The sequence below is a fragment of the Ruminococcus sp. Marseille-P328 genome, from assembly GCF_964249465.1.
Classification (GTDB): domain Bacteria; phylum Bacillota; class Clostridia; order Lachnospirales; family Lachnospiraceae; genus Blautia_A; species Blautia_A faecis.
In genome coordinates, this window is sequence record NZ_CAXUBQ010000009.1 from 57,672 (window position 1) to 115,342 (window position 57,671).

Genomic DNA, 57,671 nt, shown 5'->3' on the forward strand with positions numbered 1-57,671 from the left:
GTCCAAGATCAGAAGCAGTAAGACCTGCATCAGAAAGTGCACGGCGAACCGGCTCTGCTGTTTTCTCAACAAGATCGTGTGTAAGTTCGTCAAATTTAGCTCTTGTAAGGTTCATATCAAAATGCTTCGGTCCTTCAGCTGTTGCTGTGATGAATGGCAGGTTGATATTGGTTGTTGTTGCGGAAGAAAGCTCTTTCTTAGCTTTCTCAGCAGCTTCTTTCAGTCTCTGAAGAGCCATCTTATCGTTGCTTAAGTCAACGCCCTCTGTTCTCTTGAACTCAGAAAGCATATAGTCTGTAATTCTCTGGTCAAAGTCATCACCACCAAGACGGTTGTTACCAGCTGTTGCCAGAACTTCGATAACTCCATCACCAATCTCAATAATGGAAACATCGAATGTACCACCACCAAGATCATAAACCATGATCTTCTGCTCTTTCTCATTGTCAAGACCATATGCAAGAGCTGCTGCTGTAGGCTCGTTGATAATACGTTTTACATCAAGGCCTGCAATCTTACCAGCATCCTTGGTTGCCTGACGCTGAGCATCATTGAAATATGCCGGAACAGTGATAACTGCTTCTGTAACAGACTCTCCAAGGTATCCTTCAGCGTCTTTTTTCAGTTTCTGAAGAATCATAGCGGAAATTTCCTGTGGGGAATATTTCTTATCATCAATTGTTACACGGTAATCTGTACCCATCTCTCTCTTGATGGAAGAGATTGTTTTCTCTGCGTTTGTTACTGCCTGGCGTTTTGCAGGCTCACCTACCAGACGCTCACCTGTCTTTGTGAATGCTACAACAGATGGTGTTGTTCTGGATCCTTCTGTATTTGCGATAACGGTTGGCTGTCCACCTTCCATAACAGCTACACAGCTGTTTGTTGTACCTAAATCAATACCAATGATTTTTCCCATGATAATTTTCCTCCTGTTTAAAAATTCATGGTTGCTGTCCATTACACGAACAGTAACATTTATACTTTGTTTTTAGAAAATGTCGATGAAGTTTAATTCTCCAAGCTGCTTTCTGTTAATTAGCAACTTTTACCATACTGTGTCTTACAACGAAATCCTTGTAAGTATATCCCTTCTGGAATTCCTCTACGACGATGTTCTCGCCAACGGATTCGTCCTCCACATGCATCACTGCATTATGCAGATTCGGATCAAATTCCTTACCTACAGCCTCGATTGGCTTCACACCCATCTCATCAAAAGCTGTCATCATCTGCCTGTAGATCATCTTCATGCCTTCTGCAAATGAATCATCCTCCGGTGCCTGTGCAAGACCTCTTTCGAAGTTATCCACGATCGGAAGCATTTTTTCAACGATGTCCCTGGCGCCGATGATGTACATGCTGGATTTCTCCTTCTCCGTTCTTTTACGGTAGTTATCGAATTCAGCCATGCTGCGCTTCAGTCTGTCTGTAAGCTCCTCGACCTGCTGTTCAAATTTATCTTTCTCTTTTTTCTTCTTACCGAAGAAAGAAGTTTTTGTCTTGGTTTCCGGTTCCTTCTGAGATTCGGTTCCCTGATCTGACTGCTCAGTTTCTTCTGTCTGTGCAGGTTCCTCGGAAGTCTCCTCTTCTGCTGTCTGGGCTGTATCTGCTGCCTCTTCTTCGCTTCCGTCTGTTACCGGAATGTCAACTGCTTCTTCCTGTACTTCGGCTTCTTTATTCATTTCTTCTGACACGCTTTCAACCGCCTTTCTAGGTTTTCTTATTTACCATTTCGTCAAGCTGGACTTTTAATTTCTTTAAGCTGTCCACTACATTCTCGTAATCCATTCGCTTGGGACCGATGATTCCAATAGTTCCACGCATTCCATCTCCCAGCTCATAAGTAGCTGTGACCACACTGCAGTCTTTCATGGTACGTACCGGAACTTCATCCCCGATGTATATCTGAACTCCTGTGTTCTCCGAGTCTCCCATTTCCTCACGGACCATATCCGCAAGTTCCTGCTTATCCTCGAAAGTAGAAATCAGCTCACTGGCTCTGGATGTATCTGCAAGCTCTGGATACTTAAATATGTTGGTCGCTCCCGACGTATATACTTTCATATCTTCTTCGTCCACGTGAATTGTAGCTGCAACTGCGTCCAGCACATCTGCAACCACACCACTGTGGCTACCCGCCTGTTCTTTTAATCTGGCAATCATGCCCAGATTAATATCCTGGATGGGTACGCCGTTCAGGTTCGTGTTAAGAAGAAGATTCAACTTCAGGATCGTCTGATCATCCATCTCCTCATCAATATTAATGATCTGGTTCCGAATGACATTACCCTCACATACAACTACGGCAATCAGCTGCCGCTCATTGACTCGTGAAAGCTGAATGAACTTCAGGGTGCTTCCCTTATACTGGGGAACCGCAACCATAGCCGCATAATTGGTATCCGTGGCAAGAACCTTCGCCACCTGCCTGAGCACCTTATCCATCTTATCTGATTTCTCAATCATCAGATCACGGATTTCTGCGATCTCGGCTTCCTTCTCCCTGGTAAGCTCATCTACATAAAGGCGATAGCCTTTATCTGATGGAATTCTTCCGGCTGAGGTGTGGGGCTGTACGATGTAGCCCATATCCGTCAGGTCGGACATCTCATTTCGGATAGTAGCAGAGCTGACATTCAGATCCGGATACTTGGAAATAGTTCTGGAGCCTACAGGCTCGCCTGTTTCCATATAAGTTTTGATGATTGCTTTCAGTATTTTCCGTTTGCGCTCATCTAATACTTCATCCATGAAATATCTGCTCCTTCCTGAAAAGCAGACGGTCAAACCTGATTCTGATTTCCGTCTGGCTTCTTCGAATTCCTTTTGTTAGCACTCATTATTTAGGAGTGCTAACATCTATGTTCTTAAGATACACCTCAGTATTCCTTTTGTCAATATTTTTTACAAATTTTTTTCATCTTTTTTGATAGTTTTTACCCTATACTTTACCATTCTGGCTAAATTCTCCTTACTGCAATACTTTTTTTGGACAGCAAGGATACTATCAGGTATCTGCCAACGCAGTCTTATGTTTGCTGCCGCATAAATGAAAAAGATGCCTTGAGAAAATTTTCCCTGGCATCTTCTTTCCTATATAGGAATACCGCCCATAGGCGACATGTCCGTTTTGTAACTGTTCAGCACCTTCACAGTTATATGTTTCGCAAAACAGCCCCTGCTGAATAGCAGCCTCTATTTTTTATAATTTTCCAGATAGTCAAGAACTGCTGTCGGCTCATCCAGAAAGACTACCAGATCCAGCACGGAAAAATCCATGAATTTCTCTTCTGCTGTGTACTCCAGCAATGCTTTCATCTTGTCATAATATCCGTCAATGTTATACAGCACAATTGGGCGGTCAATACGTTTCAGGCTTTTCAAGGTAAAAATCTCAAAAAATTCCTCGTAGGTACCAATTCCGCCAGGTGCTACGATCGTAGCATCTGATTTTTCTTCCAGAAGTTTTTTGCGCTCTCTCATATTCTCTGTGAAAATAAATTCCGTGCATTTCTCATACAGAACTCCAGGCTGGTCAAAAAATCGGGGAGCAATTCCAAGTATGTAACCATTTTCTGCTGCCACGCCTCTGGCTGCTGCTCCCATCATTCCGGTAGCCCCGCCGCCAAACACCAGACCGTGACCTCTTTTTCCCATTGCTCTTCCAAGCTCTTCTGTTTTTTCATAATAAATGTTTTTAAGCAGTGCACTTGAAGCGCCATATACACATATGTTCAATCTGTTATCCCCCTTATTTTTTCTTCTAAACACAGGTGCAGCCTACCTGCGGCAGCACCATATACGAAAGTCAGCTGGCATATCTTTTCCAGTCAGCTTCCGGCAGCCGCGCAAAACACCATATTTGCCACACCGCACAAAACCATCACCAGAATAGGATTCATTTTAAATTTTCTTAAAAGCACCAGTGCGGCAGTAAAGAACACCACCATTCGAATGCATATGTTTTCCCGAAACAGTTCCACTGCACCATTTATAAAAAAAGATGATACTAAAATGGTAACTCCTGCCTTGGCGATCATGGCCACAACCGCCGGGCGAAGGGATGTAAGAGTTCCCTGGAGAAGGGACATTTTCCGGTATTTCGTGTAAATATATGCCAGCAGGGTTACAATTATACAGGAGGGTAAAATACAGCCAAGAGTAGCCACCACTGCGCCGCCAGGACCCGCAATCCTGGTTCCTACAAAGGTTGCAGAATTTACTGCAATAGGGCCAGGAGTCATCTCTGCAATGGTCACAAGATTCGAAAAAGTTTCCATGGAAAGCCAGCCATGCATAGTCACTACCTGTTCCTGTATAAGAGGCATTGCTGCATATCCGCCCCCAAAGCTTAATGCACCGATCTGAAGGAAGCTGAAAAAGAGCTGAAGATAAATCATTTTTTGCTGCCCTCCTTCACAAGTGTACGCGCAAATCCAAATACAGCCACAATAAGTATTATATAAATAATGTTTACCTTCAGAAAATAGCTTACACAAAAACTGATGACCATAATAACCACATTTACCCAGTCTTTTGACTTCGCCACGTTTTTTCCCATGTCGTATACCACGGAAATGATCACAGCACCTACGCCGGCAGTCATACCTTTCAAAAGAGCTGCTATGTAATAATTAGAGCAGAATGCATCATAAAACAAGGAAATCAGAGACAGGATCACCATTGGCGGAATAATAGCCCCCAGAACCGACAGCAGCATTCCCGGTATTCCCCCAAGCTTGTATCCCACCACAATTGCTCCGTTTACTGCAATTGCTCCTGGAGATGACTGTGCGATTGCCACCAGATCCAGCATTTCTTCCTCATCGATCCAGTGATATTGATCCACAAATTTCTCTTTCAATAAAGTAACGATCACATATCCGCCGCCAAAAGTAAACGTACTAAGATATAACGAGGCAAAAAAAAGCTTCCTCAGCACATATCTTTTATTCTTTTGTTTTTCTTCCATTTCCGGCACTCCTAATAATTCTGCATGATTTCTGCGCATCGCGAAGCGTGTTACTGGTCAGGTCGTGAACAATCACGCTTTTCTTTTTTAAGATAACGCACTATAGGTATGTCTGTCAATTAAAGTTTTGGAATGCTTCTGCATTTCAGAGGGCAGAACAAATATTCGATTCTGCTGTACTTTTATAAAAAAGGATGCTATACTGAAAACAGTTAAAGCGTGTTTGATTTTATAAAAGAAAGGACTCATATGGATCATTTTGAATTACATTCCGAGTATAAACCAACCGGCGACCAGCCACAGGCTATTGAGAAACTGGTAAAGGGATTTAAAGAGGGAAATCAGTTTGAGACGCTGCTTGGTGTCACCGGCTCTGGTAAAACTTTTACTATGGCAAACGTTATTCAGGCGCTGAATAAGCCTACTCTGATCCTGGCCCATAATAAAACTCTGGCAGCACAGTTATACGGTGAGTTTAAGGAATTCTTCCCGGAGAATGCGGTGGAGTATTTTGTCTCCTATTACGATTATTACCAGCCAGAAGCATATGTGCCTTCTTCTGACACTTATATTGCCAAGGACTCTGCGATCAATGATGAAATTGACAAGCTCCGTCTTTCTGCCACTGCCGCCATGTCAGAGCGAAAAGATGTTATTATCATCTCTTCTGTGTCCTGTATCTATGGATTGGGTTCTCCTCAGGAATTTCAGGACATGATGATTTCCCTGCGTCCTGGCATGACTAAGGATCGTGATGAGGTTATCCGGGAGCTGATCGACATTCAGTACACCCGAAATGAAATGGACTTCCACCGAAGTACCTTCCGCGTTCGTGGCGACACTCTGGAGATTTTTCCGGCTAACAGCTCAGATACCGCTGTCAGAGTGGAGTTTTTCGGAGATGAGATTGACCGTATCTCTGAGATTGATGTGCTCACCGGAGAAATCAAATGCCAGCTTGCGCACATCGGTATTTTCCCTGCTTCCCATTATGTAGTACCAGCGGAGCAGATTCAGAAAGCAGCCATTGCCATTGAAGAGGAATTAAAAGAACGGGTAGACTACTTTAAAAGCGAAGACAAGCTTCTGGAAGCCCAGCGTATCTCCGAGCGTACCAACTTTGATATTGAAATGATGAAAGAAACCGGCTTCTGCTCCGGTATTGAGAACTATTCCCGTCATCTTTCCGGACTGGAGCCAGGGCAGCCACCTTATACTCTGCTGGATTATTTCGGGGATGATTTTCTTCTTATTATTGATGAGTCGCACAAGACAGTCCCACAGGTTGGCGCTATGTATGCTGGCGACCAGAACCGTAAACAGACATTGGTAGACTATGGTTTCCGTCTGCCCTCTGCCAAGGATAACCGCCCTCTGAGTTTTGAAGAATTTGAGAATAAACTTGACCAGGTTTTGTTTGTATCTGCTACCCCGGGAGATTATGAATACGACCATGAGCTTCTCCGCGCCGAGCAGATCATCCGTCCTACCGGTCTTCTGGATCCGAAAGTGGAGGTGCGCCCTGTAGAGGGACAGATAGACGACCTGATTTCTGAAATAACGAAAGAAACCTCCAGAAAAAACAAAGTGCTGATCACAACTCTCACCAAACGAATGGCCGAGGATCTTACCCAGTATATGAAAGATGTGGGAATCCGTGTCCGTTATCTTCATTCGGATATTGATACCCTGGAGCGTGCAGAAATCATCCGCGACATGCGTCTGGATGTATTTGATGTGCTTGTAGGCATTAACCTTCTGCGAGAAGGACTTGATATTCCTGAGATCACTCTGGTTGCTATTCTGGATGCAGACAAGGAGGGCTTCCTTCGTTCTGAGACTTCCCTGATCCAGACCATTGGCCGTGCTGCCCGAAACAGCGAAGGACACGTTATCATGTATGCAGACGTGATGACGGATTCCATGAGAAATGCCATTGAGGAAACCAACCGTCGCAGGGAACTCCAGGAAGCCTATAATAAGGAACATGGAATTACTCCTACTACTATTAAGAAGGCAGTCCGTGATCTGATTGCAGTTTCCAAGGCAGTTGCTGAAACTGAAGTGAAGCTGAAGAAGGATCCGGAATCCATGAGCAAAAAAGAGCTGAAGAACCTAATCTCCCAGTTGGAAAAACAGATGCGCCAGGCTGCTGCAGACTTGAACTTCGAGCAGGCAGCAGAGCTGCGTGACAAAATGATCGAATTGAAGAAAAATCTTGCAGATGCGGAAAAGTAATCCTTCGATTTCCCCATGCATTTTGCCAGTCAGATTTGGCACTATTTATCAGCTTCAAGAGAGCGCTTCACGATCTGATTAAAGCGTGTTTGAAGAGTGAAAAGCCTAATTTTCAGGCTCATCACCCTTGCATATCATAGAAGAATCTTATTTACAGACTTTTTCCCACAGTCTTTGTTTGAAAAGGATTTCTGTAAGATGTACGTCACAATTTACAGGATTCTCTGCCTGCAGCGGATCGCCTCCGGCCACATTTATATTTGCGCCGCAGTGCGATCCCGCCCGGCAGGGGGTTCCGTTAACCTTGATTATTCAGCAATTAATTTTTATTTATCTTCACTGAAAAATTTCTAAAATGCCCTTCCGCATTTTCTGAGAACATTCCGATATAAGTTCCGGTAAAACTCATGTACATAGTTCCTTCTGTAGCCAGCCCTGCAGTAGAACCGCTGCCCAGCTTCTCATAGTATTTTCCATCTTCGCTGTACCAGAAATCATATTCCAGAGGATTACCGATAATACGAAAATGAATATTTTCCCCAGAGGATACTACCTTCTCAGCTGTTCTTGCAAACATATCATGAATATGCCTGGAAAAACAAACCTTGTACTGTCCGCCCTCTCTGGTTAAGTAAATTTCATAATGATAAAATTGATTGTAGAATGTACCCAGTCCCACTCTTTTATTTAGACCTTTGACGTTGCTGTCTTGGGAAAACGGACAGGCATCTGAAAAATTTCCTTTCAAACTCACCACAACATCTGCCTCAACATCAAATTCCTTCTGCCTGATTCCGACCCATGTCGGAGTATCCGTGTCATTTAAAGTTACGCTTGTTCCTTTCAAAATAAGCCGTCTGGCAGCGGTATCACGCACATAATTTTCCATATGCGGAGTTCGAACCCAGTTATAATGCAGGCTGAATTTCTCTTCCGAAAAATCATCTGTAAAATCCCGGCATATCGGCTGCACCTGGTCGCCTGGAAGTGGTCCCTTCATTTCCAAAGCGATTCTGCCATCGTTTCCAACAACCGGCCAACCCTCTTTATCCCAGATTACAGGGCTTAAAAAGGTCTCTCTTCCAAGATGATGAAGTTTCAGACCTCGCTGCGGAGTGCAAGAAGGCCGGATTCCCAGACAAACCAGCCACCAGTTTCCATTCTGATCTACTTCCAGATCAGCATGTCCAGTGCAGGAAATAGAGCCATCCGGATTATCCCGGTGACTGAGAATCGGATTATGGGGACACGCCTCATACGGTCCAAATGGAGAATCTGCTCTTTGCATGGTAACCATATGTCCATATTCTGTGCCACCCTCTGCAAGAAGCAAATAATATTTTCCATTCAGCTTGTAAATATGAGGTCCCTCCGGACAGATTCCGCCGCATCCATGACTGATACATACACTTTCGGACAGCTTTTCTCCTGTGTATGGATTGATTTTACACATAAAAATTCCATCCCTGTCATCTTTATCTCTGGAAGTAGAGGCGAAGTAAACATCTTCACCATCAAACAGCAAAGTAGGATCAATCCCTCCCTGATCAATCCATACCGGCTTTGACCATTTCCCATAAATATCGCTGGTATGTACGATCAAATGCCCCTTATGTGACACATTGGTAGTGGTCATAAAAAACTCACCGTTATGGTAACAGAGCATCGGCGCATAAATTCCGCCTGACGGCCGAACACCGTCCAGATAAAGCTGCTCTTTATCTCTCAGACAGTAATTGATCAATTCCCAGTTCACAAGATTCTTACTGTGGTAAACCGGCACTCCGGGATAGAATTCAAAAGTTGAATTTACAAGATAAAAATCATCCCCGACTCTGCAAATCGACGGATCTGGATTGTAACCAGAAATAATGGGATTTTTGTATTTTTGTATTCTGATATCTGGCATATTTTTCCTCCTGACCTGCAAACCGACAAATGCGGTTCTCTTCATAAGATATCTATAGATTACTATGATTCAGAAAGAATAACAACCCTAAAAACTTTTGCTGTATTACAGGAAAAGTTGTATAAACGGCACTGCAAATATGGGAAAATGTGGGTATGCTCCGAACATTTTGGGGATAACCTCTTGAAAACCGGAATTCTATATGTTATACTGATGCCCGTTGAAAAGCCCAGAAAAATAAGGTCTTAAGCGGCTTTTCCGCCGATTCCCGGCGTAGGCCATATACCTTCCGGTATATGCCTCCGCGGCATTCGTCAAATGTCCATGCAAGCATGGCCGCTTGACTCATTGCAGCGCGAAAATGAATCGAGTGTTCGTGACCTTCCACTCGTAAAACAAAACTAAAGGAGACAAATGAATATGAAAAACAAGAGTACCCTGTTTCTGGTGCAGGCAGCGCTAATTGCGGCTGTCTATGTTGTACTGACACTGGTGTTTGCACCGTTTAGTTATGGAGAGATTCAGGTTCGAATTTCCGAAGCCCTGACCATTCTTCCATTCTTCACACCAGCTGCCATTCCTGGTCTTTTTGTAGGCTGTATCCTTGCCAACCTGCTTGGCGGTGCAATTCCTCTGGATATTGCATTCGGAAGCATCGCAACCCTCATCGGAGCTGTATTTACTTACAAACTTCGTAACAGCAACAAATGGCTGGCACCAGTTCCACCAATCGTAGCCAATGCAGTTCTGGTTCCATTCGTACTTCGTTACGGCTATTCCGTCAATCTTCCGATTCCACTTATGATGCTTACGGTAGGTGCCGGAGAGATCATTTCCTGCGGAATCTTTGGAATGGTACTTCTCACTGCACTTTCCAAGTACAAGAATACACTGTTTGGCAAACAGGCTGCTGCTAAATAATTTTTTTAATTTGCAAACCCGGGTAAGAGGTTTTTATGCTCCTCCTTACCCGGATTTTTTTCTCTATTTTTTCTTTTTTTCAAAAAAGTCTCTCATTTTCATTAATTTCATCATATATTTTATTGCGAATCCTCCCTGCATACTATATAATTAATTAATCTTTTATCAAATTAAAGAGGGAAAGAGGTAAAGAAACAAATGAAAAATTTATGGAACAAATGGACCGGGATTGCACTGGTGAAACGAATCGTCGTTGGTCTGATTCTTGGTGCCATCCTTGGAGTTGCAGCCCCCGGTGCAACCAGCATTGCCATCCTTGGCGATGTATTTGTAGGTGCTCTGAAAGCCATCGCACCCCTTCTGGTATTCTTTCTGGTTCTCAGTTCACTGTGCAACGCAGGAAAATCCCATGGCGGCGTTATCAAAACAGTAGTTGCCCTTTACATGTTCAGCACTGTACTGGCAGCTGTGATTGCCGTTTTCGCCAGCATGATTTTCCCTGTACACCTGACACTTACCAATGCAGCCGCAGACGCCAGTGCCCCACAGGGTATTGTGGAAGTCCTCAGCAACCTTCTTCTGAATATTGTTGCCAACCCGGTATCTTCCCTGGTGAATGCAAACTATGTAGGTATCCTTACCTGGGCCATCCTTCTTGGTCTTGCCCTTCGTACAGCAAATAACACCACAAAAAAAGTCCTTGCTGACATTGCAGACGGAATATCCCTGGTGGTCAGCTGGATCATCAACCTGGCACCCTTCGGAATCTTCGGTCTGGTATTTAACACCGTATCCACCAATGGATTAGACATTTTCACTACCTATGGAAGACTACTGTTGCTGTTGGTAGGCAGCATGCTTTTCATCTACTTTGTAACAAACCCGCTTCTGGTTTACTGGTGTATCCGAAAGAATCCATATCCGCTGATTCTGCACTGCCTAAAAAAAAGTGCCATCACCGCATTCTTCACCAGAAGTTCTGCTGCCAATATTCCAGTAAATATGAAAGCCTGTGAGGAGATGGGGCTCGACCGTGACACCTATTCCGTAACCATTCCTCTTGGTGCAACCATCAACATGGACGGAGCTGCTATCACCATCACCGTTATGACAATGGCAACTGCTTTTACCCTTGGAATCCACGTTGATATCCCAACAGCTATCATCCTCAGCCTTCTTGCAGCCCTTTCTGCATGTGGTGCTTCTGGTGTTGCCGGCGGATCCCTCCTTCTGATTCCTATGGCCTGCTCCCTTTTCGGAATTTCTGACGACATTTCCATGCAGGTTGTAGCCGTAGGCTTTATTATCGGAGTTATCCAGGACTCAGTTGAGACAGCCCTTAACTCATCTTCTGACCTGCTTCTCTCTGCTTCTGCAGAGTTCAGACAGTGGCGTCTGGAAGGAAAAGAGATTAAATTCTAACACCCAATAATGCTCTGGAAAATATGAGAAAATACTTTGCTTTTTTCTCCTTTTCCAGAGCGTGTTTGAAAAAGGCTCTCTGCAAAATGTGCATCACAATTTGTGGGAGATTTCTCTCAGCTTCTTCAATATCCTTTTCTCCATCCTGGAAATCTGAACCTGGGACATTCCCATTTTTTTTGCAACCTCTGTCTGTGTCATATCCTGAAAATACCGAAATACAATCAGTCTTTTCTCCTCTCCTTCCAATTTTTCCAGAATTTCCTCCAGAAAAATCCGGTTCAAAAGCTTTTCATGGCGATCCTCTTTTTCCGGAAGCCTGTCCACAAGCTGCAAATCCGTTCCATCTCCCTGATACACAATCTTGTAAATAGAATCCACCTCTGCAGCCGATTCCAGCGTCATCGCCAATTCTTCCATCGGCATATCCATAGCATCTGAAAGTTCTCTTAGATCCGGCTCACGGCCTAATTTTTTCTCCAGTTCCTCCCTCATTTTACAGATCTTATATTGATTCTCTTTTATGGAGCGGCTCACCTTCAGAATTCCATCATCCCTAAGAAACCGCTTAATCTCTCCAATGATCATTGGTACTGCATAAGTAGAAAACTTCACATCAAATTCAGGATTGAAATGATCTACAGCCTTCAAAAGCCCGATGCTTCCAATTTGAAAAAGGTCCTCCATTTCCACCCCTCTCCCCAGAAAACGCCTGGCAACACTATACACCAGTCCCATATTTTCCGAAAACAAAGTATCTCTTGCCTCTTTATCTCCCTGGTGAATGCGCCCAATGAGAGCAAGAGTGTGATCCATGCTTCCTCCTGATCAATTACCGATTTTTTTGCTCATATGCACACAGGTTCCTTTTCCAACCTGTGAGGTGACTTTAACCTCATCCATAAATGCTTCCATAAAAGTAAACCCCATTCCTGACCTGTCCTGATCAGCGCGGGTCGTATATAAGGGCTCCATTGCTTTTTCCACATCTGCAATCCCTATGCCATCATCCTCAATATCCAGATAAATTGTTCTCTCTTTTCTGACACACTTCATCCGTATCTTATGTACCTCGCCTTGATAGCCATGAATGATACAGTTGGTTACAGCCTCTGACACAGCCGTTTTCAAATCTGCTACTTCCTCCAGTGTGGGGTTCAGCTGGGTGCAAAATGCCGCAGCAGCTACCCTTGCCAACCCTTCATTCTCCGAACGGCTGTCAAAAATAATGGTCATTTCGTTGGAATTTCCCATCAGACTCCCCTCCCTTCCAGCTGCATCTCATTTTCTGTTCTTTCCAGTTCCAGAAATTTACTCACACCTGAAAGCCGCAGCAATTTTTCAATATATCCGCTTACATGGCAGGCCTTCATGCAGCCAGAACGCATCCCCAGAGCCCGGTATCTCCCCATGATCAAACCTACGCCCGAACTGTCCATAAAAACAGTATTTCCAAAGTCAAAACAAATGGTTCTGATATATATTTTTCCCATAATCCTGTCTGATTCTCTCCGGATCAGCTCAGAAGCCGGATGATCCAGTTCCTCAGGCAGTTTAATATTCAGACAGGTTCCCGTAGTTTCAAAAACAGGTTTCATAAATAAAATCCCCCTTTTTTACTCTATTTTGACCCTCTGCACAGGAAAAAGAAAAAGAGATGTGCAGGTCTATCCCGCACATCCCCGGTTCAGAGGTTTCTCATTATTGTAATTCAGAAATTTTTATTCATAATACTGAAAATCACCATTTTCATCATAATATCCGTTTTCGTCGCTGTAATCAGAATATCCGGATTCATCATACCCACTGTCACCAGATGCATTATTGTAAGAACTGTCATAACCAGAGGAATCCGTTTCAGAGCCTTCTGTTGTATTGTCAGTTCCATCATTGCTTTCGGAATCAGAGGAATCTTCGCTGCCCTCAGACTTACTGTCTTCCGTGATTCCAGACACACCAGTAGCTGAACAGATAGTATTATAAATTCCCATTACATCATCTCCCAGCTGATCTTCATAAACCTTCTGGATTTCCAACGCAGCTGCATCATACTCATTCTGTGTATAAGCTGCATACGCATTCAGAAGTGCCTGATAACTGGTGCTCTTCTTCTGCTCGGCATCAAGCTGCTGGGTGATTTCCTCTGCCACATCTCCGGATTCCTTCGCCTCACCCTGGGCTTTGGAAAGCTCCGCACCCTGGCTGACCAGAGACTCGCTGTACTTTACAATCTGTTGATTGGCTTCTCTGTAAATCCCCTGCTTGATAGCCGGAACTGCCAGAAACCAAAATGCAGCCGCACCTGCTGCCACACCCGCCATAAGTGTCACAAACAGTGAAATTCTGGAATTTTCCCTGTAAACTGCCGGCTGTACCACAGTACTTCTGGAAATCTCATCCGAACCTTCTGTCTTGCCCTTGGCACCAAAAAGTCCTTTTTTCTGTTTCTCAAGTCTGGTCGTTACACCGGTTCTCTCATCTACTTCACGAAGAAAACGTAATGTAGTTGTATTGGTCTTGTCAATACGAGCCGCCTTTTTTAAGGTTCTTCTTGCCTTGCCCCAGTCATGATTCTTCATATAGATCAGCGCCAGCAGATGATAACCTTTGATCAGCTTGGTATTCTGGTTCAGAATTTTGCGAAGCTGAATGGCAGCCATATCCTCATGGCCTTCCCTGCAAAGAGCCAGGGCATTATTATATTTTCTTATTGTCTCATTAATAGCATCCAGTTTATTCGAATTCGCCTGAAGACGATTAATATATTCATTCGCAATATTCCGGGTAGGCTGCAGATTCTTACTGATCACCCACTCGCTAAGAGCAGCAACCACCTCTCCCATTTCAAAATACACAAGACCCAGAAGATTTCTCGCCTGGATATTTCTCTTGTTAAAGGTAAGGCTCTGCTTCAGACAGTTAACGGCTCCTGAAAGGTCCCGGATACTGGCCTTCTCCAAGCCCTGATTGTAATAAAGTTTGGATAGATACTCCACCTTTTTCTGGATCAGGACGTTGCACCCGCAATGAGGACAGTAATCCAGATCCTTATCAGCCAGGAACGCGCCGCAATTCATACAGTTCATTAAGTATCTCCTATTCTATTTCATCCTGCGTCCGCTTTTGGACTCCCTGAGCATTTCCTGAAGAATGTCCAGAATATCCGTCAGCTCTCTATCGTAAATAGCCTCTTCCGCGTCTGTCACATCCAGACAGGGCTCAAATTTCTTCAGTTCCTCTTCGTAATCGATCATAAAATTCCTCCACAGACTTCTGAAAAATCAACCAGAAATCCCATGTTTTCTTTTTTCTGCAGACAATTTACTTTTTCAACAAGAGTGTCTTAATCTCTCCCACCAGGTAAAGAGAACCCACGCAGAACAGCATTCCGGCCTCTCCTTTGGCCTCGTGCGCCATATGAAAAGCTTCTTCAATATTATCAGAGTTTCCAACATCCTTACAGCCTTCTTTGCAAAAGATCTCTGCCAGCTCCGCAGACGGCACCTCACGGTATCCCCCAACCTCTGTGGTCACAACTTTACGGAATTTTATCCTGCTGCAAATTGTATGGATCATATCCTGGTAATCCTTATCATTCACAGCAGAAAATAAAAGTGTCAGCGGATACTCCTTCTGAAACCGCTCTGCAGTCTCCACAAACCTACGCACGCCATCCTCATTATGTGCACCATCCACGATCACGCCCGGCAAAATGGTCTCCATTCTGCCCTGCCATCTGGTATTTGCAATTCCTGCCTGCAGCTGTTCCATGGTCACCGGAATCCTGTCTTTCAGCACTTCCATAGTTGTAAGCGCCAGAGATGCGTTCATCACCTGATACCATGCAATAAAAGGAATATGGAACCTGGTATCCCCATAATAATCGTCCTCCAGGGAAAAATCAATGCCGTCTTTATTATTTCCCAGTACCTTTGCTCCAGCCTGAATTACTTTATAAGCCGGACTTCCAAGCTCCTTTGCCTTCGCAGCGATCACTTCTGCCGCATCCTTGTCATTTCCATCATAGATTACAGGAACTCCCGGAACAATGATTCCAGCCTTCTCCCCTGCAATCTCTCTTACCGTATTTCCCAAAAACTGCATATGATCCAGACTGATAGATGTGATCACGCAAGCCACAGGATTCTCTACCGCTGTAGTCGCATCCAGCCTTCCGCCAAGCCCGGTTTCCAAAGTCACATAGTCCACCCCTGCCTCTGCAAAGATCACCATTCCCATAAGAAACAGCATCTCAAAATAAGTAGGATGGTAACTACCTTCAGCCACAAGCTCGTCCGCCAGCACTTTCACTCTCTCAAAAGCTTTCAAAAAGGTGTCATCATCAATATTCACCTCATTGATCTGAAACCGCTCGTTGATCTTCACCAGATGGGGAGACGTAAACAGACCGCAGGAATACCCTGCCTCCCTGAGAATAGATGTGAGAAACGCACAGGTACTCCCCTTTCCATTCGTTCCCGCAACATGTATCACCTTAAACTTCTCCTGTGGATTCCCCAGTCTCCTCAAACATTCCTTCGTATGCTCCAGACTGTTCTTTTTGGTAAACTTCGGAGTCTCCTCAATATAAGCAACCGCTTCCTCGTAATTCATAATCTAAACCACCATTTATCTATCGTATTTCGTCCGTAACTTCTCATGCTCATAGTAAGCCTGGCAGAATACTGCCTTCTGAATCGTTACATTACTCTACCATTATATAATAGTCACACCAGAAGTCCACCCCTAATCGTAACTTTTTATCCGACAAACCTCGCACAGAAGAAATCAGAGAGGTTCCGAAAAAATCTCATACGGCAGAATTTGGGGTTAAAAAAGGAGAGGACACAGTCTGAGCTCCAGCGGAGCAAATTTGTCCTCTCCTTTCTTCGGTTTCAGCAAAATTCTGATGTTTTTAATTTTTTTTGGCCGCACACCGCGCTCAGAGCAGACCTGATGAGACCAGGTGCCCAGCCGGGAAACGTTCCTATCGGGAATTCACCTTCCACTGACTATCATACAATGCATAAACCGCTCTGTCAAAGCTCTTACTAAGAGCCTTCCTCGTCGAACTGTTACTTCTCTGTACAACTGCCAGTCTGTCAAAATCCGACAGCTCCGTACCCGAGATCACCAGCATGTTCGGACTTACATATGCCGTATCATACCACTCTCCATTCAGCTTCACCTGACTGGACGGGGTGAAATTCGTGCCTTGGATATAATAAGTCCAATCCGTATCCGACACTAACCGAATGGAATCTAAGGTCACATCATAAAGTCCCATCCGCATCTTCGTTCTCTCAAAAGGATTTTCTCCTCCATAAGCATATCGCTGACCGTACAGCACATCATACTGAAGAGTTTCCAGATCAACCTGATAATTCTTGGTATTTCTTCTTGCCTGATGATATTTCATGATCGTACCCTCATGAATACCAACTCTATCCAGAACCTCTGCTGCGATCTGATAAGAAGCCAAATTCTCATCCTTCTTGGTAAGTCCCATATTATCCCAGATTACATACTCCGTCTGGAAAAGATACTTATTTTTCAGATCCTCCACAGTCAGTCCCATAGTCGGCAGATGATCCCCATACATAACCAGGATCACATCCTCCGGATAGTCTGCCAGAGCATCTGTTAACTCTTTCACAAACTGATCCATCTCATGAATCTGATTCACATAGTACTCCCATTTACAATTCAGCTCATCCGTAGGAGAACCGGAAACTGTAATAGAAGGATTGTCCAGAATGGGCTCGCTTGGATAATCACCATGTCCCTGCACGGAAATGGTATACACATAATCCGGACTGTCAGTAGAATCCAGACACTTAATGATCTCATCCGTCAACACACTGTCTTTTACCCATCCAAGAGGATTCTGCAGGTTCTCATCTGCCATATACTCTTCAGAAGTAAAGGTGTCAAATCCCAGATTGGGGAAAACAGACCTTCTTCCATAGAAGTTGGCTTCATTATTATGTACCGCATGTGTAGAATACCCCAGATTTTTCAGAACATAGGGCACACTTTCGCAGGTAGTCTCCTTAAGAATACTCTTATAAGGATATTCACCTGGTCCAAAATAGTGAAGACTCATACCTGTAATGGTCTCAAATTCCGTATTTGCCGTACCAGCTCCAACAGAAGGAACCTTGTAATATCCGGAAGAATACTCTTTCATCAGCTTCCTGAAGTTCGGGATTGGATCTTCAGAAATATCCAGGTAATTTACCAGTGTCGGGTCAAAGAAAGACTCTAGCTGAAGGAACAGAATATTCGGTCTCTTTCCATCATCCTTGGTCTTTGGAAGATTGGACTCTGTCTTCTCGATCCGGTTAATCTCATCCTCAGAATAATCCCTCGGCTCACTGATGCCTGTATTAAAAATAGTAGTCGCCAGACAATAAGGATAACCATAATCCTCATAAGCAAACGCAATATTGCCAAAATAATTAGACAAAACCCTTTTTTCAAGAGCCAGCTGTGTCACGCCTCCAAAAGCCACAAAACCAGCAATTACCAGCGGAATCACATACCGGTACTTAATCTTCTGCTCATACTTCGGTCCCTTGACCAGTAGGATCAAAAGCCCCAGCACCACAATTCCGATCAAAATACATCCGATCACCACACCATAAAACGGCAGATATTTCTGCATGATTGCAATACCATCCGTCAGCATATGCAGATCCGGTCCGGTAAATGGTGTAACACGGTTCATCAGAAGAATACAGTTTACGATTCCCAGAAACAGCCAAAAAACGGAAACCACAACTCTCCAAAAGCACCGCCTGTGAAACAGATAAACGATCAGCATTGTAGTAAAAATAAACATCGTATTATAAGCAAATACCAACGGTTTTCCCGTCATATAATCCCAGGCCTCCACTACAGAATGGCGGCACAGTGCCTCTATAAGGAAATAGAGCACTGCGCACCAGAGTGCCTGGAGAATCAGGGAAATTTTATTGCAAAATTTGCTCAGCTTCATGCAAAATCTCCTTTTTATCTCTTAAGCTGCTCAAGCTGTGTTTCAACCTTATCTTTCATCTCTTTGTACTTCGCAAGCTTCTCCTTCTCTGCATCAACCTTGGCAGCAGGAGCCTTATTTACGAAATTTGGATTATTCAGCATTCCCTCACAGCGGGCGATTTCCTTAGTCAGTCTCTCCTGCTCCTTTGTCAGTCTCTCAAGTTCTTTTTCCTTGTCAACAAGGTCTTCCAGAGGCATATAAACAACTGCATTGGAAACAACAACAGAAACTGCATCCTCACCGATACCAGTCTTATCCTGCTGAACATGGATTTCTTTTGCAAAAGCAAGATTTGCAAAGGATTTCTTGCTGTTCTCATACATCTGACAGATAGCAGCATCTTTTCCAACAATGATCAGATGTGTTTTTCTGTTCTGCGGAACATTCATGCTGGTTCTTGTGTTACGGATGCCACGGACAACTTCCTGGAAACTTCCGATTGCAAGCTCAGCCTCAGGAGAATTCCACTCGTCCTTATATACCGGCCAGTCAGAGATCATTATGGACTCTTCCTCCGGAAGCAGTGTGCAATAAATTTCCTCTGTGATAAATGGCATAAACGGATGAAGCAGCTTCAGTCCCTGGGTCAGCGCTGTGCGAAGTGTCCAGAGAGCCTCGTTTGCCGCCTTTGGATCCTCTTCTGCCTTCCACAGACGAACCTTGGCGATCTCAATGTACCAGTCGCAAAGCTCATCCCACAGGAAATCATAGATCTTCTGAACCGCAATACCCAGCTCATATTTTTCCATATTGTCGGTTACTTCTTTGATCACATTGTTCAGTCTGGAAAGGATCCATTTGTCCTCAGCGCAAAGAGAACCAATCTCCGGCTCCGTTACATCCTTTCCTTCCAGATTCATAAGAACGAAACGAGAAGCATTCCAGATCTTATTTGCAAAGTTACGGCTGGATTCTACACGCTCCCAGTAGAAACGCATATCGTTTCCAGGTGCATTACCAGTCATCAGAGTAAGACGAAGAGCATCTGCGCCGTACTTGTCGATTACTTCCAGCGGGTCAATACCATTTCCAAGGGATTTACTCATCTTGCGGCCCTGGGAATCTCTTACCAGACCATGGATCAGTACATGATGGAACGGTGTCTTGCCAGTCTGCTCAAGAGCAGAGAATACCATACGGATAACCCAGAAGAAAATAATGTCATATCCGGTTACCAGCACGTCTGTTGGATAGAAGTACTCCAGTTCCGGTGTCTTGTCCGGCCAGCCAAGTGTGGAGAATGGCCACAGAGCAGAGCTGAACCAGGTATCCAGAGTATCCTCGTCCTGATGAAGATGTGTGCATCCGCATTTCGGACATTTTTCCGGCATTTCTCTTGCAACTACAGTCTCACCGCACTCATCGCAGTAGTAAGCCGGGATTCTGTGTCCCCACCACAGCTGACGGGAAATACACCAGTCACGGATGTTCTCCAGCCAGTGAAGGTAAGTCTTGTCAAAACGCTCCGGGACGAATTTCAGATTTCCATCCTCAAGAGTCTTGATAGCAGCTTTTGCCATTTCATCCATCTTTACAAACCACTGAGGCTTGATCATCGGCTCTACAGTTGCATGGCAGCGGTCATGAGTTCCAACGCTGTGATTGTGCGGAACAACCTTTACCAGAAGACCAAGCTTGTCCAGATCCTCTACCATGGCTTTTCTTGCTTCGTAACGATCCATGCTGGCGTATTTACCACCCAGCTCATTGATGGTAGCATCATCATTCATGATGTTAATTTCCGGAAGGTTGTGTCTCTTTCCAACCTCGAAATCGTTAGGGTCATGTGCCGGTGTGATCTTTACGCATCCGGTACCAAATTCTTTATCAACATACTCATCGGCAATAACCGGGATCTCTCTGTCTGTGAGAGGAAGCTTCAGCATTTTGCCAACAATGTCTTTGTAACGGTCATCATCCGGGTTTACTGCAACTGCAGTATCTCCAAGAAGTGTTTCCGGACGTGTTGTTGCAATTTCCACGAATTTTCCTTCTTCTCCAACAACCGGGTAATTGATGTGCCAGAAAAATCCGTCCTGATCCTCATGCTCAACCTCTGCATCGGAAATGGAAGTCTGGCATACCGGACACCAGTTGATGATACGGGAACCTTTGTAGATGTAGCCTTTTTCATATAACTTGATGAAGACTTCCTGTACAGCCTTGGAGCATCCCTCATCCATGGTGAAGCGTTCTCGCTCCCAGTCTGCAGAAGCACCAAGCTTCTTCAGCTGGTTGATAATTTTTCCGCCGTACTCTTCTTTCCACTCCCAGGCATATTCCAGGAATTTCTCACGACCGATTTCTGCCTTGTCGATGCCTTCTTTTTTCAGTTTCTCAGTAACCTTAACCTCTGTAGCAATAGCTGCATGGTCAGTTCCCGGCTGCCACAGTGCTTCGTAGCCCTGCATTCTCTTGAAACGGATGAGAATGTCCTGCATAGTTTCATCAAGTGCATGTCCCATATGCAGCTGTCCGGTTACGTTTGGCGGCGGCATAACAATGGTAAATGGTTTCTTATCCGGGTTTACTTTTGCATGAAAATATCCGTTGTCCATCCATTTCTGGTAAAGACGTTCCTCGATTCCTTTTGGATCGTAGGTCTTTGCAAGTTCTTTGCTCATAATTTTCCTCCTAAAAAAAGAGCCCCTCACACAATTGTGTGAAGGGCGAAATTAACGCGGTACCACCTTCATTATGTGCAAAATGCAAAGTACTGTTTCCCTGAATTCATTTACAGTCTTCGCTCTGTTGTACACATATCTCTTTCCTGTAACGCTGGAATTGCGTGAAAACTTACTGCAGATATCACTGCCTGTTCAGTTTCCCGGCTCAGAAGCTACCTTCAGTGAATGCGGATCTCGAAATGTCTTCCACCACAGTTATCCCTGGACATTTCTCTCTGGGAGGGCATTTACTTACTCCTCTTCTTCAACGCTTTTCGCTGCAGCGGTCTGATCTCCTTGTAAATAGCCGGAAAAAGCCGCCACTTTTATGGATATAACTATAATTGCATTCTTCCGGCTTGTCAAGCTAATTTAAAAATTTCACAATTACAATAATTTTTATTCCACACTCTTTAAGGATTCCACCATATCAATGGTTTTCAGCTTAAAATGCATCACCCCATTCACCACAATGGAAAATATGCTTGTCAGAATTCCACTGTATAAAAAGCTCAGCGGCTTAATATTTCGTCCAAACATAACTGCATCTACCTCAACCGTAGTAATCACATACCTGTGAATGAGAATTCCAAACACTGCTCCAAACATAATTCCAAGCACTGTCAGGATCACGTTTTCCCGAAGCACATACTGGGAGACCTCTCCGTCATAGAAGCCAAGCACCTTCAAAGTTGCCAGTTCCCTCTGTCTTTCTGTAATATTGATATTATTCAGATTATACAATACCACAAAAGCCAGCATTCCTGCGGAAACGATCAGCACCAGGATCACCGCATCCAGAGTGCTCAGCATACGGTCAACCTGTGATGCCAGACTACTGGTATAACTGATGCTGAGAGCACCAGGATTAGCAAGGATCCGGGTTCCTGCCATTTCCAGATCATCCTTGCAGTCTTCCTGCATAGTAAACACAATGTTCTCATACTCCGGCATTTCCCCGAACGTCTGCTCATAAACCCTGGGCGTCATATAAAGGTAATGGCTCATATAATTCTCTGTGATCACAGCCACCCTCACCTTATATTCCTTATCTCCCTTTTTCAGGGGAATCATATCCCCCACCTTTAATCCCAGCAGGGATGCTGTTTTCTCGGAAATAGCAGCACCTTCGTCGGTAAGCTCATATGTTTCCCCGGTAATACGGTTCTTTAAGGTTACATCCCTTGCAAACTCACTCAGGCTCTCTGGCACAAACAGATAAATACTGATGTTGGAGCTGCCTTTCGGAGCACTGATCTTCGTCATCTGTACCCGATTGCAATGGGCGATTTGCTCATTTTCCTTCATGTATTCAAACAGCTCTGCATGTTCTTCCTCTGTAGCATCGCTGTCCTCAATCACCATTCCGTCATAATGCTGAAGCTCCCGGTACTGAATAGCGGCAATATCACTGATGGAATCCTGAATCCCAAAGCCAACCAGCATCAGTCCCATGCTTCCTGCAATTCCAAAGACCGTCATGATCAGGCGCTTCTTGTAACGGAAAAGATTTCGAATTGTGGACTTCCAGGAAAAGCTTAAATGCTTCCATATAAATGTGAGCCGCTCCAGCAATACCCGCTTGCCCTCTTTCGGAGCCGGTGGGCGCATAAGAGAGGCCGGTGTCTCCTGCAGCTCCTTTCCACTTGCAAAAAGAGTCGCTCCAACTGTACATACAACAGAGGCTGTGGAAGCGATCAATGCGAAGCCAGGCTGATAATCAATGGAAATGGTATTTGCCACATTGTGATACATAATCCCATAAGCAGTTATAATAATGTATGGAATGATTTTCTCTCCGATCAGCATTCCCAGCACACTGCCAAGAAGAGTTGCAAAAAATGCATAACAGATATATTTTGCTGCAATAGCAGACTTCTTATATCCCAATGCCTTCAAGGTACCGATCTGGGTTCGCTGCTCCTCCACCATACGAGTCATAGTGGTAAGACTGATCAATGCCGCTACCAGGAAAAAGATGACCGGGAAAACCTGACCGATGTTTCGAAGACGGTCTGCATTATCACCGTAATCCGTATATTCCGGAAGCTCCTCCCTATCTGTGACCATCCACTCCGGCATTTCCAGATCTTCCAGTTCCTTTTTCGCATCATCCAGCTTCTGCTGATTCTCGGCAATCTCATCCTCCGCATCTTTTTTGGCGTCTTCGTACTCTTTCTTTCCGTCTGCAAGGTCTTTCTCACCTTTTTTCAAGTCTTTAACCGCATCCTGAAGCTTTTTCTCATTGTCTGTAATCTCTTTTTCACCGTCTGCAAGCTTCTTCTCATTGTCTGCGATTTCTTTCTCACCATCGGCAAGCTTCGCCTCATTTTCTGCAATTTCTTGCTCTCCGGAAGTAAGCTTTGCCTCATTTTCCGCGATTTGCCGGGCACCGGAATTATACTGTTCCAGACCGGAAGCATACTGCGCTTCACTGTCATTCAGCTTTGCCACATTGGCATCCAATTCCGCCTGTCCGGCAGCCAGGGTCTCTGCATTGGAATCAATTTCTTTCTGGGCTTTATTCAGTTTTTTCTTTGCTGCCTTTAACTGCTTCTGACCTTTTTCCAGTTCCTGTTCCCCTGCCTCTATCTCAGCTTTCGAAGCAGCAAGAGTATTCTCCTGTTCCTGAATCTGAATCCATCCGGCGTCAATCTCTGCCTGACCTGCTGTTATCTGTTCCCGTCCAGCATTCAGCTCGCTTTCTTTCTGAGAAAGCTGGGAAAGTCCATCCTCGACTGCTGCAAGCCCGCTTTCCAACTCACTTCTGGTCGCTGCAAGCTGCTGCCGCTGACTCTCAATCTGCGCTTCACTTGCCTGAATCTGCTGGCTTACCGCCGCCTCCTGTTCTTCCAGTGCAGACACCTGAGCTGCCAGAATATCTATTTCCTCCTGGGAAGCATCCGGATTTTCCAGTGCTGCGTTGTAACTTGCGCGTACTATCTCAAGCTGACTCTGCAGCTCCGTCAGCTGAGCTTTTGCACTTTCCAAAGCACTTATTCCATCCTGAAGCTGTGCTTCTCCTGCTGATACCTGGGAAAGTCCATCTGTAATCTGCTGCTTCTGGGCATTTAACTGGGTTCTGGTACTTTCGATCTGCTGCTGTCCGGCAGTGATCTCCGCTTTTGACTGATCCAGTTCACTTTGCTTTGTTGTCAAAGTCTGCTTTGCGGCTTCTAACTGCTGCTCGCCTGCCTCAATCTGGGCTTTTCCATCTGCAAGTTTCGCTTTATTTTCATCTAAAGTCTTCTGATTTTCCTCTAATTCTGCCAGACCACTGGTTACCTGCTTCTGCGCGGAATCAAGCTGAGCCTGTCCGTCAGCAAGCTGGGCTTTTGCTGCATTTACCTGACTCCATCCATCATCCAGCTGGCTTCTGGCAGTGTCAAGCTGGCTTTTGCTGGAGGAAAGCTGACTCCTGGCAGATTCCAGCTGACTTTTTCCATCAGCAAGCTGCGCTTTTGCATCTTCTAACTGGTTTTTCCCATCAGTAAGCTCTGTCTTCGCATCTTCCAGCTGTTTTTTTCCATCGGCAAGCTCTGTTTTTGCGTCTTCTAACTGGGATTTTCCATCTTCATACTCTTTCCTGCCGTCTTCTAAATCCTTTTCACCTTTATCCAGCTCTTCTTTTGCGTCAGCAAGCTTTTCATCTGCCTCTTTTTTCCCATCGTCCAGCTTCTTCTGGGCATCATTGATTTTCTCCTGTGCATCCGCCTTCACAGCTGCAAGGCGGATCTGACAGCGATCATCTGCTATGTTTTCAACACGGTCTTTGATCTTGGCGATCAGATTCTCATAACCGTCTGTATAACTTGTAAGGCCCTTTGCACCATGAACGGTCACATAAATCTGCGTATAAATTTCCTGGTCAAAATCTTCTGGGAGCACATATCCAAATCCATTGACTTCACCAGTTCCAAGGGTGGTATTTCCTCTATTAAAGGAAATATAAAGAGGACTTCTTCCAGTTCCCACTACCGTATATTCTGTGGTCACAAGAACGGGGGAATCTCCTTCTTCACGCAAAGCCACCTTATCTCCTACCTTATATTCATTGGAAGAAGCAAATGTGCTATCCAGAAAAATCTCTCCACTTTTTTCCGGAAGGCGTCCCTCCTGCACATCCAGTTTATTCACTGTGTCATTTATGGATTCAATGTGAAGAACCTTCTGCTTCTGGCCTTCCCCGCACATCACATCGGTAGACCAGGCACCTTCTGCGGACTCGATGCCATCTATACTTTCTATGGAAGAAACATCATCAGATGTCAGGCCCATTGTGCCCACAACCTTGATATCCATCAGGCTGCTTTCGTCATAATAGGCATCTCCGGAATAGCGCATATCCGGCGAGGAAGCCTGAATACCGGAAAAGAAGGCCACTCCAAGAGCCACGATCAGAAGAATGGAGATAAACCTGGATTTGCTTTTTCGGATCTCCATCCAGAATTCTTTTCTTAATGCTTTCATCTCTCACCTACCACTCAATTTCTTCTACCGGGGTTGGGTGGGCATTCAAAGTCATCTGTGCCACCTTGCCGTTTTTTATTTTAATCACGCGATCTGCCATAGGCGTCAATGCAGAGTTATGAGTGATAACCACTACTGTCATCCCCTTCTGGCGGCACATATCCTGTAAAAGCTTGAGAATCGCCTTACCAGTCTGGTAATCCAGAGCGCCTGTTGGCTCATCGCAAAGGAGCATCTTCGGATTCTTGGCAAGAGCTCTTGCAATGGAAACTCTCTGCTGTTCACCGCCTGATAACTGGGCAGGAAAATTTCCAAGTCTGTCTTTCAGCCCCACCTCTTCCAAAACAGTTTTCGGATCCATGGGGTTCTTACAGATCTGTCCTGCCAGTTCTACGTTTTCCAAGGCTGTCAGATTGGGAACCAGATTATAAAACTGAAAAACAAATCCAATATCGTCCCTGCGGTAGCTGGTGAGCTGGCGGTTATTGTATTTCGCTATATTCCTTCCATCTACCCAGATCTGACCGCTGGTGGCAGTATCCATTCCGCCCAGAATATTCAGAACCGTAGTCTTGCCAGCACCACTGGGCCCTACGATCACGGCAAACTCGCCTTTAGCTATGTTAAAGCAGATCTCATCTACTGCGATTATTTTTACTTCTTTCGTTCCATAAATCTTAGAAACCTTTTCAAGGTGAATATAGTTTTCTGTGGTACCCTGCAATTTATCACACTCCTGTTTTTCAAATATATTTTAATTTTAGTATAGCATTGCAGGTTTTTTTGTTCAATCAGAGAAAGTATGAAATTTCTATAAAGATAACTATACGTTACTGGTCACGGAGTAAACAGTAACAACTATACCAATCGCGTAGGATATGAATTCAAGTGTGCAGTTATAAAAATTATAGTTATTTCAAAAACAGCCTCTGACTTTCCCAGTAAAAAAGTCAGAGGCTGTTTTTCTTTCCTGCTCATCAATTGCAGAATATATAATTACAATCTGCATATCCGTATTTCATAAGGCGTGGAGAATATACATACCAGTATTTATCTGAACTGGAATCAATTACTACCACAGTATCACCGGTATTCAGTTCACCAATCTCATTTGCCGCATCATATCCCATAGCGGATCGAAGAGCCAGATATCCGGTAGGCACTTTTACATACAAGGTAGCATATGCATTTCCACCCACCAGATAATCTTTGTTTACAAATCCATTGGTATCATATTTCGGGGAATACACATACCAGTACTGGGAATCACTTGTGTCCAGAAGCTGTACGGTATCGCCGGAATATAATTCCCCGATTTCATTGGAAGCATCATATGCCTTCATATTGCGAAGTGCCAGATAGCCCTTGGCTACACTGACCGTTCTTACTTCGCCAAAATAGCTGGAATCTGTATCCAGTCCCTCTTCTCTGTACAGGTACTCCTGGTTCACATATCCATAGCCGTCCAGTTTCGGGGAATACACATACCAGTACTGAGAATTGCTACTGTCGGAAACCCAGACGGTATCTCCCGAATAGAGCTCACCGATTTCATTAGATGCATCATATTCCGGTGCATTGCGAAGAGCCAGATATCCGGTGGAAACGCTTACGGTCCACATTGTATCATAGGAAGATACGGAAGATGTCACAGAATCCAGATAATCATTATTCACATATCCGAAATCGTCATACTTAGGAGAGTATACATACCAGTAACCAGTGGCGCCAGTGTAATCCATTACCTCCACCAGATCACCACTGTAAAGTTCTCCGATCTCATTACCGCTATTATAGGATGTATCTGTCCGAAGAGCCAGATATCCAGTAACAACATTCACACGGTAAGTATTACAGGAAGCCTCTGCCTCCTGCGTAGTTCCGGGAACTGAAAATGCAAGGGCTGCAGCTGCAAGAACAGGTATGCAAATCTTCTTCATTTTCGTCATAGAAAAATCCCCCTTCATATAGTCGTTGCTGTCCACCCCATGACCAGCAACATACAATTTTCTGAAAAAACACTTTTTTCATGTATTTATATATGAAAATTATAACGGATTAACCATGGCTTTTCAACTCCGTTTTTCTTATTATACACCACCTGACTCTGTTTTTTGTAATGCTTCATTTCCATCTTCTGTGCCATAATTGCGCAGCATAAAACTGTCCTCTACAGCTTCTTTCATATTGGTAGCGTCTGCATAATTATTATTCAGGATTAGCTTATCTAAACCATAGCAGGTCTGCCCTTTAATGTAATGATCAAATTCCAGTTTAAAGCTATACCGATCTGTATCGGGGTCACTTGCAATAGACGAAAGACTAGTACATCGCTTCGTAAATAACTATACCAATCACGTAGGATGTGGATTCGAGTGTGCAGGTATAAAAACGTAGGCGTAGCGGGCTACGCCGAGGCTTTTATACCTGTGCAATCGGATTCACAGACAAGTGAGTGGTATAGTTATTTCGAAAACGATGTACTAGTATTTCCCTTAGAGCGTATAAAAAAGCACTTATCAGAATTATTTTTTCAGACAACCGTAGCTGCCTGTCTTATCTTTCCCATTGAAATATTTCTTTGAAAATTCCTCCGCCGGACAGGGTTTGGAATAATAGTATCCCTGAAGCAATTCCGGCTTATAAGACTGGACAACGGAAAGGATTTCCTCATTCTCCACACCTTCCACACAAACCTTTATTCTGGTCTGCTTACTCAGATTCATAATATATTCCAGAATCGCCTGATCCATCTCATCATCCTGAATGGAACGGACAAAAGTATGATCGATCTTGATCCACTGTGGTTTCAGCTTGCGAAGCAATGCAATGGAAGAATACTCCGTGCCGAAATCATCCAGTGCCATATTGATCCCCATATTTTTAAAATATTCAAAATCATCCCGAAGGCCGTTGGGATCCGATACCTTACAGCTCTCTGTAAGCTCCAGGATCAGTTGCTTCTCCGGTGTGCCGGATTTTTCCACGATCCGTGTCACCATTTCTCTGAAGCCTTCCTGAAGTATCTGGATATAAGAAACATTCACGGAAATTACAAAATCAGGATTCTCCATGCGCCACAGTGCCGCCTGGGCAAGTGCCTTATTCAAAAGCCACTCTCCCACCTGTCGGATGGTTCCGTCTTCCTCCAGGATCGGAATAAATTCCATTGGGGAAACCAGGGTTCCATCTGGCAGATAAAAACGCATCAGAGTCTCAGCACCATAAACATCCTGAGTCTCTCCGTTCACCAGAGGCTGATATACCAGTGCAAACCCTCTGCAATTATTGGCAACAGACTCACGGAGCACTTCCTGCAGTCGGAATTTCTCCACCGTTTTTCTGTGCATTTGTCCGGAAAACTGCGCAATGCTGCCACGTCCCACTTTCTTTGCCTGCTCAAGGGCGTATTCCACATTTGCATGCAAAGTCTCGAAATCCTCTGCATCCTGCGGAAAAAAGGCCACTCCGCAAGAAATTGTCAACTGGATCTCCAGATTCATCTCCCTGGGGACTTCCACTGAAAATTTCTGCATTTCCTGGTAGATCCGTTCAAGTGCATTCTCGGATTTCTCAGTGGTAATACAATAGAATTTACCTCCTGGTCCTCGATAGAAAATAACGCCCTCCAGACTCTGACATTTCTGTCCCAAACGCTGCAGCACCTCATCTCCTACCAGATACCCAAGAATATCATTGATTCTCTGAAGTCTGTCCACATCAAAAAGAAGAACAGCACCTTCCATTCCATGACTGATAAATGCCGGAAGCTGCTTCTTCAGCTCATGAAACGTATATAAACCAGTGGGCTGGTCAAACTTGGCATTCACACCAAGATTCATCATCGTGCCAACAAAAAGGCCAAGGCTTCCATCCGCATTCCGCTCCACAATTCCCTGGCACCTTACCCATACATATTTCCCATATTTATTTAAAGCCCGGTATTCACAATTATGCCGGTTGCTTTTCCCCTCAAAAATGCGACCGATATCCTCCAGAAAAATATGCTGATCCGCAGGATGGATATGCTGTACCCATTCCTTCGCCGTATTCTCTATAAATTCTCCCGGCAGATTGAAGTAATCCACACTTGGCTTAGACCATCTGGAAAAATCGCGTTCCAGGTCGGCTATATAAATGTACATATTATCTGAAGTCTGAGACAGAGCATCAAATATATGGCTGTCAAAATTAGAGATATCTATCACACAAAACCACTACCTTCCCTTTTCCCCTAATACATCAATATTTTACCATACTTTGCACAATTCTGTCTACAAATTTTGACAATTCTGCACATAAAATGTTAATAAAGTATAAAAAGAAGAATAAATAATACAAACATTTTTATGATAATCTGTAACCATTACGCGGATGCCAGAGCCTGTCTGAAAAATCATTCCCCCAATCTGCACGCCCCGCTTTGCGGTATATTTTGCCCGAATTCGACTGTTACAGCCCCCAAAAAAGGTACCATATCTCCCATTTCAGGAGATATGGTACCTTTTACATAAATGAAGCTCTTTTTTAATCATTTTACTGCTTCAAATGCTGCATCCAGAGCTGCGATCAGGTCTTCCACTTTCTCAATACCGATGGAAAGACGGATTGTGTTTGGTTTGATGCCCTGGTCAAGAAGCTCTTCCTCTGTGCACTGGCTGTGTGTGGTTGTTGCAGGATGGATCACAAGGGATTTTACATCTGCAACATTTGCAAGCAATGAGAAGATTGCAAGGTTATCAATAAACTTCTGAGCGGTCTGTGCATCACCCTTGATCTCAAATGTAAAGATGGAACCGCCGCCGTTTGGAAGGTATTTCTTATAAAGATAATGACTTGGCTCACTCTCCAGTGATGGATGATGAACAGCTTCTACCTGTGGATGTTTAGACAGGTAATCTACGATTTTCAGGGCGTTGCTTACGTGACGCTCCACTCTTAAGGAAAGAGTTTCCAGTCCCTGTAAGAACAAAAATGCATGGAATGGAGAAAGGGTAGCTCCTGTATCACGAAGGATGATTGCACGAATATAAGTTACAAATGCTGCCGGAGCGGTTGCCTCTGCAAAGGAAATTCCATGATAGCTTGGGTTCGGCTCAGAAATCCACGGGAATTTGCCGGATGCTTTCCAGTCGAAGTTGCCGCTGTCTACGATCACGCCACCGATTGCAGTTCCATGGCCTCCGATGAATTTGGTTGCGGAATGAACGACGATATCTGCACCATACTCAATCGGGCGAACCAGGTAAGGAGTTGCAAATGTAGAATCAACTACAAGAGGAATGTTATGTTTGTGCGCAATTTTTGCAACTTCTTCAATATCAATCAGGTTGGAGTTCGGATTTCCAAGGGTCTCAATAAAGATTGCTTTTGTGTTTTCCTGGATTGCAGCTTCGAAAGAGCCTTCTGCATCCGGATCTACAAATGTTGCGGTGATGCCGCTGGTCTGCGGAAGAGTATGTGCCAGAAGGTTGTATGTTCCGCCGTAGATGGTCTTGGAAGCTACAATGTGCTCACCTGTTTTTGCAAGTGCCTGGAATGTATAATTGATAGCTGCTGCACCGGAAGCAACTGCAAGCGCTGCAACTCCGCCTTCAAGAGCAGCAATTCTCTGCTCGAAAACATCCTCTGTAGGGTTGGTAAGTCTTCCATAAATATTTCCGGCATCGCGAAGTCCGAAACGGTCAGCTGCATGCTGTGAGTTATGGAATACATAAGATGTAGAAGCGTAGATTGGAACAGCTCTTGCATCTGTTACTGGATCTGCTTTCTCCTGTCCAATGTGTAACTGTTTTGTTTCAAATCCCCAGTTTTTAGAATCTCTGATATCTGCCATTTTTCTTTCCTCCGTATGTTTACTATTTTTCATCATTTTTTGTTAATGTTAGTTTTGTTATTGTTTTTGATGTTTTTCTTTGCTGTTGCTTTGTTTTTGTTGATGAATGCATAGTAACATACTGGGGATTATCTGTCTAATATGTAAAAATAATATCTGGTTATAGGTTCATTCTATAACCAGGTATTTGGGGAATTTTTCTTTGCATATTTCTTTACACTATTCAGAAACGCCTCATGTATCCTGTCATCCTCATCCAGTTCCGGATGAAATGCCAGTCCATACTGCTCTTTATACTTTACAGCTACAATATTTCCATCCACCTCAGCCAGTACTTCTGCGCCTTCTCCGCATTTCTCAATATAAGGGGCACGAATGAATGTCATGGGAACCTGACCGATTCCTTTCATTTCCCTAATGGTGTGAAAACTGCCAAGCTGTCTGCCGTAGGCATTTCTTTTTACTGTCACAGGCATGGTTCCGAAATACACATGCCCGTCATTAGAGAGGTGGTCAGCCAGAAGGATCACCCCCGCACAAGTGGCAAGCACCGGCATTCCAGCCTGGATTTTCTCTTTCAAAGGCTCAAACATTTCCAGCTCCCGAAGGAGTTTTCCCTGTACCGTACTCTCACCGCCTGGCAAAACCAGTCCGTCAAAGTCTCCATCCAGGTCTTCTTTTTTCCGCAGCTCCACGCACCGGGCACCCAGTTTTTCCAGTTTGCTCTTATGTTCTGCAAAAGCTCCCTGCACAGCAAGGATTCCGATTTTCATCTTATTTGCCCCTCTCTGCCATCAGAAGCTGGATTTCCTGCTCATTGATTCCGACCATAGCTTCACCAAGGTCTTCGGAAAGCTCTGCAAGCATTTTGGAATCCTGATAGTTGGTGACCGCTTTTACAATCGCTGCGGCACGCTTCTTTGGATCACCGGATTTGAAAATACCAGAGCCCACAAACACACCTTCTGCGCCAAGCTGCATCATAAGGGCCGCATCTGCAGGAGTCGCAACGCCGCCTGCTGCAAAGTTTACCACCGGAAGTCTTCCGTTTTTGTGTACATACTCAACCAGCTCATATGGCACACGCAGGTTCTTTGCTTCTTCAAAAAGCTCATCCTCACGCATAGAAACCACTTTCCCGATTTCGCTGTTCATCATGCGCATGTGGCGCACCGCCTGTACCACATCGCCGGTTCCCGGTTCGCCTTTTGTACGGATCATGGAAGCACCTTCTGCGATTCGCCTTAAAGCTTCCCCTAAATCTTTGGCTCCGCATACAAATGGCACTTTAAACTGACGCTTGTCAATATGGTAAACATCATCTGCCGGGGAAAGCACCTCGCTCTCATCAATATAATCAATCTCAATTGCTTCCAGGATCTGCGCTTCTACAAAATGTCCGATACGACATTTCGCCATAACCGGAATGGAGACTGCCTCCTGGATTCCTTTGATCATTTTGGGGTCGCTCATCCTGGAAACACCGCCTGCTGCACGAATATCTGCCGGAATCCTCTCCAGCGCCATAACCGCACAGGCACCTGCCTCCTCTGCGATTTTTGCCTGTTCCGGAGTGGTAACGTCCATGATCACTCCACCTTTTAACATCTGTGCAAGCTGTTTATTTAATGCATATCTTTCCTGGCTCATTTTGATTTCCTCCTGTATGTATTGTGCAGAAAAATTGTGGGGCACTGTTTTAACAGATCTCCATTTCTTCAACTGCCTTTTATTTGTCTGAAAGCATACAGGAATACTGTACCGTTATAAATATCCAATTTTTATATATTTCAAAATGACAGTTTGAATATTTTCTCTCAAACTGTCCTGCAGGACTTGTTTTTTTCCAGCAAAACCTTCAGTGCCCGGGCAATTTCTACCTCGTCTTCTGCTATCAGGATACGCATAATTTTCCTCCATTTTTTCTGAAAAGGAGACGCTTACGCGTCCCCCATTTTCCCGCCCCTCCTAGAGCCTTTTTCAAACACGCTCTAGCCTGATGGCAAGTTGCAGGGGCAAATAATATACTATTATTTTTTCGGTTTCTTTCGCGCCATTATGCCACCGATCCGGCCCGTTTCTTTGGCGGAGAGGCTTTTCCAGCCCCCTTCTAAGACTTTATCCAGAATGCCAAGTTCCTGAGCAATTTCATATTTTGTCTGTTCTTCAGGGGTAAGATTTCCGGATTTGTAAGCTTCTACTTCTTTGTCTTTGTTCATATGTCTATGCTCCTTTTTACAGTGTTTGGATGTATATAGGGAGTATGGACAAAATATAATACATTTATTCAAAGTGGATGCAATTTGACATGGCATATTCCACGCGAACCGTCGCAATATTCTGCCAAGCTGACTGTCAACTACAACTAAGCAGCTCGGCCCCCCCCGCAGCTAAGTTTTCGCAGGCAGTGGATCTTGTGCAATTCTTCTTATGCTTTCGGAATAATAATCGCTGCAATAATATATGCCCAGATTCCTGCGCCGCCGAAGCAGGTCAGGATTACCCAGGCCAGGCGGACCAGGGTTGGGTCAATATCGAAATACTCGGCAATTCCGCCGCACACACCACACAGCATACAGTTTACGGTTGATTTGTATAAACGCTTATTACTCATAATTGATTCCTCCGATCTGACATTTCTGTCTTATTTTTTTATCCATTACATAACTTTACACCAGAGCGTGTCTGAAAAGAGCTTTCTGCAAGATTTAGCTTTCTCCAGTAAACTCCACATCAATCTCGCCCATTCCGCATTCCAGCACCATATCTTTTCTGGCACCTTCATTGGAAATATTTTTCTCAATGCCAAGTCCACTGTACTCAGAATCCTCCAAATTAATCTCACCCATACCACAGGAAAGATCGTAATTATAGTCCTTCTCTTTTCCAGTTACTACCATGTCAATTTCACCAGCACCGCAGTCCGCATTCAGTTTCTGAATATCAAGCTGATCAATGTCGATGGTTCCGGCGCCAACCTGAAGATCACAATACGCTGCTGTGATATTTCCATAACCGCTAAATTCTCCAGCGCCAACTTCCATCGAAAGCTCCTGTACCTTTAAATCGCACTCCAGATCAATAGTACCCATGTCAACACCCAGGCTTACCGTATCAAAGTCTTTCCCGGAAGGAACAATGACTTTTATCTGTTTCTTCTTTTTTACATTGCCACTGCGGGTATCTGTAATCGTGATTTTCCCGGAAGTTTCCTTAACCACTACATCGTTCTTCGCATCATTTGCCACATTTACCCGAATCTTGTCACCATCGTATTCCTGGATAAGGAGCTCATCATACTTCAAACTGATTTCCAGATCACTGGCAAAATCCATATCCACAGTATTTCCATCTAAAGCATCCCAATCTATGTCAGAAGAATGATATTGGGCGTTTCCCAAATGGATCAGACCAGCCAGCGGATAATCATTATCCTGAAGCAGCTGTCCAGCCTGATCAAACACATTTCCGCCTGTTTCCACTGCTGCTACAGAAATTCCACCGATACAGAAACCAATTCCTGCCACTGCGAAAGCACCTGCTGCAATCAGCATTCCCTTTGTTCCTTTTTTCATGCCTGCTCCTCCTTCTTATTCCGATACACGATTTTCTGGAAAAAGTCTGTTACCTTACGAAGAATCCATGGGAAAATCGTGGAGCCCAGCCATCCTGTTAAAATGCAGAACAGAATTCCTGATGCAAACAAAAGACAGCCGATTCCCATTACCAGAAGTCCCACAGCAGTATTGGTAATCAAAGTTCCAATACCCACACTAATGCAGGCGCAAGCTGCTACGATAAATGCGAACGCCACAACTCCGGATACAAAAATCGCCAAAAACGGAAACAAGATCACCACCAGTAAAATACAGAACACGCCACTGGCTGCTGTAATGATAAATGGGGAAAGAAATACCAGGGCAATTAGGAGCAGGATAAATCTGCTGTTGCTTCCCTTCTCTTTCGGGCGATATCCCCTGTGGGTACGATCTGTTTTTCCTGCATGTTCCCCATCTCTTTGGTGAATCTCCGGCATATAAGAAGCCTTGTTTTCCCGCAAGTCCTCATATCCATTCTCTGTATACTGTGCATATTCCTCATTGCTTTCGTCAAGGTCTGCCTTTATTATGGCAGCCACTTTTCCGGGGCTTCCAAGCTCTCTGATCACGGAAGCCTCATTCTCAGGACCGGCTTCGTCAAAATAACTGTTGTAGTAAGCCAGCGCCTCCTGCTTTTCTGCTTCCGAAATATCAGACAGCAGCCTCTCTAGCTGTTTCATAAACTGCGCTCTGTCCATACCTGTTAATTCTCCTCCCTCATGTGGCCGCTGTCCGCATTTCTGCCAACGTCCTCAAACATACTGCCTATCTTGGTGGAATAATTCTTCCACTCGATCTTGTACAAATTCAGCTGTGCCTGCCCTTTCTCCGTCAGTTTATAATATCTGCGATTTCGTCCGGCATATGCCTGATCGTAGACTTCCAGGCAGTCATCCTTCTGCAGGCGGCGCAGCACTGGATAAAGTGTGGATTCTGAAATATCCAGAACTCCGCGTACATCCTGGGTGATCTTGTATCCGTAAGTACCTTCCGGCTCCTTGGACACAACCGCCAGGACAATAGCGTCCAGAAGTGCAGCTCCTGTGTTAAATACCATCTGATCACTCCAATCATATTATATAGTTCATCAATATTGTTTAATTAACAATACTATATGATATATAATATAGTTTTGTCAATACTATTTTTGAAAACAAATTTATATATTTCTATCATTTACACAAAAAAGGCGCAGCCAATGCCACGCCAATATTTCAACATATTTTCTTTCACTTCAAATAACTGATAAATTTCTCCGTCACAGGTGAAAGCCTTTTTTATCCTTCACTACAAGCCCAATTTTTTTCTTTTTCAACGCCTTCTATTGCTTTACCTGGCAGGCAATTTATAGATACTTGTGAGTAATTTTTTGCCTGTATTGGTCTCAAATACGCGCTCTCTGGCTGTTTCAACAGCATTCTCAGACATTTCACTTTCATCTGCATTTACAAGAAAATCAGCTTCCAGAAGAATGCGGTAATCCAGTCCGTCTACGTTTGTATAGGTGTGGTGATGGCTAACCAGATAGTTGATTCTCTCTTTCATTTCATCATCAATTTCCACATCCTTGAGGAAATTTTCTACCAGCTCAGGACTTTCTTTTTCCTGGTTGGAGCCGTTTGTATTACCATATTTTACGCGGCATACAGGGCAGGCAATGTCGTGGATCACGGCTGCGATTTCCAGAATTTCCTGCTTTCTTTCGGTTAAATTTTCCATCTCGCCAATCATTCTGGCATATGTATATACCTTCAGGAAATGGGCAATATCATGCTTGTTTCCATCGGAATATGCGATCATTTTTGCGATAACATTATTTATGGTTTGCTGTGTTTCTGTCATGTTTTTTCCTCCTCGTTTGCATTCAAAAAGCGGCAGAAATCATCTGGAAGGGGAGCTTCCAGAGTGATTATTTCATCTGTAAATGGGTGACAAAAAGTCAGCTTCCAGGCATGGAGCGCAGCTCTTTTGAAGCAGTCATTCCTATTATTAATTCTGCCTTCCATATTCTTTTTTTCTTTGCTGTTACTCATTTTCAAACACGCTCTAGGATTATACATCGTATCTCCCAGAAGAGGGTGACCTATCCCTGACATGTGAACCCGGATCTGATGGGTTCGTCCGGTTTCCAGCTGAAGCTCAACAAGAGTCACATTGCCGAAACTTTTTATGTTCTTATAATACGTAACTGCATTCCTGCTTCCTGGCAACAGTCCATCTGGAGAAATTGTCATTTTCATGGGATTTTCCGGATCCGGGGCAAGTGGTATAGCAATTTCTTTCCAGAATACAGAATCATTTGCTTCTGATAAATCTCCTTCTGCAAGCGCCAGATATTTCTTCTGCAGCTTTCCTTCTTCCCTCTGCTTCTGCAATCTGGCTGCCGCCACCTGGTTTCTGGCAAAAAGTAAAATCCCGGAGGTCTCTTTATCCAGACGTCCAATGGACCGAATGCGTGTTGTCTCATTTTTTTCACGAAAATAGGCTGCAAGCAGGTTAGAAATGCTGTCCTGATAATGGCTTCCGGATGGGTGCGTCACCATACCAGCCGGCTTGTTTACTACAAGTAAATCCTGGTCTTCATAAAGGATCTGAAGTTTCTGGGGTTTTAATCCGTCTTCCAGCTCTTGTCTTTCGAAATCCAATAATTGTTTTTTTCCTCGTTCTATGAAACTACTTGTATCTGGACACACCAGTTGCTTTGAATCAATCCCTTTCGCTTCCAGACATACCTGAAGCCGATCACCAGGCACTGCTATTTCCGTTACACGGCACTGTTTTCCATTTTTAAGGATACCTCCCGGCCTGAACTTTGCCTGACTGATCTGCCTCTTTGTAAGCCCTGCCTCAGCCCGCAAAACCTCTCCTACTTTTCCAGACTCTGTGATCCTTATCTCAAGATATCTTTCCATATCTGCATCCTTGATAGCTCCTGCCCATATCTTTGTCAAAATGAAATCTCCGCTGCTCAAAACACGAAGCTTGTTTAGCTTTATCACATAGTTTATCACAAAATGAAAGCTTATGAAATCCCCTATGATCTTAAAACAGTAAATAATAAACAAGCCGAAATACACATAGGTATTCGGCTTGCAAAATTTGTCATATATTTTTCAGGAAATTCTTTTTGTCCACGTCCCAGAGCGTGTTTGAAAAAGGCTTTCTGCAATCTGCACACTCGAATCCCCATCCTACGCGATTGGTATAGTTATTTACGAAACGATGTACTAGTTTTACCTGCTTATCAGTATTCCATCAGCCTTCCTGCCTCATCAATATAGAACACGTCATCCGGTCCTATATAATAGCTGTCGGAACCATCAAAGTACATTACATTTCCTTCCCCATCATACCAGTAATAAGTATCTCCCGGATCACTTTCCTCTACATAATCTTCATCAGGAATGTAGTCTCCGTATCCTTCACCATCGTCAGCTGTCTGGGCTTCGTAGGCGATAGAATCGGACTCTCGTAAAAAAGCTGCACCTGCATAAATATTTCCATATCCGGAAATCACAGGACTGAGCATCAGATCGCCATCTCCATCCAAAGTAACATCTGCCACATAGATTCCGCTGTCATTGACCAATTTCAGGGCAGTTGTGCCAAGTGTGGTAAAAGTACCGCTGTCAAAAAAATATCCCCCTGTTTTATCACTATTCAGGCTGTTGTAGATTTCCCAGGTTCCTTCTCCATAAAGCCGGATATTCATGGCATTTAAATCTCCATACTGGTACCAGCTGTCAAAATAAGAGATAAACATTTCCAGGCTCTCTCCTTCGGCACTTGGATCATAATCTTCCCCTTGAGTGAAAGTGGTTTCTGTATTTTCAACGCCCTCAATCTCCGTCAGCTCCAGAGAAGAAATGGCATCCCGGTATTCCTCCTCCATCTCCTCAGCAAAATCCGCTGAAACTCTGTAAGCATAAGCAAAGGTATTGGTATCCGTCTGGAAATACAGCATTTTCCATTTGCAGGTATCTTCATTTGCTCCGGTGGTAAATTCCAGTTCATATGCCGGATAAGTGAATTTCTCTGTATATTCCTGGTTCTGTACTGCTGTGAAATCCTTTATTTCCGATTCACTTACAAAGCCTGCAAACTGTTCCATATATTCCTCCGGGGTACCGATGAATTCATTGTCATTTAAAGCACTGCAGTTGACGATCACCGTCATACAGTCCTCTGTCATATCGGAATAGAAATACCCTCCTTCCCAACTGGAATTGTTATAAAGAGGGCGCAGTCCTGTATAGCGTTTATTTGACATGAGGACATAGCTTTTCTTTTCCGCGCTGTCTTCGTTTTCAGTCTGACCTTCCGAATTCTCTTCTGCCTGATCTTCCTCTGCTCTGGTAAAAACCGCAGCCCCGTCATTTCCCATATGAAGAGTATCCGCGGAGTCCAGATAAAATCCCTCCAGCCACATGCCCATGCGATTGTACATGTCATATCTGCCATTTCCGTCGTTGTATTCATCCACATATTCCAGATATCCCTGAACATCATCGCCTTCTCCGGTGTGATATACAAACAATCCGTCTGCACTTAAGGTAAGAGTTTCATCAGCCTGTGCATCTTCATTTTTCCATACACCGGAAAGTGCTGCATAGTCAGCTCCGTCCTCTACCTGAATCGTATCCTCGTTTTCTGCCATTACGCTGTAAATACCAGCTGAGGGAACAACTGCTGCACATAAAATAAACGCGATGACCGCTGTAACTATTTTTCTCTTCATACCATTTTCCTCCTGTCGAAATATGTTGTACCTTTACTATACGTTTTCTCTGACAAAAATAGTATTAACTTCCAGTTAGCTTTTCCCTTCCATCATCTCCAAAAGATACTTGCGCTTCACCCGGACATCCCCGGGAATCTGTAATTTGGAATAAATCTGATTGATGTACTGCTTCACAGTTCCCTCGGATAAAAACAGACTCTGGGCGATTTCTTTGTTGCTCATATGCTTCGCCATAAGCTCCGTAATCTCCAGCTCACGATCTGACAGTACTTTAAAGACCGGCGGATACGCCTCCTCTTTTTTTAACTGATCGCACCGCATTTCCCATTCTTTCCCCATTCTGGTGATCCTGAAAAGAAAATTTTCATTGATTCCGAAAAAGCTTCCCTTCAAAAGCTCCTCTATGTATGGATAATTCTCCACAAATGGCATAAGGATTCCATCTGGAAAAGCCTGGGAAAGTGATCTTCTCAAAAGTTCAAGCGCCTGTTCTGTTTTTCCCAGCTTCCAGTTGGCCGCAAGAAGCTGGATCTGCACATGAAGAGCCACCAGATCGTAGTGAAGAGCCTGACACATGGCAAGAATGGATTCGCTTCTTCCGATCACCTTCGAATATTCTCCCTGGGCAAGATAAACCTGATTCTCGATCATTTCCATCATCGGTCTCCCAGGTGCCAGAAAATTCACCGTAGAAAGCATATGCGCTCCAAAGAGAGCCGGAATCCGCTCCGTTTGTCCGGTAACTGTATAGTAATAGGCACAGGTGCTGTCAAAAATATTGACCCAGGTGGTATTATGCCCCTGCAGCAGTTCTTTTCGACGTTCTTCAAATGTATTTCTCATTTTTATGTCCATACAGATAGACAGCCTTTGTGCCAGAAAATCGCAGCAAAGTGCAATGCTCTCCTGCCCGTTTCCCTGAATCTGGGTATAAGCCTTTTCCAATGCTATATGGGCATCAACAAAATTTCCACGCATAAAGTGAGCCTCTGCGTTCATAATCGTTTCTGCACCCTGTCCGTGTCCGTTTGTGATCTTGTAATAATGAGGCATACACTGGTTCATCTCTTCCAGCTCTTTGTCAAGATCTCCGCTTTTCCTGTGAAACATCATAAGTACAGATGGGGAGCCAAACGTCCAGCCTCCGTCACTTCGGATACTGATGGCAGGTCTTGTCATCTTCTCGCTGGCACTGCGGTGAAACTGACTCATTCTCGAAATATCATTGTACATAAGAAAGCTCTGGATCAGGTCGCATTCACCCAGAAGATTTCCTCTCTCTTCCTCAGACAGCTTTGGATGTTCTCTGATGGATGCCAGAAGAAGTTCTTTCAGTTCCAGCATTTTGGGAATATTTTTCCAGTTAAACATGCATCTCATAAGAACCAGAATTGCAAGCGGATATTCTTTTAAAACGGAAACCGGACATCTGTTCAAAACTTCCAGAACCTCTTCCGGTTTTAGAGAAGCAAGTAAGATTCCGGCATCTTTTTGCACCACCCGGAGAATAGCTGCAAAATTCTGATTTCGCCGGTATGCTGACAGGGCATGGATATAGGCACCATGTTTTTCATACCATGCACCATATCTTTCATAGTAAAAAGCCTGTCTGGAATCATCCAGTGTTCTGAACGCACGAAACGCGCACTCTTTCATCATATGGTGAAAGCGGTAAGTCTGCCCGTCATTTAGGCAGGTGACAAAAGCATTCTGCCTGGTGAGCGTTTTCAGGATCTGGTGTACGTCTTCTCTTTTTGTAATAAATTCTGCCATCTCTTCCGTGAATTCATCTGCAAGCCCCATGGCACTTAAAAATTCTTTTCTGTCTTCTGGCAAAGGATTCAGCATGGAAGCGGAAAACATCTGGTAAATATCAGATGTTTTTCCTGGCAATTCTCTTGATTTTGAAAAAGAACACAAATTCAGGTAAACAGCTGCGAACCATCCTTCGCTGGATTTCAGAAGCTGCTCAAGCTGGCTGTCTGTCAGGCTGGTTCCGCAGCGGCGGATATAGGCTGACAGCTCCCCAGCGTTCAGACGCAGATCGTCTATTTCTATTCTGTGAAGTCTTCCTCCAAGTCTTACAATCCAGTCATCACTGATAAAATGATTTCGGCTTGCTACGATCAGATGCACATTTTCCGGAATCCTCCCTGCCATTCTGCACAGGAAAGTGGCCGCCCGGTCATCTTTTAACAGATGAAAGTCATCTATAAAAATATAACAATTTTCACATTTTTCCAGTTGATAGCATAGAATTTCCGTCAAGAATCCAGCGGAAGCTTCATCTTCCGGGCAATCGTAGTTTTCCAGAAAGTTAAGACCTGCGAAGGAAAATGCATTTTGCACACTTTTCCAGAAGATGGAAAGGTTTTGGGAGTAAATACTGATCCGGATCAGCAAAGCCTGACTGTCTTTCGCCAGTCTGGACAGATACCAGTTTACGGCGGTTGTCTTCCCATATCCCATAGGGGCTGTTATGGCAGTCAGTGCGCTGTTGGAAACAGGCTGCAGGGATTTTTGTAAACGTTCTGATATGTAAATGGAATTCAGGCTGATTTTTTCTTTAGGCATTTCATACCCTCACTCTCTTGTTTTATAAGTATATTGCTGTTTACACCGTTTCCGGAGTATGATTTGTAGGAATAATTTTTCAAACACGCTCTAATGATCATTCTATTTTTAATTATAGTGGAAAAGACAGGAAATTCCAATGGATTCTTTTGCTTATGTTTGACTTGTTCTTTTTCTTCCGCTATACTAAAATGTGTTTAAAAAATGCTTTCTGCAAGATGTGTTTCACTGTTTTCGTGAAATTTACGCAGTAAATCTGACACTCATATCATTCTATTTCAGTACTAAGGAGATTTTTCTATGGATTCAGATAAATTATCAGCTCTGCCTCAGGCTTTTCTTCATCGGATGGAGGATATGCTTGGGGATGATTTTGAACCTTTTCTGGCAGCTTATGAACAGCCGCGTACTTATGGGCTCCGGGTAAACACGGCAAAGATTTCCTGTGAGGAGTTTGAACAGATTGTGCCCTTTGAAGTGAAAAAAATCCCATGGGTTTCGAATGGTTATTTTTACAATGAGGATGTAAGGCCATCCCGGTGTGCTCTTTATCAGGCTGGACTTTATTATCTTCAGGAACCAAGTGCCATGACCCCCGCTTCCCGTATTCCGGTGGAGCCAGGAGAATATGTGCTGGATATGTGTGCAGCTCCTGGAGGAAAAGCAACTGCAGTTGGTTCCGCCCTAAAGGGTGAAGGACTTCTGGTTGCAAATGATATCAGCACTACCAGGGCAAGAGCACTGCTTCGAAACCTGGAACTGTTTGGGATTCCCAATCTTTTTGTTGCCAATGAAAAACCTGAAAAAATGGTAAAAAATTTTCCAGAATTTTTCCATAAGATCATTCTGGATGCACCTTGTTCCGGGGAGGGGATGTTCCGTAAGGAGGAAGCTCTTGCCAGGGACTGGACTCCTGAGAAGTCTGAGGAGCTTTCCAGAATTCAGAAACAGCTTTGTCTGAATGCGGCAGATATGCTGCAGCCGGGAGGACAGATGCTTTATTCTACTTGTACCTTTGCACCTTGTGAGGATGAGCAGATCATTTCCTGGCTTCTCAGGGAAAGGCCGGAGCTGTCTCTGATTTCTATGGAGGGTTATGAGGGCTTTTCCACCGGAAATCCTGAATGGGGAGATGGGAATCCACAACTGAAAAAATGTGTGCGCATTTTTCCCCATAAGATGCAGGGGGAGGGGCATTTTCTAGCCCTCTTGCAAAAGGAGGGAACGGCTGGACCTTCCGCTGGTACTTCTAAGACCAGTCGTCTGGCTGCAGATGTCCGGAAGTATATGGAAGAAATTTTCAGAGAAATCGGGTTGAAAACTTTAGATGGCCAGGAGTTTGACTGGAACCGGGTGGAGGTCCGGGCAGATAAAGTTTATTATCTGCCGTCTGTTTCCTATAATTTCAGAGGACTTACGTTTATTCGGAACGGACTTTATCTGGGAGATCTGAAGAAAAACCGGTTTGAACCGGCTCAGCCGCTTGCACTGGCTTTCCGGAAAAATGAAGCTGAAGCTGTGATTTCCCTTTCTGTGGATGATCCAAGACTGGAGCGGTATCTGAAAGGGGAAACTCTTACAATTGAGCCTGAGGAGGCTGCTCATTCTAAAGGATGGCATTTGCTTTGTGTGGAAGGGTATCCCCTTGGGTTTGGAAAACTTGTGAATGGGACATTGAAAAATAAGTATCCAGCGGGGTGGAGAGTGTAAGTTTGTCAAATTTTCGCTTTCCCTTCCGCCTGCGACGTGCGTGGATGTGGCGTGCCTGGTCTGAGGGCTTTGCGGAGGTTCCGAGAAAATCTTAGAGGACAGGATTTTGCGTTGAAGACATGAGAGGACACTGTCTGAGCTCCGAAGGAGCGAGTTTGGCCTCTCATGTCTTCGCTTTTAGCAAAATCCTGTTCTCTTAGATTTTCCGGGTTCTTCGCACAGTTCTCAGATCAGGCACGCCACATCCACGCACCTTCTGCGAACACAAGCAATCATCCTAACAATATCTCTTTTTTCAACGTAAAGGAATAAATATACTTCTCTTTCACCCTGCGCCCAGTCATTCTATGAAGTGCCTGAGCATAATCCTCCAGCTGAGTGTGATACAGATCAACCAGCTTCTGCTCTTCCCCCCTGCGCACACGATCCGTCTTGTAATCAACCAGCACAATCTCATTCCCTTCCAGAAAATAAGCGTCTATGATTCCCTGCACAAGCACACGTTCCTTGGGATCCCATGCCTCATCTATTTCAGCAGCACTTCTGGAAATGACAAAAGGCTGTTCCCTGAAAAGAAGCCCCGATAATGCAGCGACTTTCATTCTCTGCCCCAGTGCCCCATTCACAAAAGACTGAATATCTGAAATTCTGATACATTCTGCTTCTGCCTCAGACATTTTTTTGCTCTGAACCAATGCGTTGATCTGCTCTTTCAGCTGCTGTGCACTATCCGTTTTATTGTACTCAAGACATTCCATCACACGATGGTAAGCAGTACCTCTTGCCGAACCTGTGAACGCCTCTTCCGTTTCCTTCTTTTCCTCAATAAATCTTGGAACCAGCGGAACAATGTCCGGTTCGAAATATACAGCTTCTTCAATATCCGTATCTTCATGGTAACTCTTCTTTTTTAGATCCGATACGCTGACCTTCACCGGAATATCTTTACGATATTCATAAGGATATACAAATCCAAAACGCTTTTCCAGTTCCGCTTTGATTTCAGGATCCACGATTTTCTCACAATCCCAGTTATCCAGAATATCGTCTTCCATCTGCCCGACAGCCTGTTCCACCACTTCAGCCTCCGTTAAAGTCCGCGCTGTGATTCTTTTCACCTGAAACTCTGCCGGATCATCATAAAGCAGATTATCATGGGATGGCAGCAATCCAAACTCCTCAAAAAGTTCATCCATGCAGCGGTGCCTTGCAAGCGCAGGAAGCACATAATCCCAGTAAGTTTTTCCATTCAGTCTCGTTTCTGCCGGAAGAAGTTCCTGTTCATTTTCGCGGAATCTGTATAAAGAAAGCAGCCTTTTTTCCAGATTTCCTATTGTTCCAGTCATGATCAGTTTCTCCTTGGCACGCGTCAGGGCAACGTAAAGTACTCGGATTTCCTCCCCCAGAGTCTCTTCCAGAAGCTTACGGCGGATCACCTGCTTATACAGTGTTGACACAATCATCCGCCGGTCTGGCAAAATGGCGTCAGCGCCAAGACCGTAATCCGGATGAATCAGAAGTCTGGCGTTCAGATCCTGCATATTGAACTGTTTTCCCATACCGGCAAGGATTACAATCGGAAACTCGAGTCCCTTGCTCTTGTGGATCGTCATGATTTCCACGGAACCTTCTCCTGCGCCAGAAAGATTTACTTCGCCATAATCAACTTCATATTTTTGCAAATGTTCAATATATCGGACAAAATTAAATAAGCCTCTGTAACTGGTCTTCTCATAATCCATTGCCTTTTCCACCAGCATAGCGAGGTTGGCGCTCCGCTGTGCACCATTTGGCAGAGCTTTCGCATAATTACCATAGCCGGTTCTGCGGAGAATCTCAAGAATCAGCTCATGCACAGGAGTATACACCGCAAGATCACGCATTTCATTCAGCAGGACTATAAAACCATGTAATTTGTGGTAAAGAGTTCTTTCCTGCCCCTCATATTCTTCCAGGAAATTCAACACGCTGTCATACAGCATCCCCTTCGGATGTTCTTCCCGCAAAACGGCAAGCTCCTGGGTAGTACATCCCACCAGCGGCGACCTCAGCACACCCGTCAAAGGAATATCCTGAAGAGGATTATCGCAGACCTGCAGATAATTCAGAATCGTAACCACCTCAAGTGCTGAAAAATATCCCGTCTTTGAAGCGGCATACACAGGAATTCCGTGAGCAGAAAGTACCTCTGTAAAGGTTTCTGACCAGCCGGAAGCGGTGCGGAGAAGGATTACAATATCTCCGTATTTCGCAGGACGATATTCTTTGGTTTCTTTATCAAGTACCAGCTCTTTTCCCACAATTTCCTTAATTCTGTGGGAAATAGCAAGAGCCTCCAGTTCCCGGGCATCCTTTCCTTCCATCAGATCCTCCAGTTCTTCAGAATCCTTTTCTACCAGAAGAACTTCTGCAGGAAGAAAGCTTTCCTTGTTTCCTTCCGGAAACACAGCTCCAGGATAAAGAGCTGCGGCTTTATCGTAGGCAATTCCACCAAGATCTGTTCCCATAATCTGACGGAAAATAAAGTTTGCACTATCCAATACCTGAGACCGGCTGCGGAAATTTTTATGAAGATCGATTCGCTGTTCCGTACTGTCCGTTAAACTGTACTGTTCATACTTTTCCATAAAAAGCTCTGGTCTGGCAAGGCGGAACCGGTAAATGCTCTGCTTCACATCACCTACCATGAATATATTTTTTCTTCCATCTGCCCAGCCGGAAACACAGTTAGTGATCATTTCCTGTACCAGGTTACTGTCCTGGTACTCATCCACCATGACCTCGTCATATTTCAGGGAAAGTTCACGTGCTGCCGGACTCATGTGATAAATATACTTGCTCTCTCCAGTCCAATTACCGTCGTTTTCGCCATTTTCTTCCGCTGCATGAACCCTTTGAATCAGGATTTCCAGCGCAAAATGCTCCATGTCCGTAAAGTCCAGAATATTTTTTTCCCGCTTCTTCTCTCCATACATACGGATAAATTCCCTGGTAAGCTCCACCAGCATTTCTACAGGCTCCCGGCAGGTTTCCAGAAGCACTGGAAGTTCCTCCTCCTTTACGGAAAAATACCGTGTTCCAATATCCTTTAAAATATCCTTTGCATTTTCCCGAAGAGATTTTACCTGCTCTTTCAGCGTATCATCTACAGGATCTTTTGGTTTCTTTCTGGAAAGAGCGGCAAAAGCCGGTTTGCCAAGAAGCTCTCCTGCTCCGTCAAAATCACCGGCGGCGGCTTTCTCTTCTGCTTCACGAATGAGGATGAGATCACTTTGCAGTGCTTCATCATACAGGTATGGTCCTCCTGGCGCATTGCAAAAGCTTCTTGCCTGGGTAATCAGTTCCTTTGCCTGGCAAAGATCCTCCGTAATGTTTTTCCATAACAAATTCATCCATTCTGATGATTTTACAGAATCTAAATCCGTATTTCTATAACTATCTATGCATTCTTCCAGCCAGGTATCCGGATATGGATTGCTCATGGCAGCATTATACAGAGAATAAATCAGTTCTTTGATTCCATCATCTGTTTTGCCTGATGCGTAGCATTCGATAAAATACTTAAACTTTTTGTCATCTTTTATGTAATAGTTCTCCAGAAGCTCCTTCATCACGTCCTCTTTCAGAAGCTTCAATTCTCCCTCTTCTCCTGTCCGATAACCAGGATCCAGACCAATAAGATGGAAATAATTGCGGATCACATAAGCACAGAAGCCATCTATCGTGGTGATCTGCGCCGTATGGATCAAGGTAGTCTGGCGCTGCAGATGCTCATTATCCGGATTCTCACAGAGAGCATCCTCCAGGGCATTTGCAATTCGTTCCCGCATTTCCCCTGCTGCTGCTCTTGTGAATGTCATGATCAGCAGCCTGTCAATGTCAACGGGATGCTCCGGATCCATCACCTTTTTTAGAATTCGCTGCACAAGCACCGCAGTCTTTCCGGAACCAGCTGCTGCACTTACCAGAATATTCCGGTTTCTTAAATTAATAACCTGCTCCTGCTCTTTCGTCCAGTTCACTGCCATTATTCATCCACCTCCTTCACAAAAGCATCCCACAGCTCTTCATCTGTAAAGTTTTTCAGCCTGCGGAATTCATAGCCTGGAATGTCCATATCAAAACCGCATACGCCGCTGTAAGGACAGTAGGTACAGGCATTTTTCTTTCCCATCATATAAGGGGAAACCTGGGCATCTCCGGTCATAATGGACTGTCTGATATGAGAAATCTTTGTTTTTACATAACGGTTTAAAATATCAAACTGCTCTTTTGAGGCTACAGAAGAATTTTTCCGGAAGCTTCCGTCTTTGTTAAAGGATACGGGAATTGACACAAGGGAACTGTCCATTTTTTGTACCAGTTCTTTATCTTTCAGAACCAGTCCGTTCATCTTTAGTTCCTTCAGCACTTTTTCCTGGACAGTCTCTATATCTGCATCTATTTTTTCCTGAATCATAGGATCCTTGATATTGTAATAAAATACCCCTGCAGGAATCACATCTTTATCCTTATGCTTGTTTTGCTCTACGGTAAGGGCACCGTCCATGTAGATCATCAGCTGCAGCTGCAGACCATGATACAAAGAAACCAGATCAAAAGAAGTATTCCCGGTCTTATAATCAATGACCCGGACATACAGCTTCCCATCATCTGTCTCCATAGTATCCACGCGATCGATCCGACCGCCCTGAAAAACAACTTCCACACCTTCCGGCTCAAATTCCCCGGATTTCAGCTGTTTCTGAATTGCCCACACAGTTCTTCGTACCATTCGCTTGGTGCGCTGAATCATATATTCATTGCGTGCACTGCTTTTTAGAATGGTATTGCCATAATCTGCACTTATTTCATCTACCAGGCGGTCTGCCAGCGCATCCCGCTCTTCCTCAGAAAGCTCTGCCAGAGAAAGCTTTTCTTTGTTCACTTCCTTTATCAGAGACTCCAGCACCTTGTGCATAATATTTCCCATATCCATGGCGCGGAATTCATACTCTGCACGCTCCGTAAGTTTGAGACCATACTGGAGGAAATGGGCAAAAGCACAGGCAGAATAACGCTCCAGCCTGGTGGCACTGTAGGGCGACACCTCTCCATAGAGAACCTTTGCCACACTTTCGCTGATAATATCAGCAGGCTTTCTGGTTCTGGAAGCCTCCACCAGCTTCCTGGCCAAAGTCCTATATTTAGGACTTCTAAGATACCAGCTGTAAAGCTCGCTGTACAAAGGACTTCCCTGTCCCACAGCGCCCTCTCCAAGACCTTTCAGGAAGCATTCCAGACTGGTTCCCGGAAGCTCCATGGCGTTCAGGCTGAATTCCTCATCACCTGCATTTTTCACCTCCAGTCCGGGATATAGAGCCTGTATACTGTGGATCAGATATGCAGGACTTATAGGTTCTCCTTTTCCATTTGATAAACTGTAGGAAAGGCACAAATGCTCACTTGGCTTTGTCAGATTCAGATACAGATAAAAGCGCTGGGTGTTCATCAGCTCTTTCGGACCTGGTGCAAGCTCCATTCCCTCATCTGCAAAGAATTCTCTGTCCATCTGGGTCAAAATTCCGCCAGAGTCTGTATTTTTCGGAATATTCCCCTCGTTTACACCTACAAAAAACAATGCCTTTATTTCTTTCAGACGGGTTCTTTCCATATCTCCAACAAGGACCTGATCCATACTGGGCGGGATCAGCGCAACCTTTGACTTGGCAAAACCAGTTTCCAGAAGCTGGACAAATTCCGTTCTTGTAATTTCTTCCTCTCCAAGGATCTCTACCATGCGGTCAAGAAGTTCCATAACAATTCCGTATATCTGGGCGTATTCTTTTTCCAGAGCTTTTTCTCCTTTTTCTTTAAAGAAAAGCTCCTGTTTCTTTAGTTTTTTCTGTATTTCACAGCTTTCGATAAACTGATATAAACTATAACAATATTCACATACTTTTCTCTTTCCACTGGAAAATCCCTGAGCCAGGATCTCAGCCTCCCTCACAAATATTTCCCGGTATTCGTTCAGAACCTGAATATCCTCCGGATCCATGGTCCGGTAAACTCTCACCCACTTCTCGGACCACTTTTTGTAACCGTGGATTCCAAGGGCAAGCACATAATTCTCCAGCATATCCACCTGGTCCCTTCCAAGGCCGGACATATCACAGCGCAGATACCGGAAAACACTTTCGTAGGAAAAACCCTTTGTAACCATTTCAAGAGCAGCACGAATATATTCTATAAATGGGTTCATCAGAATGGTGTGCTTCTCATCCAGGAAATAAGGGATCCGGGATTCCTCGAATACCTGAGATGCAATACTTTTGTACGCCTCCAGATTTCCGGTAATCACAGCGATTTCTCCGTATTTCAGATTTTTTTCACGGACCAGACGGCGTATTCTCCTGGCTGTCTCTTCCAGTTCTTTTACAGGGGATTCTGCTGCAAATATGCAGATTTCTTCCTGTTTCTTCTCATAGACAGATCTTCTGTAGCGGAAAAGATGCTTCTCCAGAAAGTCAAGGGAGGTGAAATTTCCAAAGCGGCCCTTTCTCTCATCTTTCAGAAGAATGGGATCATCCAGATTGCTAGTCAGACCGGACAATGTGTGGATCATTTTCCTGCTCATATAGAATAACTGATGTGGTTTTCCCATCTGTAAAGGATTTTCTCCGGCATCCATGGTGACAGTTACCAGAACCTTATCGCAGACATTTAAAAGTTCCCGGATCACGTTCATCTGCACCGGAGTAAAACCGGTGAAGCCATCCAGAAGGAGTACGGATTTTTTCAGTTTATCAGAAAAAGGAATGGCTTTTTTCAAAGCGTCCATCACGCCTTCGCCGGTCATATAATGACCTTCCAGATACTGAAGAAAGGCCTGATAAAGGACACCCACATCCTGCATTTTCATATGAAGAAGAGAGTCTTCCCCTGTTTTTCCCAGCATGTCCTGCAGTTCTTCTTCCCGGATATCATACTGCATAAATTCTGAAATCAGAGATTTCACTTCGTCCAGATAGCCCGGTTTGTTCATCTGGTTGCCAAGGTAGGGCAGATTTTTGCGATGCTGCTGCACCAGCTTCTGAAGAACCATACTTTTTCCAGTGTCATCCAGAAGCACTTCCATGGCACCGCCTGTCTCCTCGAAAATACGATAGGCAAGGCGCTGAAAGCTGAGCACATCGATATTCAGGATTCCCTTTCCGGGGTGCATTTCGACTACGTTTTTCTGTGTCTGCATGGTAAACTGTTCCGGGACGATAATATAGTACAGGTGCTGTGGATTTTCCATAGATTCCCGGATGATCTGTTCACATGCATAATGCGTCTTGCCAATACCGGAGCTGCCGATGATGAATTGTAGGGACACGTTTTTTCCTCCTTCTGCCAATTGTATGGAATAAAAAAGCCTATATCTGATAAAAAATCATTCTGTTTTATATTCTATCATATTTTCCATGCTTTGATAATAGGATAGAATAAGAAGATTAGAGCCTGGTTTTGCGGCCAGGATTATTTTTTTCATTATCAGTGCGATACAGGAGGCGCAGTCCATGAGTTCGAAAACCAGGATCATCGTGTTACATATGAAGGAAGTGGTATATACCATCGCCTTTCTGATTCTTGCTGTTCTTCTGGGAATCCTGATCTACTTTATGTTCGGGCCTGGAAAAAGCCAGACCACTTCTGCTGCTGGAGAGGGGCTTTATACGCCTGGCGTTTACCGCAGTTCCCTTACTTTGAATAAAAATACTTTTGACGTGGAAGTTACAGTAGATCAAAACAATATCCAGTCTATTGAGCTGGTAAATTTAAGTGAAAGCACCACTGCCATGTTTCCGCTGGTAAAGCCTTCTCTGGAGTCACTGGCCAGCCAGATTGTTGACAGCCAGTCCCTGGACGACTTGAAATATTCCACAGACAGGAAATATACGTCACAGCTGCTTATTTCTGCCATTGAAGATGCATTAAAAAAGGCGGAGAACCATGTAAGTTCTCCGCCGGCAGAGCAATAAACAAACCTAATTATTTCCCACCTTTACAGCTGCATGCTCCGCGAAATACAGCTGTAAAATACATGGAAAGCATACCGCACAATCGTTTTATACTTCAAGCTTCTCCAGAGCTTCCATCCATACCGCTGCGCTTGCATCACTTGGCATACGCAGGTCACCTCTTGGAGACAGCGCCACACTACCTACCTTCGGGCCGTCAGGAAGACAGGAGCGTTTGAACTGCTGGGCAAAAAATCTGCGGTAGAAGATTTTCAGCCATTTCAGAATCGTAGCCTTGTCATAAGTACCCTCAAAGGTACGGCAGGCAATGCGATAGATCTTATCCGGTTCAAAGCCTGCACGAAGCATATAATACAGATAAAAATCATGAAGTTCATAAGGACCAACCAAATCTTCTGTTTTCTGCGCGATCTTGCCGTCCTTAGGCGGCAGAAGCTCCGGACTTACCGGAGTATCCAGAATATCCAGAAGAACTTCTTCCAGCTCTTTCTCTCCGCAGGTATCTGCATAATAGCGGACAAGATGTCTTACAAGCGTTTTGGGAACAGAGGCATTTACACCATACATGGACATATGGTCTCCATTATAGGTTGCCCATCCAAGAGCAAGCTCGGAAAGGTCACCGGTTCCCACAAGAAGTGCTCCCTCCTGGTTTGCCATATCCATAAGAATCTGCGTACGCTCTCTGGCCTGACAGTTCTCATAGGTTACATCATGAACAGAATCGTCGTGACCGATATCACGGAAATGGATATTTACCGCCTCTTTAATATTTACCTCCGTCAGAGCAGCACCAAGGCACTGGCTTAATTTGCAGGCATTCTGGTAAGTTCTGTCTGTGGTGCCAAAGCATGGCATGGTAATGCAGCGGATATTCTCAGATGGCAGTCCCATCAGCTGGAAAGTACGTGCAATTACAAGCAATGCCAGTGTGGAATCAAGTCCCCCGGAAAGACCAACCATTGCCTTTTGGCAGTGGATGTGGCTCATTCGCTTCTTAAGTCCCATAGCCTGGATGTTCAGAATCTCCTCACAGCGCATATCACGCTCTTCTTTTACAGAAGGTACGAAAGGATAGGGGGCAAACTTCCTGGTAAGAGAGGTCTCTTCCACTTCCACATCAAAAGGTACGATCTGGCAGTCAGCATCATCAGATGCCGGATAGGTGGAAAGTCTTCTTCTTTCATCTGCCAGTCTCTGCACATCAATTTCTCCGTAGATCACAGTGTTCTGGAAGCGCTTCGCCTCTGCCAGCATGGTGCCATTCTCTGCGATCAGGTTCTGTCCGCCAAATACCAGATCCTGGGAGGATTCACCCTCTCCTGCTGTGGCGTAAATATAGCCGCACACCAGTCTGGCAGACTGACCCTTCACCAGATCACGGCGGTAGGAATCCTTACCAACCATCTCATCACTGGCTGAAAGATTGACGATAATATGGGCACCGCCCTGTGCCAGATTTACACTAGGCGGAAGTGGAACCCACAGATCCTCGCAGATTTCTGCGCCAACTGTCAGCTCCGGCAATCCTTCACATGAGAAAATCAGATTGCTGGCAAAAGGTACGCTTTCCTCCCCAACTGTCACATCTGTCCACACATCCGCCCCAGAAGCAAAGTGTCTCTGCTCATAGAATTCATTATAGTTGGGAATATGAGTCTTAGGTACAAATCCAAGAATATTTCCGTGGTTCAATGCTGCTGCCACATTGTAGAGCTTGCCGTTCATCCGCATAGGAAGTCCCACAAAGATCAGCGCATCCACATCCGCAGTCTCCTCTGCAATAGTCAGAAGGCTCTCCCATGCACTGTCCAGCAGCCTTCTCTGAAGGAAAAGATCCTGGCAGGTATAGCCTGTGATGCAAAGCTCCGGCAACACCATCAGCTTGGCATGCTGTGTCTCCATTTCACGGATTACTTCCAGAATTGCCCTGGTATTGGCCTTACAATCAGCAACTGTAACCTGCGGCGTTCCTGCCGCTACTTTAATAAATCCCTGATTCATATCCTAATCCTCTCTTATCCTACCATTTCCACGCCTTAGAGTGTGTTTGAAAAAGGCTTTCTGCAAGATGTGCGTCTATGACGGAAAATAGTGATTCTTTCTTAATTCAGCTTATTTGCATCTTCTTAGAATTTCTTTCAACTCTTCTACTGTGAAATTGTAGTTGGTATTACAGAAATGGCAGTTCATCTCGATTGGCTTGCCTTCCTGGATCATTTCGTTTAATTCTTTTCTGCCGATGCTGATCAACGCTTTCGCTACTCGTTCTTTGGAGCAGTTGCAGCAGAAACGGGTGTCCATTTTCTCATTGATCTGCACGTCAAAGCCTTCCAGCACTTTCTCCAGCAGACTCTCCGGGGTATGTCCCTCCTCTAACAGGTTGGTGACAGAATTGATCTTCTGTACGTTCTGCTCTAACCTGGAAATCACTTCTTCCTCTGCAAATGGCATCAGCTGTACAATAAATCCACCAGCCTGACGTACTGTATTATTCTTATTCATCAGGACTCCAAGTCCAACTGCGGACGGTACCTGCTCACTTGTTGCAAAATAATAGGTTAGGTCTTCTGCAATCTCACAGGTCTGAAGCATAACCTGTCCGCTGTAAGGCTCTTTTAGCCCCATATCTTTAATCACAGTTAGGAATCCAGGACCAACTGCTCCTGCAACGTCCAGCTTCCCTTTGGAATTTGCCGGAATGCAGACATCTGGATTTCCTACATACCCCTTTACATTTCCCTGGGAATCGGCAGTTACCGTAATTCCCTGAAGGGGACCGCCGGCCTTGATCTGAAGGGTCAGAACATCTTTTTCCCCCTTCATCATGGAGCCCATCATGGCTCCTGCAGTCAGAAGTCTTCCAAGCGCTGCCGTAGCCACCGGACTTGTATTATGGTGCTCTCTTGCAGTCTCCACCATCTCAGTGGTCACTGCCGCAAATGCACGAATCTGGTCGTTAGCTGCAGTCGCGCGGATGATATAATCATTCATGTGTATTCTCCAATCTATACTGTTATAATGTTAATCGTAATCCTATAGCTATTTATCTTATTATTATATTATCATTTACCATGTTCCCTTACTACAAAGGTAAGCCTTCCGCTATCTTCCTTCGGTGGCTCCAGTGTATAAGCATCATACACTGCCAGAAGCTCCATTCCCGCTTTTCCAATAAGTTCCTTGATTTTCTCCAAAGAATAGGCTCTCTGATAGTGAACCTCCTCATCCTTCTCATAAAGTCCGTCCTCTCTTGGAATAAACAGAGCCAGCTCATACGTATTAATCCCGGTCTCCTCATCATAACTGTTCTCCCAGATAAAGCTTCCCTCATCCCGGTTCTCAGCAATCGTAGTATTCCCGATCATAGTCTGATACTTATAAACCGTATTCATATCAAACAGAAAAATCCCCTGAGGATCCAGATAATTATTTACCAGGGCAAACACATGCTCCAGTTCCTCTTCCTCTGTTATGTAATTCAGACTGTCACACACGCTTACCACAGCCCGTACGGTTCCATAAAGTTCAAACTCCTGCATATCCTGAAGAAGATACAGGATGTCATGCCCGGACTCTACCCGTTTCTCCATGGCCTCTGCCAGCATTTCCCCGGAATTATCCACTCCGATCATGTCATAGCCAGCCTCTGCCAGTATCTCAGTCATGGTTCCCGTGCCGCAGCCAAGATCCAGCACAAGTCCGTCTGTGATTCCCTGCGCTGCAAGCTGCTGCTTCAGCCATTTGCCCCAGGTCTGGTAGTCCACATTGTCCTGGAACATATCATATACTCTGGCAAATTCGCCATAAGCCTGAAAATTATCCATATTCCCTCCAACTGTCACGGACACAGCCATCCATCCCGGGTAGCTGTGTCCGTGTAAGTCAACATTCTGCTTTTTCTGTTATTACTCTACAGGCATATAATATACGTCTGCACCTTCTCCATGCCAGTAATAATCCACATCATTCTGATCGTAAACGTCCTCATTATTTACAAAACGATAGGTATTTCCATCAAAGTCAACCCAGTTTCCATTTCCATCCGGAGTAATTACAAGGGGATGGCCATCGGAGTTACGGTAAATAGTTCTGGTCTGGTTGGTGTCTGTAAGCTGCTCCTGGGTAAATCCGCCGGAGTTTGTGATTGTTCCATCACTGCTTCCATCACCTGAGGACGCAGAATCAGTACCTGCACTCTGTGTTCCGTCAGTGGAACCATCTGTACTTCCCTCAGTGCTTCCGTCTGCACTGTCAGAAGACTGTACCGGTGCAGCAGCTTTCAAAGAAGACTCTCCTGCAATTCCGAAGGAATCAATTGCAGCCTTAACTCCTGCATAAGAAGCCTCATCCACAACAGATCCGCAGATATTGTAATACTCATCAGAGCTCTTATAAATTTTATGGATCGCATAAACATATCCGCCGCTCTTGGAAGCATCTGTGTACTTCACAGTGTAAGAATAAACGCCTACTCCCTCCACATCACTGGCGGTATAATCCTGGATCTCAAAGTCAGTACCTTCTGCAAGGTCAGAAGCCTGCTCTAATGCCACAGCCAGATCCTGCGTATCCGGAAGCATAGCAGAAGACATGTCCTCTTCTCCCTGTCCATGAAGGATCAGGATCTTACCCTGCTCCGGGGATTCGAAGCTGAGCATATCTGCCTCATCCGCCTTATTGGACCAGGTAGCATCTGGAAGCTTAATGGAGACAGCCCCATTGCTTGATGTATAGGTGCTGTCCTGTACGTCTGGCGCGATGGTTGGCTCCGGAGTAGGTGTAGCGGTTGCTTCCGGAGCAGGTGTCTCAGTTACCACTACCTGTTCTTCCGGCTCGTCTCCGCCAAAACTGCAGCCTGTAGCAGCTGCAGAAACAATTGCTGATATCGTTAAGATTGCTAAAATCTTTTTGTTCTTCATAGTATCCTCCTTATTTCTTTTCATAAGTAAATTTTGTAAATCTACATTCTTCTATTTCATTAACAAAACGAAAATATTTCTCGTTTATAAAAATCTCCCGAGCTGTATTTTACAATTTTATTACAAGCCTGTCAATGGATTTCCCACTGTAGAATCTAAATTGTTACTGTTCACTCCGTTCACAGTAACACGCTTCGCGATGCACAGAAATCATGCTTTGCATGATTTCGCGCCGCAACTCTCGGGTTTTCTGTGAACTTTGTTCACAAAAAACACCTCGCGGAATATTACCAGTGAACAGTAACTCTAAATTGAAAATATTATAAACTTTCGTGACGAACTTTATACATTTTTTCAGAGGGTGTTTGTAAAATCCTATCAGCAAAATGTACATTGCATTTGGCAGCATGTTTCGACAACCTGAATTTCTTTTTTATTTTACGCTCTGTTTGTCATACTTTTGTAATATTTATTTTCCGTATTCGTACATATGCAATTTATGAAGCGCTCTGGTAGCAGCAATATAACGTCCCTGTTTTGCAATCGGGCTCTGATCTGCTGCAGGGAACAGGGAAAATACCTGGTCAAATTCCAGACCTTTTGCAAGATAAAACGTAGTAACTGTAAGGCCTTTGCAGAA

At 44.5% G+C, this 57,671-nt stretch carries 47 protein-coding genes and 1 pseudogene (2 of these 48 cut by a window edge); 6 read left to right on the forward strand and 42 right to left on the reverse strand.

The features are described from left to right. The 6 genes from dnaK to ACESTK_RS08240 form a co-directional block, all read right to left on the reverse strand. A protein-coding gene (gene dnaK / locus ACESTK_RS08215) for a molecular chaperone DnaK (RefSeq protein ID WP_373119435.1) crosses the window boundary here: on the reverse strand, positions 1 to 919 show its 5' portion. Its footprint begins 965 nt before the window's first position; 919 of the gene's 1,884 nt are visible here — the first part of the coding sequence; the start codon lies at positions 917 to 919; its stop codon lies beyond the left edge, outside the window. Positions 920 to 1,034: 115 nt separating this feature from the next. After that, positions 1,035 to 1,697 (reverse strand): nucleotide exchange factor GrpE, encoded by a 663-nt coding sequence (grpE, locus tag ACESTK_RS08220; protein ID WP_373119437.1) that lies wholly within the window; start codon positions 1,695 to 1,697, stop codon positions 1,035 to 1,037. A gap of 16 nt (positions 1,698 to 1,713) precedes the next feature. Beyond that, complete coding sequence (gene hrcA / locus ACESTK_RS08225) at positions 1,714 to 2,754, reverse strand: heat-inducible transcriptional repressor HrcA (RefSeq protein ID WP_187564996.1); 1,041 nt, start codon at positions 2,752 to 2,754, stop codon at positions 1,714 to 1,716. Positions 2,755 to 3,198: 444 nt separating this feature from the next. Next, the gene (locus ACESTK_RS08230) at positions 3,199 to 3,741 is read right to left on the reverse strand and encodes a TIGR00730 family Rossman fold protein (protein WP_118578562.1); all 543 of its coding nucleotides are present in this window, start codon (positions 3,739 to 3,741) and stop codon (positions 3,199 to 3,201) included. 92 nt (positions 3,742 to 3,833) lie between these two features. After that, positions 3,834 to 4,403: a chromate transporter gene (locus ACESTK_RS08235; protein ID WP_373119439.1), complete on the reverse strand. Its 570-nt coding sequence runs from the start codon at positions 4,401 to 4,403 to the stop codon at positions 3,834 to 3,836. After that, positions 4,400 to 4,975 carry a chromate transporter gene (locus ACESTK_RS08240; RefSeq protein WP_294429552.1) on the reverse strand — a complete coding sequence of 192 codons (576 nt, stop codon included), beginning with the start codon at positions 4,973 to 4,975 and terminating at the stop codon, positions 4,400 to 4,402. The genes ACESTK_RS08235 and ACESTK_RS08240 overlap by 4 nt, the downstream gene beginning before the upstream one ends. Before the next feature lie 249 nt (positions 4,976 to 5,224). Between ACESTK_RS08240 and uvrB the strand changes: the two genes are divergently transcribed. Then, positions 5,225 to 7,213, forward strand: a complete 1,989-nt coding sequence (uvrB, locus tag ACESTK_RS08245; protein WP_226837683.1) for an excinuclease ABC subunit UvrB — start codon at positions 5,225 to 5,227, stop codon at positions 7,211 to 7,213. A 319-nt stretch (positions 7,214 to 7,532) separates the two neighbouring features. Here the strand turns inward: uvrB and ACESTK_RS08250 are convergent, their stop codons facing one another. Continuing rightward, on the reverse strand, positions 7,533 to 9,122 hold the full coding sequence (locus ACESTK_RS08250; RefSeq protein ID WP_373119441.1) for a glycoside hydrolase family 43 protein: 1,590 nt from the start codon (positions 9,120 to 9,122) through the stop codon (positions 7,533 to 7,535). Between the two features lie 420 nt (positions 9,123 to 9,542). Between ACESTK_RS08250 and ACESTK_RS08255 the strand changes: the two genes are divergently transcribed. Further along, positions 9,543 to 10,043 (forward strand): QueT transporter family protein, encoded by a 501-nt coding sequence (locus tag ACESTK_RS08255; protein ID WP_148461260.1) that lies wholly within the window; start codon positions 9,543 to 9,545, stop codon positions 10,041 to 10,043. A gap of 198 nt (positions 10,044 to 10,241) precedes the next feature. Next, on the forward strand, positions 10,242 to 11,465 hold the full coding sequence (gene sstT, locus ACESTK_RS08260; protein WP_118578572.1) for a serine/threonine transporter SstT: 1,224 nt from the start codon (positions 10,242 to 10,244) through the stop codon (positions 11,463 to 11,465). On the opposite strand, the pseudogene ACESTK_RS08265 reads toward sstT, so the two are convergent. From ACESTK_RS08265 to ACESTK_RS08335, 15 genes and pseudogenes are all read right to left on the reverse strand, one after another. After that, positions 11,462 to 11,545: pseudogene (locus ACESTK_RS08265) on the reverse strand (hypothetical protein); the annotation flags it as partial. The gene sstT and the pseudogene ACESTK_RS08265 overlap by 4 nt on opposite strands. Before the next feature lie 13 nt (positions 11,546 to 11,558). Further along, positions 11,559 to 12,281, reverse strand: a complete 723-nt coding sequence (locus ACESTK_RS08270; RefSeq protein ID WP_173735236.1) for a SigB/SigF/SigG family RNA polymerase sigma factor — start codon at positions 12,279 to 12,281, stop codon at positions 11,559 to 11,561. Between the two features lie 12 nt (positions 12,282 to 12,293). Beyond that, the gene (gene spoIIAB, locus ACESTK_RS08275) at positions 12,294 to 12,719 is read right to left on the reverse strand and encodes an anti-sigma F factor (RefSeq protein ID WP_373119444.1); all 426 of its coding nucleotides are present in this window, start codon (positions 12,717 to 12,719) and stop codon (positions 12,294 to 12,296) included. Beyond that, the gene (locus ACESTK_RS08280) at positions 12,719 to 13,063 is read right to left on the reverse strand and encodes an STAS domain-containing protein (protein ID WP_148461256.1); all 345 of its coding nucleotides are present in this window, start codon (positions 13,061 to 13,063) and stop codon (positions 12,719 to 12,721) included. Before ACESTK_RS08280 ends, spoIIAB begins: the two co-directional genes overlap by 1 nt. Positions 13,064 to 13,186: 123 nt before the next feature. Next, positions 13,187 to 14,551 carry a lipopolysaccharide assembly protein LapB gene (locus ACESTK_RS08285; protein ID WP_173769593.1) on the reverse strand — a complete coding sequence of 455 codons (1,365 nt, stop codon included), beginning with the start codon at positions 14,549 to 14,551 and terminating at the stop codon, positions 13,187 to 13,189. 15 nt (positions 14,552 to 14,566) lie between these two features. Beyond that, positions 14,567 to 14,719, reverse strand: a complete 153-nt coding sequence (locus ACESTK_RS08290; protein WP_021925740.1) for a hypothetical protein — start codon at positions 14,717 to 14,719, stop codon at positions 14,567 to 14,569. A gap of 67 nt (positions 14,720 to 14,786) precedes the next feature. Then, positions 14,787 to 16,079 (reverse strand): folylpolyglutamate synthase/dihydrofolate synthase family protein, encoded by a 1,293-nt coding sequence (locus tag ACESTK_RS08295; RefSeq protein WP_373119446.1) that lies wholly within the window; start codon positions 16,077 to 16,079, stop codon positions 14,787 to 14,789. 373 nt (positions 16,080 to 16,452) lie between these two features. After that, positions 16,453 to 18,465: an LTA synthase family protein gene (locus ACESTK_RS08300; RefSeq protein ID WP_373119447.1), complete on the reverse strand. Its 2,013-nt coding sequence runs from the start codon at positions 18,463 to 18,465 to the stop codon at positions 16,453 to 16,455. Positions 18,466 to 18,479: 14 nt separating this feature from the next. Next, complete coding sequence (locus ACESTK_RS08305) at positions 18,480 to 21,131, reverse strand: valine--tRNA ligase (RefSeq protein ID WP_373119449.1); 2,652 nt, start codon at positions 21,129 to 21,131, stop codon at positions 18,480 to 18,482. A 441-nt stretch (positions 21,132 to 21,572) separates the two neighbouring features. Beyond that, entirely contained in the window at positions 21,573 to 25,643 is a 4,071-nt protein-coding gene (locus tag ACESTK_RS08310; protein WP_373119450.1) for an FtsX-like permease family protein, read from the reverse strand. Between the two features lie 7 nt (positions 25,644 to 25,650). Then, complete coding sequence (locus tag ACESTK_RS08315; protein WP_373119452.1) at positions 25,651 to 26,367, reverse strand: ABC transporter ATP-binding protein; 717 nt, start codon at positions 26,365 to 26,367, stop codon at positions 25,651 to 25,653. Between the two features lie 253 nt (positions 26,368 to 26,620). Beyond that, the gene (locus ACESTK_RS08320) at positions 26,621 to 27,592 is read right to left on the reverse strand and encodes a hypothetical protein (RefSeq protein ID WP_195477035.1); all 972 of its coding nucleotides are present in this window, start codon (positions 27,590 to 27,592) and stop codon (positions 26,621 to 26,623) included. A gap of 141 nt (positions 27,593 to 27,733) precedes the next feature. Then, positions 27,734 to 27,955 (reverse strand): CotH kinase family protein, encoded by a 222-nt coding sequence (locus ACESTK_RS08325; protein WP_308768394.1) that lies wholly within the window; start codon positions 27,953 to 27,955, stop codon positions 27,734 to 27,736. 213 nt (positions 27,956 to 28,168) lie between these two features. Then, complete coding sequence (locus ACESTK_RS08330; protein ID WP_373119454.1) at positions 28,169 to 29,851, reverse strand: EAL domain-containing protein; 1,683 nt, start codon at positions 29,849 to 29,851, stop codon at positions 28,169 to 28,171. A 66-nt stretch (positions 29,852 to 29,917) separates the two neighbouring features. Further along, positions 29,918 to 30,088, reverse strand: coding sequence for a DUF6783 domain-containing protein (locus tag ACESTK_RS08335; protein ID WP_373119505.1), 171 nt, complete (start codon positions 30,086 to 30,088; stop codon positions 29,918 to 29,920). Between ACESTK_RS08335 and ACESTK_RS08340 the strand changes: the two genes are divergently transcribed. Further along, positions 30,053 to 30,157, forward strand: a complete 105-nt coding sequence (locus tag ACESTK_RS08340) for a hypothetical protein (protein ID WP_373119508.1) — start codon at positions 30,053 to 30,055, stop codon at positions 30,155 to 30,157. The two genes, ACESTK_RS08335 and ACESTK_RS08340, sit on opposite strands and share 36 nt — an antisense overlap. Before the next feature lie 17 nt (positions 30,158 to 30,174). Here the strand turns inward: ACESTK_RS08340 and ACESTK_RS08345 are convergent, their stop codons facing one another. The 13 genes from ACESTK_RS08345 to ACESTK_RS08405 form a co-directional block, all read right to left on the reverse strand. Further along, the gene (locus ACESTK_RS08345) at positions 30,175 to 31,479 is read right to left on the reverse strand and encodes an O-acetylhomoserine aminocarboxypropyltransferase/cysteine synthase family protein (RefSeq protein ID WP_118583257.1); all 1,305 of its coding nucleotides are present in this window, start codon (positions 31,477 to 31,479) and stop codon (positions 30,175 to 30,177) included. A gap of 173 nt (positions 31,480 to 31,652) precedes the next feature. After that, positions 31,653 to 32,252, reverse strand: a complete 600-nt coding sequence (gene pdxT / locus ACESTK_RS08350) for a pyridoxal 5'-phosphate synthase glutaminase subunit PdxT (protein WP_118583259.1) — start codon at positions 32,250 to 32,252, stop codon at positions 31,653 to 31,655. Between the two features lies 1 nt (position 32,253). Then, the gene (pdxS, locus tag ACESTK_RS08355; protein ID WP_173735228.1) at positions 32,254 to 33,129 is read right to left on the reverse strand and encodes a pyridoxal 5'-phosphate synthase lyase subunit PdxS; all 876 of its coding nucleotides are present in this window, start codon (positions 33,127 to 33,129) and stop codon (positions 32,254 to 32,256) included. Between the two features lie 380 nt (positions 33,130 to 33,509). After that, a complete protein-coding gene (locus ACESTK_RS08360; RefSeq protein WP_118583262.1) occupies positions 33,510 to 33,698 on the reverse strand; it encodes a small, acid-soluble spore protein, alpha/beta type in 189 nt (62 codons plus the stop codon). Positions 33,699 to 33,907: 209 nt separating this feature from the next. Beyond that, positions 33,908 to 34,093 carry a PspC domain-containing protein gene (locus ACESTK_RS08365; RefSeq protein ID WP_021924744.1) on the reverse strand — a complete coding sequence of 62 codons (186 nt, stop codon included), beginning with the start codon at positions 34,091 to 34,093 and terminating at the stop codon, positions 33,908 to 33,910. A gap of 94 nt (positions 34,094 to 34,187) precedes the next feature. Then, complete coding sequence (locus tag ACESTK_RS08370) at positions 34,188 to 35,054, reverse strand: DUF4097 family beta strand repeat-containing protein (protein WP_256144217.1); 867 nt, start codon at positions 35,052 to 35,054, stop codon at positions 34,188 to 34,190. Continuing rightward, entirely contained in the window at positions 35,051 to 35,776 is a 726-nt protein-coding gene (locus ACESTK_RS08375) for a DUF1700 domain-containing protein (protein WP_373119457.1), read from the reverse strand. The genes ACESTK_RS08370 and ACESTK_RS08375 overlap by 4 nt, the downstream gene beginning before the upstream one ends. Before the next feature lie 5 nt (positions 35,777 to 35,781). Next, positions 35,782 to 36,135 (reverse strand): PadR family transcriptional regulator, encoded by a 354-nt coding sequence (locus ACESTK_RS08380; protein ID WP_148461245.1) that lies wholly within the window; start codon positions 36,133 to 36,135, stop codon positions 35,782 to 35,784. A gap of 272 nt (positions 36,136 to 36,407) precedes the next feature. Continuing rightward, positions 36,408 to 36,920 (reverse strand): HD domain-containing protein, encoded by a 513-nt coding sequence (locus ACESTK_RS08385; protein ID WP_173769585.1) that lies wholly within the window; start codon positions 36,918 to 36,920, stop codon positions 36,408 to 36,410. Beyond that, positions 36,917 to 38,029 (reverse strand): RluA family pseudouridine synthase, encoded by a 1,113-nt coding sequence (locus tag ACESTK_RS08390; RefSeq protein WP_373119459.1) that lies wholly within the window; start codon positions 38,027 to 38,029, stop codon positions 36,917 to 36,919. Before ACESTK_RS08390 ends, ACESTK_RS08385 begins: the two co-directional genes overlap by 4 nt. A gap of 162 nt (positions 38,030 to 38,191) precedes the next feature. Next, on the reverse strand, positions 38,192 to 38,254 hold the full coding sequence (locus ACESTK_RS08395; protein WP_368072586.1) for a hypothetical protein: 63 nt from the start codon (positions 38,252 to 38,254) through the stop codon (positions 38,192 to 38,194). A gap of 68 nt (positions 38,255 to 38,322) precedes the next feature. Further along, positions 38,323 to 39,816, reverse strand: coding sequence for a hypothetical protein (locus ACESTK_RS08400; protein ID WP_373119461.1), 1,494 nt, complete (start codon positions 39,814 to 39,816; stop codon positions 38,323 to 38,325). A gap of 75 nt (positions 39,817 to 39,891) precedes the next feature. After that, on the reverse strand, positions 39,892 to 42,393 hold the full coding sequence (locus ACESTK_RS08405; protein ID WP_373119462.1) for a LuxR C-terminal-related transcriptional regulator: 2,502 nt from the start codon (positions 42,391 to 42,393) through the stop codon (positions 39,892 to 39,894). Between the two features lie 300 nt (positions 42,394 to 42,693). Here ACESTK_RS08405 and ACESTK_RS08410 point away from each other — a divergent pair, with 300 nt between their 5' ends. Beyond that, positions 42,694 to 44,103 (forward strand): RsmF rRNA methyltransferase first C-terminal domain-containing protein, encoded by a 1,410-nt coding sequence (locus ACESTK_RS08410; protein WP_373119463.1) that lies wholly within the window; start codon positions 42,694 to 42,696, stop codon positions 44,101 to 44,103. A gap of 272 nt (positions 44,104 to 44,375) precedes the next feature. On the opposite strand, the gene addA is transcribed toward ACESTK_RS08410, so the two are convergent. Next, positions 44,376 to 48,131 carry a helicase-exonuclease AddAB subunit AddA gene (addA, locus tag ACESTK_RS08415; protein ID WP_373119465.1) on the reverse strand — a complete coding sequence of 1,252 codons (3,756 nt, stop codon included), beginning with the start codon at positions 48,129 to 48,131 and terminating at the stop codon, positions 44,376 to 44,378. Then, positions 48,131 to 51,463, reverse strand: a complete 3,333-nt coding sequence (addB, locus tag ACESTK_RS08420; protein WP_373119466.1) for a helicase-exonuclease AddAB subunit AddB — start codon at positions 51,461 to 51,463, stop codon at positions 48,131 to 48,133. The genes addA and addB overlap by 1 nt, the downstream gene beginning before the upstream one ends. Before the next feature lie 184 nt (positions 51,464 to 51,647). Between addB and ACESTK_RS08425 the strand changes: the two genes are divergently transcribed. After that, complete coding sequence (locus ACESTK_RS08425; protein WP_173717448.1) at positions 51,648 to 52,109, forward strand: hypothetical protein; 462 nt, start codon at positions 51,648 to 51,650, stop codon at positions 52,107 to 52,109. Positions 52,110 to 52,196: 87 nt separating this feature from the next. On the opposite strand, the gene ACESTK_RS08430 is transcribed toward ACESTK_RS08425, so the two are convergent. From ACESTK_RS08430 to ACESTK_RS08450, 5 genes are all read right to left on the reverse strand, one after another. Then, entirely contained in the window at positions 52,197 to 54,113 is a 1,917-nt protein-coding gene (locus ACESTK_RS08430; RefSeq protein WP_204452905.1) for an NAD(+) synthase, read from the reverse strand. A 111-nt stretch (positions 54,114 to 54,224) separates the two neighbouring features. Continuing rightward, positions 54,225 to 55,103, reverse strand: coding sequence for an Hsp33 family molecular chaperone HslO (gene hslO, locus ACESTK_RS08435; RefSeq protein WP_195477018.1), 879 nt, complete (start codon positions 55,101 to 55,103; stop codon positions 54,225 to 54,227). A gap of 71 nt (positions 55,104 to 55,174) precedes the next feature. Further along, entirely contained in the window at positions 55,175 to 55,936 is a 762-nt protein-coding gene (locus ACESTK_RS08440; RefSeq protein ID WP_148461235.1) for a class I SAM-dependent methyltransferase, read from the reverse strand. A gap of 81 nt (positions 55,937 to 56,017) precedes the next feature. Continuing rightward, a complete protein-coding gene (locus tag ACESTK_RS08445; RefSeq protein WP_173735218.1) occupies positions 56,018 to 57,031 on the reverse strand; it encodes a hypothetical protein in 1,014 nt (337 codons plus the stop codon). Positions 57,032 to 57,500: 469 nt separating this feature from the next. Next, positions 57,501 to 57,671, reverse strand: partial view of a UvrD-helicase domain-containing protein gene (locus ACESTK_RS08450; RefSeq protein WP_373119471.1) — the end only. 1,905 nt of this gene lie beyond the right edge of the window; the window shows 171 of its 2,076 coding nt (coding positions 1,906-2,076); the start codon falls outside the window, past its right edge; its stop codon occupies positions 57,501 to 57,503.

What these genes read in the sequence shown, in the direction of transcription:
- hrcA (WP_187564996.1), bottom strand. Translation starts at nt 2,754, where the DNA reads ATGGATGAAGTATTAGATGAGCGCAAACGGAAAATACTGAAAGCAATC.
- ACESTK_RS08235 (WP_373119439.1), bottom strand. Translation starts at nt 4,403, where the DNA reads ATGATTTATCTTCAGCTCTTTTTCAGCTTCCTTCAGATCGGTGCATTA.
- ACESTK_RS08240 (WP_294429552.1), bottom strand. Translation starts at nt 4,975, where the DNA reads ATGGAAGAAAAACAAAAGAATAAAAGATATGTGCTGAGGAAGCTTTTT.
- uvrB (WP_226837683.1), top strand. Translation starts at nt 5,225, where the DNA reads ATGGATCATTTTGAATTACATTCCGAGTATAAACCAACCGGCGACCAG.
- ACESTK_RS08250 (WP_373119441.1), bottom strand. Translation starts at nt 9,122, where the DNA reads ATGCCAGATATCAGAATACAAAAATACAAAAATCCCATTATTTCTGGT.
- ACESTK_RS08255 (WP_148461260.1), top strand. Translation starts at nt 9,543, where the DNA reads ATGAAAAACAAGAGTACCCTGTTTCTGGTGCAGGCAGCGCTAATTGCG.
- sstT (WP_118578572.1), top strand. Translation starts at nt 10,242, where the DNA reads ATGAAAAATTTATGGAACAAATGGACCGGGATTGCACTGGTGAAACGA.
- ACESTK_RS08270 (WP_173735236.1), bottom strand. Translation starts at nt 12,281, where the DNA reads ATGGATCACACTCTTGCTCTCATTGGGCGCATTCACCAGGGAGATAAA.
- spoIIAB (WP_373119444.1), bottom strand. Translation starts at nt 12,719, where the DNA reads ATGGGAAATTCCAACGAAATGACCATTATTTTTGACAGCCGTTCGGAG.
- ACESTK_RS08280 (WP_148461256.1), bottom strand. Translation starts at nt 13,063, where the DNA reads ATGAAACCTGTTTTTGAAACTACGGGAACCTGTCTGAATATTAAACTG.
- ACESTK_RS08285 (WP_173769593.1), bottom strand. Translation starts at nt 14,551, where the DNA reads ATGAACTGTATGAATTGCGGCGCGTTCCTGGCTGATAAGGATCTGGAT.
- ACESTK_RS08290 (WP_021925740.1), bottom strand. Translation starts at nt 14,719, where the DNA reads ATGATCGATTACGAAGAGGAACTGAAGAAATTTGAGCCCTGTCTGGAT.
- ACESTK_RS08295 (WP_373119446.1), bottom strand. Translation starts at nt 16,079, where the DNA reads ATGAATTACGAGGAAGCGGTTGCTTATATTGAGGAGACTCCGAAGTTT.
- ACESTK_RS08300 (WP_373119447.1), bottom strand. Translation starts at nt 18,465, where the DNA reads ATGAAGCTGAGCAAATTTTGCAATAAAATTTCCCTGATTCTCCAGGCA.
- ACESTK_RS08305 (WP_373119449.1), bottom strand. Translation starts at nt 21,131, where the DNA reads ATGAGCAAAGAACTTGCAAAGACCTACGATCCAAAAGGAATCGAGGAA.
- ACESTK_RS08310 (WP_373119450.1), bottom strand. Translation starts at nt 25,643, where the DNA reads ATGAAAGCATTAAGAAAAGAATTCTGGATGGAGATCCGAAAAAGCAAA.
- ACESTK_RS08320 (WP_195477035.1), bottom strand. Translation starts at nt 27,592, where the DNA reads ATGACGAAAATGAAGAAGATTTGCATACCTGTTCTTGCAGCTGCAGCC.
- ACESTK_RS08345 (WP_118583257.1), bottom strand. Translation starts at nt 31,479, where the DNA reads ATGGCAGATATCAGAGATTCTAAAAACTGGGGATTTGAAACAAAACAG.
- pdxT (WP_118583259.1), bottom strand. Translation starts at nt 32,252, where the DNA reads ATGAAAATCGGAATCCTTGCTGTGCAGGGAGCTTTTGCAGAACATAAG.
- pdxS (WP_173735228.1), bottom strand. Translation starts at nt 33,129, where the DNA reads ATGAGCCAGGAAAGATATGCATTAAATAAACAGCTTGCACAGATGTTA.
- ACESTK_RS08360 (WP_118583262.1), bottom strand. Translation starts at nt 33,698, where the DNA reads ATGAACAAAGACAAAGAAGTAGAAGCTTACAAATCCGGAAATCTTACC.
- ACESTK_RS08365 (WP_021924744.1), bottom strand. Translation starts at nt 34,093, where the DNA reads ATGAGTAATAAGCGTTTATACAAATCAACCGTAAACTGTATGCTGTGT.
- ACESTK_RS08370 (WP_256144217.1), bottom strand. Translation starts at nt 35,054, where the DNA reads ATGAAAAAAGGAACAAAGGGAATGCTGATTGCAGCAGGTGCTTTCGCA.
- ACESTK_RS08375 (WP_373119457.1), bottom strand. Translation starts at nt 35,776, where the DNA reads ATGGACAGAGCGCAGTTTATGAAACAGCTAGAGAGGCTGCTGTCTGAT.
- ACESTK_RS08380 (WP_148461245.1), bottom strand. Translation starts at nt 36,135, where the DNA reads ATGGTATTTAACACAGGAGCTGCACTTCTGGACGCTATTGTCCTGGCG.
- ACESTK_RS08385 (WP_173769585.1), bottom strand. Translation starts at nt 36,920, where the DNA reads ATGACAGAAACACAGCAAACCATAAATAATGTTATCGCAAAAATGATC.
- ACESTK_RS08400 (WP_373119461.1), bottom strand. Translation starts at nt 39,816, where the DNA reads ATGAAGAGAAAAATAGTTACAGCGGTCATCGCGTTTATTTTATGTGCA.
- ACESTK_RS08405 (WP_373119462.1), bottom strand. Translation starts at nt 42,393, where the DNA reads ATGCCTAAAGAAAAAATCAGCCTGAATTCCATTTACATATCAGAACGT.
- ACESTK_RS08410 (WP_373119463.1), top strand. Translation starts at nt 42,694, where the DNA reads ATGGATTCAGATAAATTATCAGCTCTGCCTCAGGCTTTTCTTCATCGG.
- addA (WP_373119465.1), bottom strand. Translation starts at nt 48,131, where the DNA reads ATGGCAGTGAACTGGACGAAAGAGCAGGAGCAGGTTATTAATTTAAGA.
- ACESTK_RS08425 (WP_173717448.1), top strand. Translation starts at nt 51,648, where the DNA reads ATGAGTTCGAAAACCAGGATCATCGTGTTACATATGAAGGAAGTGGTA.
- ACESTK_RS08430 (WP_204452905.1), bottom strand. Translation starts at nt 54,113, where the DNA reads ATGAATCAGGGATTTATTAAAGTAGCGGCAGGAACGCCGCAGGTTACA.
- hslO (WP_195477018.1), bottom strand. Translation starts at nt 55,103, where the DNA reads ATGAATGATTATATCATCCGCGCGACTGCAGCTAACGACCAGATTCGT.
- ACESTK_RS08440 (WP_148461235.1), bottom strand. Translation starts at nt 55,936, where the DNA reads ATGGATAATTTTCAGGCTTATGGCGAATTTGCCAGAGTATATGATATG.
- ACESTK_RS08445 (WP_173735218.1), bottom strand. Translation starts at nt 57,031, where the DNA reads ATGAAGAACAAAAAGATTTTAGCAATCTTAACGATATCAGCAATTGTT.